At 59.2% G+C, this 57,671-nt stretch carries 50 protein-coding genes, 2 tRNA genes and 3 pseudogenes (1 of these 55 running past the window's edge); 18 read left to right on the top strand and 37 right to left on the bottom strand.

The features are described from left to right. Both GVN17_RS20155 and GVN17_RS20160 read left to right on the top strand, forming a co-directional pair. Positions 1–804, top strand: an 804-nt coding sequence (locus GVN17_RS20155) for a neutral zinc metallopeptidase (RefSeq protein ID WP_166597019.1), incomplete at its 5' end; no start/stop codon positions are given. A gap of 4 nt (positions 805–808) precedes the next feature. Continuing rightward, entirely contained in the window at positions 809–1,798 is a 990-nt protein-coding gene (locus GVN17_RS20160; RefSeq protein ID WP_166597020.1) for an alpha/beta hydrolase, read from the top strand. A 147-nt stretch (positions 1,799–1,945) separates the two neighbouring features. Here GVN17_RS20160 and GVN17_RS20165 read toward each other — a convergent pair whose 3' ends face one another. The 3 genes from GVN17_RS20165 to GVN17_RS20175 form a co-directional block, all read right to left on the bottom strand. After that, the gene (locus tag GVN17_RS20165) at positions 1,946–2,536 is read right to left on the bottom strand and encodes an HAD family hydrolase (protein WP_166597021.1); all 591 of its coding nucleotides are present in this window, start codon (positions 2,534–2,536) and stop codon (positions 1,946–1,948) included. Then, a complete protein-coding gene (gene tesB, locus GVN17_RS20170; RefSeq protein ID WP_166597022.1) occupies positions 2,533–3,402 on the bottom strand; it encodes an acyl-CoA thioesterase II in 870 nt (289 codons plus the stop codon). The genes GVN17_RS20165 and tesB overlap by 4 nt, the downstream gene beginning before the upstream one ends. Before the next feature lie 115 nt (positions 3,403–3,517). Continuing rightward, positions 3,518–4,093, bottom strand: coding sequence for a GNAT family N-acetyltransferase (locus GVN17_RS20175; RefSeq protein WP_166597023.1), 576 nt, complete (start codon positions 4,091–4,093; stop codon positions 3,518–3,520). A 139-nt stretch (positions 4,094–4,232) separates the two neighbouring features. On the opposite strand from GVN17_RS20175, the gene GVN17_RS20180 reads away from it, so the two are divergent. Beyond that, entirely contained in the window at positions 4,233–5,150 is a 918-nt protein-coding gene (locus GVN17_RS20180) for a histone deacetylase (protein ID WP_166597024.1), read from the top strand. 307 nt (positions 5,151–5,457) lie between these two features. Continuing rightward, positions 5,458–6,732: a TIGR03862 family flavoprotein gene (locus GVN17_RS20185; RefSeq protein ID WP_371928587.1), complete on the top strand. Its 1,275-nt coding sequence runs from the start codon at positions 5,458–5,460 to the stop codon at positions 6,730–6,732. Between the two features lie 6 nt (positions 6,733–6,738). On the opposite strand, the gene GVN17_RS20190 is transcribed toward GVN17_RS20185, so the two are convergent. After that, positions 6,739–7,917 carry an acyltransferase gene (locus GVN17_RS20190; RefSeq protein ID WP_166597025.1) on the bottom strand — a complete coding sequence of 393 codons (1,179 nt, stop codon included), beginning with the start codon at positions 7,915–7,917 and terminating at the stop codon, positions 6,739–6,741. A 389-nt stretch (positions 7,918–8,306) separates the two neighbouring features. On the opposite strand from GVN17_RS20190, the gene GVN17_RS20195 reads away from it, so the two are divergent. From GVN17_RS20195 to GVN17_RS30010, 3 genes and pseudogenes are all read left to right on the top strand, one after another. Further along, complete coding sequence (locus tag GVN17_RS20195) at positions 8,307–8,801, top strand: phage infection protein (RefSeq protein WP_166597026.1); 495 nt, start codon at positions 8,307–8,309, stop codon at positions 8,799–8,801. Between the two features lie 378 nt (positions 8,802–9,179). Continuing rightward, positions 9,180–10,052 (top strand): annotated as a pseudogene (locus tag GVN17_RS30005) (methyl-accepting chemotaxis protein); the annotation flags it as partial. Between the two features lie 198 nt (positions 10,053–10,250). Then, positions 10,251–10,863, top strand: a pseudogene (locus GVN17_RS30010) (methyl-accepting chemotaxis protein); the annotation flags it as partial. A 200-nt stretch (positions 10,864–11,063) separates the two neighbouring features. On the opposite strand, the gene GVN17_RS30015 reads toward GVN17_RS30010, so the two are convergent. Next, the gene (locus GVN17_RS30015) at positions 11,064–11,591 is read right to left on the bottom strand and encodes a methyl-accepting chemotaxis protein (RefSeq protein ID WP_371928590.1); all 528 of its coding nucleotides are present in this window, start codon (positions 11,589–11,591) and stop codon (positions 11,064–11,066) included. Between the two features lie 12 nt (positions 11,592–11,603). Next, positions 11,604–12,380, bottom strand: a pseudogene (locus tag GVN17_RS30020) (PAS domain-containing protein); the annotation flags it as partial. A gap of 248 nt (positions 12,381–12,628) precedes the next feature. Here GVN17_RS30020 and GVN17_RS20210 point away from each other — a divergent pair. Continuing rightward, a complete protein-coding gene (locus tag GVN17_RS20210) occupies positions 12,629–13,420 on the top strand; it encodes a substrate-binding domain-containing protein (RefSeq protein WP_166597029.1) in 792 nt (263 codons plus the stop codon). Between the two features lie 140 nt (positions 13,421–13,560). Here GVN17_RS20210 and GVN17_RS20215 read toward each other — a convergent pair whose 3' ends face one another. Then, on the bottom strand, positions 13,561–14,031 hold the full coding sequence (locus tag GVN17_RS20215; RefSeq protein ID WP_166597030.1) for a metallophosphoesterase family protein: 471 nt from the start codon (positions 14,029–14,031) through the stop codon (positions 13,561–13,563). Between the two features lie 19 nt (positions 14,032–14,050). After that, complete coding sequence (locus GVN17_RS20220) at positions 14,051–15,256, bottom strand: MFS transporter (protein ID WP_166597031.1); 1,206 nt, start codon at positions 15,254–15,256, stop codon at positions 14,051–14,053. A gap of 249 nt (positions 15,257–15,505) precedes the next feature. Between GVN17_RS20220 and GVN17_RS20225 the strand changes: the two genes are divergently transcribed. Next, positions 15,506–16,522 (top strand): LacI family DNA-binding transcriptional regulator, encoded by a 1,017-nt coding sequence (locus tag GVN17_RS20225; RefSeq protein ID WP_166597032.1) that lies wholly within the window; start codon positions 15,506–15,508, stop codon positions 16,520–16,522. A gap of 158 nt (positions 16,523–16,680) precedes the next feature. Here GVN17_RS20225 and GVN17_RS20230 read toward each other — a convergent pair whose 3' ends face one another. The 6 genes from GVN17_RS20230 to GVN17_RS20255 all read right to left on the bottom strand — a co-directional run bounded on the left by GVN17_RS20230 (position 16,681) and on the right by GVN17_RS20255 (position 23,841). Next, the gene (locus GVN17_RS20230; protein ID WP_166597033.1) at positions 16,681–17,418 is read right to left on the bottom strand and encodes an SDR family oxidoreductase; all 738 of its coding nucleotides are present in this window, start codon (positions 17,416–17,418) and stop codon (positions 16,681–16,683) included. 2 nt (positions 17,419–17,420) lie between these two features. After that, positions 17,421–18,953, bottom strand: a complete 1,533-nt coding sequence (locus tag GVN17_RS20235; protein ID WP_166597034.1) for an FGGY-family carbohydrate kinase — start codon at positions 18,951–18,953, stop codon at positions 17,421–17,423. A gap of 217 nt (positions 18,954–19,170) precedes the next feature. Then, positions 19,171–20,262, bottom strand: a complete 1,092-nt coding sequence (locus GVN17_RS20240; RefSeq protein WP_166597035.1) for an alcohol dehydrogenase catalytic domain-containing protein — start codon at positions 20,260–20,262, stop codon at positions 19,171–19,173. A 75-nt stretch (positions 20,263–20,337) separates the two neighbouring features. Next, complete coding sequence (locus GVN17_RS20245; protein WP_166597132.1) at positions 20,338–21,297, bottom strand: ABC transporter permease; 960 nt, start codon at positions 21,295–21,297, stop codon at positions 20,338–20,340. A 4-nt stretch (positions 21,298–21,301) separates the two neighbouring features. Then, a complete protein-coding gene (locus GVN17_RS20250) occupies positions 21,302–22,813 on the bottom strand; it encodes a sugar ABC transporter ATP-binding protein (protein ID WP_166597036.1) in 1,512 nt (503 codons plus the stop codon). A gap of 83 nt (positions 22,814–22,896) precedes the next feature. Continuing rightward, positions 22,897–23,841, bottom strand: coding sequence for a substrate-binding domain-containing protein (locus GVN17_RS20255; RefSeq protein ID WP_166597037.1), 945 nt, complete (start codon positions 23,839–23,841; stop codon positions 22,897–22,899). Positions 23,842–24,010: 169 nt separating this feature from the next. Between GVN17_RS20255 and GVN17_RS20260 the strand changes: the two genes are divergently transcribed. The 9 genes from GVN17_RS20260 (at position 24,011) to GVN17_RS20300 (ending at position 31,976) form a co-directional block, all read left to right on the top strand. Continuing rightward, a complete protein-coding gene (locus tag GVN17_RS20260; RefSeq protein ID WP_166597038.1) occupies positions 24,011–24,226 on the top strand; it encodes a hypothetical protein in 216 nt (71 codons plus the stop codon). A gap of 16 nt (positions 24,227–24,242) precedes the next feature. Next, the gene (locus GVN17_RS20265) at positions 24,243–25,064 is read left to right on the top strand and encodes an NAD(P)-dependent oxidoreductase (RefSeq protein WP_166597039.1); all 822 of its coding nucleotides are present in this window, start codon (positions 24,243–24,245) and stop codon (positions 25,062–25,064) included. A 68-nt stretch (positions 25,065–25,132) separates the two neighbouring features. Beyond that, a complete protein-coding gene (locus GVN17_RS20270; RefSeq protein ID WP_166597040.1) occupies positions 25,133–26,023 on the top strand; it encodes an SMP-30/gluconolactonase/LRE family protein in 891 nt (296 codons plus the stop codon). Between the two features lie 273 nt (positions 26,024–26,296). Continuing rightward, complete coding sequence (locus GVN17_RS20275) at positions 26,297–27,058, top strand: hypothetical protein (RefSeq protein WP_218576325.1); 762 nt, start codon at positions 26,297–26,299, stop codon at positions 27,056–27,058. 323 nt (positions 27,059–27,381) lie between these two features. Continuing rightward, complete coding sequence (locus tag GVN17_RS20280; RefSeq protein WP_166597041.1) at positions 27,382–28,293, top strand: TauD/TfdA family dioxygenase; 912 nt, start codon at positions 27,382–27,384, stop codon at positions 28,291–28,293. A 34-nt stretch (positions 28,294–28,327) separates the two neighbouring features. Then, positions 28,328–29,446: an ABC transporter substrate-binding protein gene (locus GVN17_RS20285; protein WP_166597042.1), complete on the top strand. Its 1,119-nt coding sequence runs from the start codon at positions 28,328–28,330 to the stop codon at positions 29,444–29,446. 4 nt (positions 29,447–29,450) lie between these two features. Beyond that, positions 29,451–30,362, top strand: a complete 912-nt coding sequence (locus GVN17_RS20290) for an ABC transporter permease (protein WP_166597043.1) — start codon at positions 29,451–29,453, stop codon at positions 30,360–30,362. Continuing rightward, a complete protein-coding gene (locus GVN17_RS20295) occupies positions 30,359–31,147 on the top strand; it encodes an ABC transporter permease (protein ID WP_166597044.1) in 789 nt (262 codons plus the stop codon). The genes GVN17_RS20290 and GVN17_RS20295 overlap by 4 nt, the downstream gene beginning before the upstream one ends. Positions 31,148–31,181: 34 nt before the next feature. Beyond that, positions 31,182–31,976 carry an ABC transporter ATP-binding protein gene (locus GVN17_RS20300; protein WP_166597045.1) on the top strand — a complete coding sequence of 265 codons (795 nt, stop codon included), beginning with the start codon at positions 31,182–31,184 and terminating at the stop codon, positions 31,974–31,976. A 165-nt stretch (positions 31,977–32,141) separates the two neighbouring features. On the opposite strand, the gene GVN17_RS20305 is transcribed toward GVN17_RS20300, so the two are convergent. The 23 genes from GVN17_RS20305 to rlmE all read right to left on the bottom strand — a co-directional run. After that, on the bottom strand, positions 32,142–33,098 hold the full coding sequence (locus GVN17_RS20305; RefSeq protein WP_166597046.1) for a sensor domain-containing diguanylate cyclase: 957 nt from the start codon (positions 33,096–33,098) through the stop codon (positions 32,142–32,144). Positions 33,099–33,101: 3 nt separating this feature from the next. Next, on the bottom strand, positions 33,102–34,100 hold the full coding sequence (locus tag GVN17_RS20310; protein WP_166597047.1) for a response regulator: 999 nt from the start codon (positions 34,098–34,100) through the stop codon (positions 33,102–33,104). 529 nt (positions 34,101–34,629) lie between these two features. After that, positions 34,630–34,995: a response regulator transcription factor gene (locus GVN17_RS20315; protein ID WP_166597048.1), complete on the bottom strand. Its 366-nt coding sequence runs from the start codon at positions 34,993–34,995 to the stop codon at positions 34,630–34,632. Positions 34,996–35,151: 156 nt separating this feature from the next. Further along, positions 35,152–37,497: a bifunctional diguanylate cyclase/phosphodiesterase gene (locus GVN17_RS20320; protein ID WP_166597049.1), complete on the bottom strand. Its 2,346-nt coding sequence runs from the start codon at positions 37,495–37,497 to the stop codon at positions 35,152–35,154. Positions 37,498–37,507: 10 nt separating this feature from the next. Next, positions 37,508–39,136 (bottom strand): methyl-accepting chemotaxis protein, encoded by a 1,629-nt coding sequence (locus GVN17_RS20325; RefSeq protein WP_166597050.1) that lies wholly within the window; start codon positions 39,134–39,136, stop codon positions 37,508–37,510. Positions 39,137–39,370: 234 nt separating this feature from the next. Further along, positions 39,371–39,991 (bottom strand): response regulator transcription factor, encoded by a 621-nt coding sequence (locus tag GVN17_RS20330; protein ID WP_166597051.1) that lies wholly within the window; start codon positions 39,989–39,991, stop codon positions 39,371–39,373. Then, positions 39,988–41,577, bottom strand: a complete 1,590-nt coding sequence (locus GVN17_RS20335) for a sensor histidine kinase (protein WP_256665326.1) — start codon at positions 41,575–41,577, stop codon at positions 39,988–39,990. Before GVN17_RS20335 ends, GVN17_RS20330 begins: the two co-directional genes overlap by 4 nt. Positions 41,578–41,922: 345 nt before the next feature. Beyond that, positions 41,923–42,273 carry a BON domain-containing protein gene (locus GVN17_RS20340; RefSeq protein WP_166597052.1) on the bottom strand — a complete coding sequence of 117 codons (351 nt, stop codon included), beginning with the start codon at positions 42,271–42,273 and terminating at the stop codon, positions 41,923–41,925. Positions 42,274–42,568: 295 nt separating this feature from the next. Further along, entirely contained in the window at positions 42,569–44,674 is a 2,106-nt protein-coding gene (pnp, locus tag GVN17_RS20345) for a polyribonucleotide nucleotidyltransferase (RefSeq protein ID WP_166597053.1), read from the bottom strand. 209 nt (positions 44,675–44,883) lie between these two features. Next, positions 44,884–45,153 (bottom strand): 30S ribosomal protein S15, encoded by a 270-nt coding sequence (gene rpsO / locus GVN17_RS20350; RefSeq protein WP_166597054.1) that lies wholly within the window; start codon positions 45,151–45,153, stop codon positions 44,884–44,886. Between the two features lie 149 nt (positions 45,154–45,302). Further along, positions 45,303–46,220: a tRNA pseudouridine(55) synthase TruB gene (gene truB / locus GVN17_RS20355; RefSeq protein WP_166597055.1), complete on the bottom strand. Its 918-nt coding sequence runs from the start codon at positions 46,218–46,220 to the stop codon at positions 45,303–45,305. A gap of 4 nt (positions 46,221–46,224) precedes the next feature. After that, the gene (gene rbfA / locus GVN17_RS20360) at positions 46,225–46,626 is read right to left on the bottom strand and encodes a 30S ribosome-binding factor RbfA (protein WP_166597056.1); all 402 of its coding nucleotides are present in this window, start codon (positions 46,624–46,626) and stop codon (positions 46,225–46,227) included. Between the two features lie 157 nt (positions 46,627–46,783). Continuing rightward, positions 46,784–49,324, bottom strand: coding sequence for a translation initiation factor IF-2 (gene infB, locus GVN17_RS20365; protein ID WP_166597057.1), 2,541 nt, complete (start codon positions 49,322–49,324; stop codon positions 46,784–46,786). A 27-nt stretch (positions 49,325–49,351) separates the two neighbouring features. Continuing rightward, complete coding sequence (gene nusA / locus GVN17_RS20370; RefSeq protein WP_166597058.1) at positions 49,352–50,833, bottom strand: transcription termination factor NusA; 1,482 nt, start codon at positions 50,831–50,833, stop codon at positions 49,352–49,354. Between the two features lie 47 nt (positions 50,834–50,880). Further along, positions 50,881–51,339, bottom strand: coding sequence for a ribosome maturation factor RimP (rimP, locus tag GVN17_RS20375; RefSeq protein WP_166597135.1), 459 nt, complete (start codon positions 51,337–51,339; stop codon positions 50,881–50,883). Positions 51,340–51,471: 132 nt separating this feature from the next. Further along, positions 51,472–51,548 (bottom strand) — tRNA-Met (locus GVN17_RS20380). A 97-nt stretch (positions 51,549–51,645) separates the two neighbouring features. Then, positions 51,646–51,731 (bottom strand) — tRNA-Leu (locus GVN17_RS20385). A gap of 45 nt (positions 51,732–51,776) precedes the next feature. Continuing rightward, a complete protein-coding gene (gene secG / locus GVN17_RS20390) occupies positions 51,777–52,160 on the bottom strand; it encodes a preprotein translocase subunit SecG (RefSeq protein ID WP_166597059.1) in 384 nt (127 codons plus the stop codon). A 4-nt stretch (positions 52,161–52,164) separates the two neighbouring features. Then, positions 52,165–52,920: a triose-phosphate isomerase gene (tpiA, locus tag GVN17_RS20395; RefSeq protein ID WP_166597060.1), complete on the bottom strand. Its 756-nt coding sequence runs from the start codon at positions 52,918–52,920 to the stop codon at positions 52,165–52,167. 66 nt (positions 52,921–52,986) lie between these two features. Continuing rightward, complete coding sequence (glmM, locus tag GVN17_RS20400) at positions 52,987–54,330, bottom strand: phosphoglucosamine mutase (protein WP_166597061.1); 1,344 nt, start codon at positions 54,328–54,330, stop codon at positions 52,987–52,989. 16 nt (positions 54,331–54,346) lie between these two features. Continuing rightward, entirely contained in the window at positions 54,347–55,198 is an 852-nt protein-coding gene (folP, locus tag GVN17_RS20405; protein ID WP_166597062.1) for a dihydropteroate synthase, read from the bottom strand. Between the two features lie 8 nt (positions 55,199–55,206). Continuing rightward, on the bottom strand, positions 55,207–57,117 hold the full coding sequence (gene ftsH, locus GVN17_RS20410) for an ATP-dependent zinc metalloprotease FtsH (RefSeq protein WP_166597063.1): 1,911 nt from the start codon (positions 57,115–57,117) through the stop codon (positions 55,207–55,209). Between the two features lie 187 nt (positions 57,118–57,304). After that, positions 57,305–57,671: the 3' portion of a 23S rRNA (uridine(2552)-2'-O)-methyltransferase RlmE gene (rlmE, locus tag GVN17_RS20415; protein ID WP_166597064.1), read on the bottom strand. It continues 284 nt past the right edge of the window; 367 of the gene's 651 nt are visible here — the last part of the coding sequence; the start codon falls outside the window, past its right edge — the gene reads right to left on this strand; its stop codon occupies positions 57,305–57,307.

Here is a 57,671-nt window from a genome sequence, read left to right on the forward strand (position 1 = left end):
GGCAAGGGGCTGGGGCTTGGCGGGATTGTGATCATCGTCGCCATTGGGCTGTTGACCGGGCAGGACCCGATGCAGATTCTCGGGCAGATCGCCGGTCAGGTGGGCAGCCAACAGACCACCTCCGTCAGCCCTCAGACGCGACAGGCGCCTCCGGCCAACGACGAGCAGGCGGATTTCGTGCGAGCCATTCTGGGTGACACCGAAGACACCTGGGGTCAGATTTTTCAGCAGGGTGGTCGGCAGTATAAAAACCCGACTCTGATTCTGTTCCGGGGTCAGGTGCAGTCTGCGTGTGGTTTTGCGTCATCCGCCAGCGGCCCGTTCTATTGCCCGGCCGATCAAAAGGTCTATCTGGACATGGATTTCTTCCGAGAGATGAGCCAGCGCTTCAAAGCCGCAGGGGATTTTGCCCAGGCCTACGTGATTGCGCATGAAGTTGGCCATCATGTGCAGACCTTGCTGGGGGTTTCAGCTAAAGTTGACGCCGCCCGCCAGCGTGGCATGCGCATGGAGGGTGACAACGGTCTGTTGGTGCGTCAGGAGTTGCAGGCGGATTGCCTCGCCGGTGTTTGGGCCAACAACGCGCAAAAGCGTTTGAACTGGCTCGAACCGGGTGATATTGAAGAGGCGCTGAATGCGGCGAATGCCATCGGCGACGACCGTTTGCAGCAACAAAGCCAAGGGCGTGTAGTACCCGACTCGTTCACTCACGGGACGTCTGCCCAGCGGGTTCGCTGGTTCAAGACAGGTTTTGCCCAGGGACAAATCAACCAATGCGATACCTTCGCCGCCAAGAGCCTCTGATCACATGATGAAACCGCTTTCGATCCTGTTGTTGGGCACCCTGATGAGCGCGACGGCTCATGCTGCGGATCAGGCGGTCAAATCCATCAGCCCCGACCGGCTGCTGATCAATGGAACGTCTCAAGCCACGCTGGGCCTGAGCCAGAGCTGGGTTAGCCCGAACCCGCATATTCAGCGGGTGGTCATCATTTTTCATGGTCGCCTGCGCAACGCTCAGACGTACTTGCGCAGCGTCGAGCGGGCTGCCAACCAGTCCAAGCAGCGGCCTAAAACCCTGCTGATCGCGCCGCAGTTCCTCGATGAGAAGGACATCACCGCGCACCACTTGCCGGAAACGGTGTTGCGCTGGCACGCCAACGACTGGATGGCGGGCGACAAGTCGCTGGGCGCCAAGCCGGTCAGTTCATTCGTGGTCATCGACCATATCCTCAAGCGCCTGAGCGACAGCAAGCTGTTTCCGAACCTGAAAGAAATCGTCATCGCCGGTCACTCGGGCGGTGCGCAGGTGGTGCAGCGCTACGCGATGATCGGCGGCAAGGAAGACGCGCTGCTGAAGAAGGAAGGCATCAAGCTGCGTTACGTGATCGCCAACCCGTCGTCTTACGCCTATTTCGACGCGACCCGGCCATTGCCGGTGACGACGGCGAGCTGCCCGGGGTTCGACACCTGGAAATACGGCATGAACAAACTGCCGGCCTATGCAGGCAAGGACACCGTGGCGGAGCTGGAAACGGCGTACGTGAAGCGTGACATCACCTACCTGCTGGGCGATCAGGACACCGACCCGAATCACCCGGCGCTGGACAAGGATTGCGGTGCCGAGGCGCAAGGGCCGTTTCGCCTGGTGCGGGGGCACAATTTCTTCGATTACCTGACCAAGCGTCATCCTGAAGGGATGAACCAACGGCTGGTGGAAGTGAAAGGTGTGGGCCACAACGGCGACGCGATGTTCACCTCGCCAGAGGGACAGGCGGCGTTGTTCAAAGGGAATTGATCGCCGCCCCCGCCAAAAAACCGCATCATTGTAGGCGTGAGCTTGCTCGCGATCAGGGAGCGTCAGTCATACACACGGTGGCTGATACCCCGCTATCGCGAGCAAGCTCACTCCTACAGGGTGTGTGTATTTCAAGCAGCTTTCGCGCTAGCTGAGCATCGCCCGTAACGCCACGCAATCATCCGCATGCCAATCGGTCAGTTCCGGCCAGGGGTTTTCCGGCAGGTTGACCAACACGGTATGCGCGCCCGCTGCTTTGCCGCACGCCAGGTCGAACTGGTAGTCGCCCACCATCACCATCTGCGAAGGCTCGACGTTCCAGGCCTGGGCCAACTTCAGAAGTCCGCCCGGATCAGGCTTCGGCGGCGCTTCGTCCCGCCCCAGCACATCTTCGACGTCGAAACAGTCGGCGATGCCGATGGCTTCCAGCGTGACGTGGGCCAGTTCCCGTGCGTTGCGCGTCAGGATGCCGAGCCGATAGCCACGCCCTGCCAACTCACGCACCAACTCGACGGCACCGGTCGCAGGCTTCGACGCCACGGCCAACTCTCGCTCATGCTCAAGCAGCCACGCATGCTTGGCCGCACCCTCTTCGGTGGGCAGCGCCGCCAGATGGGTGAGGATGTCGTCCTCCAGCGGAATACCCAAAGCACATTTGATCGCCGGAAAGTCGTGCACGGCGATGGTCAGCGTGCCGTCCATGTCGAACACCCAATGGCGCAACTGCGACAGACTCATGCCCAGTCCTTGCGGTGTCGGATCAAACCTTCTTGACTGACCGAGGCCACGAGCTGGCCCGCGCGGTTATAGACGCTGCCACGGGAAAACCCGCGCGCGTTACCGGCCCACGGGCTGTCCATCGCGTAAAGCAGCCACTCATCGGCCCGCAGTTCGCCATGAAACCACAGCGAATGGTCGAGGCTGGCGATTTGCATGTCTTTCTGCCAGACCGTCTTGCCGTGAGGCAGCAGCGACGTGGTCAGCAGATTGAAGTCCGACGCATAGGCAAGCATATAGCGGTGCAGGGCCGGGATGTCAGGCAGCGTGCCGTCGGCGCGGAACCACACGTATTTCACCGCTTCGGTGGGCTGTGGGTTGTAAGGATCGAGGGCGGTGACAGGGCGGAACTCGATGGGCTTGGGGCACAGCAGCTTGTCTTTCATGTGAGCGGGAATCAGGTGCTCGCGTTGACGCGCCAACTCAAGTTCCGACGGCAGATTTTCCGGGCCGACCACCTGCGGCATCTGGCTCTGATGCTCGAAGCCTTTTTCGTCGTACTGGAACGACGCGCTGCAGGTGAAGATGGGGTGGCCCTTCTGGATGGCCGTCACACGGCGGGTGCTGAAACTGCCGCCATCGCGCACGCGATCAACCTGATAAACCACAGGCAATTGCGCATCGCCCGGACGCAAGAAATAACCGTGCAGCGAGTGAACGTGGCGTTCATCCTCGACCGTCTTGCTCGCCGCCGACAGCGACTGCCCCAGCACCTGACCGCCAAACAGCTGGCGAAAGCCAAGGTCCTGGCTGCGCCCACGGAAGAGGTTTTCTTCGATCGGCTCCAGGCTCAACAGCGACACCAGATCATCCAGCACATGGCTCATTCAGAGGTTCCTCACACACAGTCATTTCACGCCGGTCCAGCCACCGACGCCGAGCGACGGTGAACGTGGAGGTTGGGCAGAATGATACAGATGTTTGCGGCGGGGTTCCCGCCCATCACAACGTGGCGAGCCATTGTTGGCGATTGATGCGATACAGCACGTGGGGCCGCAGCGGGTGGCCTTCCGGGAGGTTGGGGTGGTCGAAATCATCATCCGGATCGTTTTGCATCCCGATGGCTTGCATGACCTTTTGCGAAGGCAGGTTGCTGACGGCGGTGAATGAGACGATCTCGTCCAGTTCGACGTGCTCGAACCCACAGCCCAACACCGTCCACGCGGCCTCGCTGGCGTAACCAAGACCCCAATGTTCCCGAGCCAGTCGCCAGCCAATTTCAACCGCAGGATGTTGAACGCCGTTGAACGGGGCGTCGAAGCCCACCACATTCAGCCCGGTGAAGCCGATGAATTGCGCGGTGTCCTTGCGCTCAAGCGCCCACAGACCGAAGCCGTACTCAGCAAAATGGCCGCGAATACGCCCGATCATCTTGGCGCTTTCCAGACGCGTCAGCGGTTGCGGGAAATAACGCATCACCTGTGGATCGGCGCACATCTGCGCGAAAGCCGGCAAATCATCGTCCCGCCACTGACGCATCAACAAGCGTGCGCTGTTGAGCTCAAGTATCGGCTCCATTGAACATCTCCCCTGCCCCGCTTCTCAAATGGCTCGCCAGAATAACCTGCCAGTGCAACCGTGCCCGTCCCGGCCAAACCGCTGTGCCACAACGGGCATAACTGGCAAGATTCCCCCTCGAACCCCATGCGTACGCACTATGTCCCTGCCGCTTATCTACCACGAAGATTACAGCCCGGCGTTTCCGCCCGACCATCGCTTCCCGATGGACAAATTCCGTCTGCTGCACGACCACCTTATCGACAGCGGCCTCACCACGGATGCTCAACTGTTCCGCCCGCTGGTCTGCCCTGACGACATTCTCGCGCTCGCCCATGACCCGTCCTACATTCGGCGGTACATGGACGGCGACCTTTCCCGCGAGGATCAGCGCCGTCTGGGCCTGCCCTGGAGCGAAGACCTGGCCCGACGTACGGTGCGCGCCGTTGGCGGTTCGCTGCTCACGGCAGAAAAAGCCCTGCAGCATGGGCTCGCCTGTCATCTCGCCGGAGGCACGCACCATGCGCATTACGATTACCCCGCCGGGTTTTGCATCTTCAACGACCTGGCCATTATCAGCCATTACCTGCTGCAGAGCGGTCGCGTCGACCGCGTGTTGATCTTCGACTGCGACGTGCACCAGGGCGACGGCACGGCTCGGATTCTCGAACACACTGAGGACGCGATCACCGTTTCCCTGCACTGCGAGAAAAACTTCCCCGCGCGCAAGGCCCAGAGCGATTGGGACATTCCGCTGCCAATGGGCATGGGCGACGATGAATACCTGAAAGTAGTCGATGACACGCTCAATTACCTGCTGCCGCTCTACCAGCCCGACCTGGTGCTTTATGACGCAGGGGTCGATGTGCACAAGGACGATGCGCTTGGCTACCTGAAGCTGACCGACAACGGCGTGGCCCGGCGCGACGAAGCAGTGATGCGCCATTGCCTGGGCCGAGACATTCCGGTGATGGGCGTGATTGGCGGCGGGTACAGCAAGGATCGCGAAGCACTGGCGCGGCGGCACGGGATTTTGCATCACAGCGCGCAGCGGGTCTGGGTGTCGGAAGGCTTATGACCCACTCGCCTGCCACTGCACATTCGCTGTAGGAGCGAATTTATTCGCGAGGCGGCGGTACATCCGAAGAAGATGTGTGGGTGCATCACCGCTCGCGAATGAATTCGCTCCTACAGAAATCTGAGACAATCCGTACCGTCAGTATTTACCCACATCCGCTGTGGAACCACCTGTGGATAACCTGAGCGCAAGGCCACAGAGCCCACATTTCATAAGCCTCACAGAGCGCTGTACGTTTTTCGCTCAAAAGTTTTCCACAGGCCGTTCGTTCGTCACAGGCCTCGGGTAGAATGCGCGACCCACTTCGATGATCCGCACGTTGACCATGATTTCAGCCTCTTCTTCCTCCGCACACGCCGTCGCCATCATCGGGGGTGGCCCGGCCGGGTTGATGGCCGCCGAAGTGCTGAGTCAGGCCGGTTTCAAGGTCGATCTCTACGACGGCATGCCCTCGGTCGGACGCAAATTTCTGCTGGCCGGTGTTGGCGGCATGAACATCACTCACTCCGAGGCGTACCCGGCGTTTCTGTCGCGCTACGCCGAACGCGCTCCGAACATTGCCCCCCTGTTGCGGGCCTTCGGTGCCGACGACTTGTGCGAGTGGATTCACGGGCTGGGCATCGAAACATTCGTTGGCAGCTCCGGCCGCGTATTTCCCACCGACATGAAAGCCGCGCCTCTGCTGCGCGCCTGGCTCAAGCGTTTGCGCGATGGCGGCGTAGTGATCCACACCCGGCATCGCTGGCTGGGCTGGAATGCGGAACATAGCCTGCGCATCAATAGTCCAGAGGGCGAGATCGCGATCCGTCCCGCCGCGACATTGCTCGCCTTGGGGGGCGCCAGTTGGGCGCGACTGGGATCGGACGGCGCCTGGATGCCCCTGCTCGAACAGCAAGGGGTGCAGACCGCCCCCCTTCAAGCCGCAAACTGCGGGTTCGAAGTGCCCGCCTGGAGCGAAGTGCTGCGCAGCAAATTCGCAGGCGCCCCGCTGAAAAACATCGCCATGGGTTTGCAGGGCCAGACGCTGCGATTGGGCGAGTGTGTGCTGACGCAGACGGGTGTCGAGGGGAGTCTGGTGTATGCGTTGTCGGCGCAGATTCGCGAGGCGATCAATCGCAGCAGCGTCGCTACCGTCGAGATCGATTTGCTGCCAGGCAAGCGCCTGAACGACGTGCAGAAAGCACTGAGCAAACCCCGCGGCTCGCGCTCGATGTCCAAACACTTGCACAGCCAGCTGGGGCTCGACGGCGTCAAGGCGGCGTTGCTGCGGGAATTGGCCCCTGCCGAAGCATTCGCTGATCCGACCTTATTGGCCAATGCCGTGAAATGCCTGCCGCTGACGCTGATCGAACCCCGCCCGCTGGACGAGGCGATCAGCACGGCGGGCGGCGTGACGTTCGAGGCGATGGATGAACGCTTGATGCTCACCTCATTGCCTGGCGTGTTCTGCGCCGGGGAGATGCTCGACTGGGAAGCGCCCACCGGCGGTTATCTGCTGACCGCCTGTTTTGCCAGCGGGCGTGCAGCGGGGCTGGGGATGGTGGAGTGGTTGCGCGCCCAGCCCACCGCGAAACCTTTGTAGAAGAAATCACGCCACCCGATCAATCTGCGGCTTGAGTCCGTTCGCCGACTCCGGCTTGTCCACCGGCGCCTTGGCCGCAGGTTTGCCCAACACCCGCTTGCCCAGTTCGTAGCCCTTCATTTCGATGTAGTTGTGAGCGAAGCCCGCCACCACCACGGTCAGCACCGTCACGCCCACCACAAAGAGGTTGTTCGCCAACATCGACCCCGTGTCCATGAAGCGCTGCCCCGCGATCATCGGCGCCATCTCGAAACCGGTCAGTTTCTGGCCAATGATGAAGACCGTCGACAGCAAGAAAATGACGGCTGCGTGGGTCATGTAGATCGAGTACGACAGTTTGCCGAGCAGCACGAAAACACCGGTTTTCAGCAGCGCTGACACCTGCCCGCCTTCGAACGCGAACAGCAGCACCAACACGCAGAACGCCAGACTCCCGATGGGTGAGCGATTGTCGAAGTCGTTCATCACGATCCAGTACGTGGCGTACATCATGGCGCATTCCAACACCGTCACCAGCCACGGTTTGAGGGACCATTTATCGCGAATCAGCAAGTACACCAAGTACGTGATATTGCCTGCGAAGAAGCACGACAACCCGAGCATCGCGCGATCGACCAACGGCGCGTTTTCCGAAAAGATCAGGATAAAGGCGACCACCGAAACGCTGGCAAACAGCAAAAAGCGATTACGCATGGAGAACATGCACAGCGCCCCGAACAGCATGTAGATGTAGAACTCGATGCTGATCGTCCAGGAGGGGTAGTTGAACGACATGGTTTCGGTGTAGCTCGTCCATGCTTGAACCAGCAGGAGGTTGGGCAGGATCTCATCCAGCGCGAATGTCCCGGTGAACGGCTTGTTGTTCAGGCCAAAACCTTGGTGATAAGCGATCCAGCGCGCCGTTTCGAAAAGAATGAAGAACGCGAGCATGAACAAGTGCAGCGGGTAGAGGCGAAAGACCCGCGAAATGACGAAGGACTTGAATGAGAGGTTTGGCTTCATGCCATAGGTGTGAGCAAGAACGAACCCACTGAGGACAAAGAAGAAATTGAGCAGAACCTCATCACGTCGGAAGAAGGGCAATTGAATGAAGGTGTCGACAACGTGCAGGTGGAAGAACACGACCAGCAGCGCGCAGATCCCCCTGAAACTGTCGAGTGTGGTGAATCGCTGAACAGGTTTCATAACGCTACTTCCGTTCTGGTTGGAGAAATCCCGCCCCCGTCGACCGAGGTTGGAGCCAGAACACGGTATGTTTTCCGCTGCGCTCTCAACAGTTGAAATATTTCATGCCTGATACACCCGAACGAGGGAATGTTGACGCCAGCGTTCGGCAGCGATGACTTACCGGTCACACTCAGAAGGAATGGTCTGAAAACGCCAATAAAATGGCTCTACCAGTGACGTAGCTGCGTTCCTCTAACCATGGCCCATTAGCTTTCGGGGGATGGTCATACCCCAACTATCAATACCGGCGATGATCGCTACCAATCGTATTGACTTCTTAATAATCCCGCGCCGCGTAACATTGCCTCCATACCGAGTTACCACTTAGACGAATTGGAGCAACCCTCATGAAAACCAACAAACTGATCCTTGGTCTGGCCTTCTCCGTACTGGCAACTGGCGCTTTCGCATTGCCGGCCGCCAAACACATCAACGCGCCAATCGTCGCTGAAAACGGCTCGTCCCATACTCACATCAATCGCGTTGCCGCCGACGGCGCTGACCGTGTAGGTGCTAACCGCGTCGCTGAGAATGGCTCCGAAAAAACTCAGCTGGGTCGCATCGCTGCTGACGGCGCCGACCGCGTAGGTGCCAATCGCGTCGCTGAGAACGGTTCCGAAAAAACTCAACTGGGTCGCATCGCTGCTGACGGCGCTGACCGTGTAGGCGCCAACCGCGTCGCTGAGAATGGCTCAGAAAAAACTCAACTGGGCCGCATCGCTGCTGACGGCGCTGACCGTGTAGGTGCCAACCGCGTCGCCGAGAATGGCTCAGAAAAAACTCAACTGGGTCGCATCGCTGCTGACGGCGCTGACCGTGTAGGTGCCAATCGCCTGAGCTGATAGCCGCACTGCCCTCCCCAGCCCGGCTTTTGCCGGGCTTAATCTTTCCAGCCCCCCCTCTGAACCGTAGTTTTTTTACCTATCTGTGTAGGAAATTACCTTCAATCTCCCCGCATCCGTTTCAGATTTCCGGCTTTCGGCCGATGAAACCTTGCACCTGACTGTTTCGCTGGGCTCCATAACAACAATTCTCCAGCTGACGACTCGAAAAATGGACTGTGGAGAATTGAGATGAAGAGCTGGTTCGCGAATATCAGCGTTAATAAAAAGCTGGCCTTAGGGTTCGGCATCGTGCTTGTTTTTACTGCCTTGCTCGCCCTCATCGGCTGGACCAGCCTGGGCAACATGACCTTCCGCAGCGATCGCGTTGCCGACATCATGAAGCTCAACAACAAACTGACCGACATGCGCATCACGCGTCTGCAATACATGCTGAGCAATGGCGACGAAGCCGTGGCGCAGAACGTGCAGACCGCTCTTGACGCCTTCAAAGCGCAGCAACAATTTTTGCAAAGCACGTTCGTCAATCCGCTGAACGTCCCGCCGATCAAGGCGCTAGGCGAGCAGATTCGTGCCTACGACGCGTCATTCAGCAAAATGCGCGAGGCGTACAAGACCAGCGCCAAAGTCCGCGCTGACATGGGCACCGATGCGGTGAAGGCCGCAGAGCTGATCGCCGCCATCAACGATGACGTGATGAAGCTCGATCCGACCGACGAACGCCGCTTTGCTCAGTACCAGGCCGCCACCAAAGCCAAAGAAGACGTCATGCTGGTGCGCTACGAAGTGCGCGGCTACACCGGCAACCCCACCGCCAAAACCGAAGACGCCGCTGCACGCCAACTGAATGCTGCAATCAGCGGGCTGGATCAGCTCAACGCCACGTTCGGCGCGACTCAGGGCGATCGCCTGAAACAGCTCGAAAGCGCGTTGATCGGCTATCGCAGCTCGGTACAGGGCTTCAAGGTGGCGAACGACACCATCAACTCGACGCGGGCAGAAATGACCGATGAAGGCGCAGCCATCGTCAAACTGAGCCAGCAGTTGGTTGATCTGCAAACCTCGCTTGGCGCGGACGACACTAAACAGGCTCGCACTCTGCAGATCGGCGGCACCTTGCTCGCCCTGATCTTCGGTGCCCTGGCGGCGCTGATCATCACCCGCCAGATCACCCGACCGCTCCAGGAAACATTAGCCGTGGTCGACCGCATCGCCTCCGGCGACCTGACCCATACGCTGACAGTGACTCGCCGTGATGAACTGGGTGTGCTGCAAACCGGGATTCAACGGATGGGCACCACCCTGCGTGACCTGATTGGCGGCATTCGCGACAGCGTCACCCAGATCGCCAGCGCGGCCGAAGAGCTGTCGGCGGTGACGGAGCAGACCAGCGCCGGGGTCAACAGCCAGAAGGTCGAGACCGATCAAGTTGCCACTGCCATGCATGAAATGTCGGCCACCGTGCACGAAGTTGCGCGCAACGCCGAACAGGCGTCGGTCGCTGCTTCGGATGCTGACAGGCAGGCCCGTGACGGCGACAAAGTCGTCGGCGAAGCCATCGCCCAGATCGAAAAACTCGCCAACGAAGTGATTCGCTCCTCCGACGCCATGGGCGTACTGGAGCAGGAAAGCGACAAGATCGGCAAAGTGATGGACGTGATCAAGTCCGTGGCGGAACAGACCAACTTGCTGGCCCTCAATGCGGCCATCGAAGCCGCACGCGCGGGTGAGGCCGGTCGTGGTTTCGCGGTCGTGGCAGACGAAGTGCGCGGCCTGGCACAGCGTACGCAACAGTCGACCGAAGAAATCGAAAGCCTGGTCGCCGCCCTGCAAAGCGGTACCCGTCAGGTGTCGGACATTATGCTCAGCAGCCGTGGACTCACGGACAGCAGCGTCACCTTGACCCGCAAGGCAGGCTCGTCGCTGGAAAGCATTACCCAGACGGTGTCCAACATTCAGGCGATGAACCAGCAGATCGCCGCCGCTGCCGAACAGCAAAGCTCGGTCGCTGAAGAAATCAGCCGCAGCATTCTCAACGTCCGCGACGTGTCCGAACAGACCGCCGCTGCCAGCGAAGAAACCGCCGCGTCCAGCGTCGAACTGGCCCGACTGGGCAATCAGTTGCAAATGCTGGTCAGCCATTTCCGCGTCTGAACCCAAAAGCCGCGTCGGATGTACGCATCCGACGCGGCTTTTTAACGATTTTAAAGACGAAACGCCGATTTCTAATAAAAACGGCAGCGCTTTAACCGTTTTGACGAATCAGCTCGACAGTTGATTGGCAAACTGCCCTACCGCGCTCACGACCCGTTGCGCGCCGTCTTGAATCTCCACGATCACCGACCCGGCCTCACCTGCCAGCTCCAGGCCCTGCTGCGCTTGTTGCTTGCCGCTGATGATCACGTTGACCGCCTGTTCAGCCAGTACCTGGTTCTGCTTCACCACACCGACGATTTCTTCGGTGGCTTTGCTGGTGCGCGAGGCCAACTGGCGGACTTCGTCGGCGACCACGGCAAACCCACGGCCTTGTTCGCCGGCCCGGGCCGCCTCAATGGCAGCGTTGAGGGCGAGCAGGTTGGTCTGGTCGGCGATGCTGCTGATGGCCTGGATGATGGAGCCGATCAGTTGGGACTGCTTGTCCAGCGCCGAAATGCGATCAGCGGCCTGTTCCATGTGTCCGGCCAGCTCTCGCATGACTTCAACCGTCTGCTGAACCACCGCTGCGCCTTTCTGCGCGCTGCTGTCCGTTTGCTGCGAGGTGCTGAAGGCAATGTTGGCGGCTTCGGCCACCGCATTTTCCCGGTTGACCTGATCGGTGATGACCGTGGCGAATTTCACCACTTTGTACAGGCGATCATGGGCGTCGGTGATCGGGTTGTACGACGCTTCGAGCCAGACTTCACGCCCCCGGCTGTCCACGCGTTTGAAACGACCGGTGACGAATTCGCCACGGCGCAGTTTGTCCCAGAATATCTGGTATTCCGGAGAGCTGGATTCTTGGGGGTCGCAAAAGATGCGGTGGTGCTGACCCTGGATCTGCGTGAGCGAGTAGCCCATCGAACCCAGGAAACGCTCGTTGGCGGCAAGCACTTCGCCATTCAGGTTGAACTCGATCACGGCGGTGGAGCGCTGCAGCGCTTCGATAAGGTTTTCGTGCTCGCGGGAGTTTTCGATGGTGCGCGTCAGATCTTTGGAGTGGATCGTGAAATACGCCACCTTTCCACTGCCATCGCGTACGGGTTGCACGATCGAACGCAGCCAGGCTTCTTGGCCATTGCCACGCAGCAGACGCAAGGCGCCGCTGAAATGCTCGCCTCGGCTGATGGCGGATTTCACGCGCTGAAAGATATCAAGGCTTTTGACGTGAGCGGGGGCCAACTCTTCGATGGAACGCCCGACAAGATCAGCGCTGCGGTAATGCATTTCCTTTTCAAAGTTGTTATTGACGGACTCGATACGACCCTGCGCGTCCAGGCGCATGCACAGCATTTCGCTGTCCAGACTGCTCCTCACCTGCTCCACCGATGAAAGTTCTTCACGCAGCGCGGCCAACTCTTGCTTCAGACGTTTATTGAACATGAAAGACGAACTTCCAGAGAGATGAAGGGGATCGTCCTCAGCATCGGCCTGGCCCGTGGTTTCTTGAGCTTAAACGCGGCGAAGCAGCGTTTTTCAGCCCGTCTCGGGCGAATGAACCTGCGCCCGAAAATGCCGTCTGTGAAACGGTGATCGCAACAAAGGGATTTACTCATCGCACAATTGCCACATACTGCCCGCGCTGCTTTTATTTCGTCAGAGCCACTTTTCAAACTGTCAGGTTCATTTTCATGAAAAAAATTCTGCCTTATCTGTTGAGCGCCGCCGTCACTTTTATTCCAGCGGCTTTCGTCCAGGCGGCCACCCCTCCGGCCCCTGTCCAACTGACCATTCTCAGCTCCGGCGGCATCATGGGCGCCTTCAAAGCTGTCACCCCGGACTACGAACAACGCGTGGGCGTGAAATTGCAAGGCGAGGTCGCGCCGTCGATGGGCGCGACCCCACAGGCCATCCCGAACCGCCTCGCTCGCCAGGAACCCGCCGACGTGGTGCTGATGGTGGGCGCTGCGCTGGACAAGCTCATTAAAGATGGCCAGGTCGATCCGAAAAGCCGCGTGGACCTGGGCAAATCCTACATCGCCATGGCCGTGAAACATGGCGCGCCGCACCCTGACATCAGCACCATGGAAGCCTTCAAGCAGACCCTGCTAGACGCCAAGAGCATCGCTTATTCCGACAGCGCCAGCGGCGTTTACCTGTCCCGCGTGCTGTTCAATCAGATGCATATCGCTGACCGCATTCAAAGCAAGAGCCGCATGATCCCGGCCGAACCGGTGGGTGAAGTGGTCGCACGCGGCGACGCGGAAATCGGCTTCCAGCAACTGAGCGAATTGAAGCCGGTGGACGGCATCGACATCATCGGCCTGATCCCCGATCAAGCGCAGCAGATGACCCTTTACTCCGCGGGCGTGGTCGCCAAAAGCAAACACCCGGAACAGGCCAGGCAGTTTCTGGAGTTTCTGAGTTCGTCGGCGGCTGCACCCGCGATCAAGGCGAGTGGGTTGGACCCGATTGCGAAGTGATTGAAGGCGGGCTGGGGTTCATCATCTGAGTGATTTCCCTGTAGGCGCGAATTTATTCGCGATAGGCCAGTACATCCGACGCAGATTTATCGGCTGTACACACGTCTCGCGAATGAATTCGCTCCCACAGGTTTCATTTTTCACTGGCCCAAATCCAGCTCAATCAATTCCCCGCGCACCTCAAGCCCGTCGATGTGCAACACGCCCACCGTTATCGGCAATTTGAAGCGCCGAGGCCCTGCGCTGCCGGGGTTGATGAACAGCACACCGTGACGCAGCTGTTGCAGCGGCTTGTGGGAGTGGCCGGTGACGACGACCCGGATGTCCGGCGGCAGCGTTTCAGGCACGTCGGCGAGGATGTGGGTGACGTAAATCCCGACGTCGCCAATCCGCAGCGCCGCCTCGAACGGTACGTCCGCAGCCCAAGCGTCGTCGGTGTCGTTGTTGCCTCGCACGACGGTCAGCGGCGCGATCTTCCTCAATGCCTCAAGAATCTCCGGCTTGCCGATGTCGCCGCCATGAATCAGGTAGTCGCACCCCTGCAACGCCTCCAACGGTTGAGGCCGCAGCAGCCCGTGGGTGTCTGAGATCAGGCCAACTTTAACGCCCATCGCTCACCCTCTCCATCGCTCACCCTCCAATGGAGGCCACAGCGGTCTGGCGAGCCTGCACACGCTTCATGCAGATCATCGCGACCACGGCCACCAACGCCACAAGCGACGCGAAAAACTCGCCGACATGGGGCAAGCCAAACGCCCGCACGCTGAACCCGACGCCGACCACCGGCACGGAAATCGAGATGTACAGCACCACGAAAAACGCCGACGTCACTGCGGCCTTCTGATGCGGCGGGCTGCTGGCTGTCACGGCGCCCATGCCCGCACGCAGGATCATGCCCTGACCAATACCGGCGAACAGACCCGCGCCCACCAACAGCAGTACATGCGCTGTGGCGATGCCGAGTCCGAGGCAGATCATCCCCAGGATCAGACCCACGCAGCCCAGCGTCATGTGCGACGGTTTGGGGAGCCACTGCAGCGATGCCTGACCGATAATCGACGCCACGAAAAACAGCCCACTCACCGCACCAATCAGCAAACCACCGTGGATACCCATGATGTGGATCATCACCGACGGCACCATGCTGGTGAACAGCCCGGCCACGCTGAAACCCGCCAACCCGGCAATCGACGCCGAGATGAACACGCCGCGCACCGAGGCCGGAACCGAGGGTTTCTGAATGGTCAATCGGCGTTGCGGGGGACGCTGTACCGTTTCCCGAATCAGCGCGATGCCGAGTGTTGCCAGTAGCAACAACGCGAGATGGACATAGAAAATCAGGTGCAGCGGATCAGCCAGGTGCTGCGACGTGAAGCCCGCCAGCATCGGCCCGAGTCCCAGACCCAGCATGTTGGCCGCCGTCGCCATGAGCGTGGCGTTTTTCCAGGTTTTCGGCGCCAGCTCGATCACGGCAACCGTCGCGGTGCCGGTCATGATTCCCGCTGAAAAACCCGAAAACAGGCGCCCGATCAGCAGCCCGCCAATCGAGTCGGAAAACAGAAAAATCAGCGCACTGATCGCCCCCATGCACAGCCCGGCAAACAGCAGCGGCCGACGCCCCAACTGATCGGACCAACTCCCCACGGCCAACAAGGCCGAGATCACACCGGCGGCGTAGATCGAAAAAATGATCGTCAACCAACTCGCATCGAACCCCAAACGTTCCTGATAGATCGCGTACAGCGGGGTGGGCAGCGTTGTGCCGACCATGGTGATCAACAAGGCCGCAGCGGCGATGAAGAAATCCCGGGAAGACGGCGATGCGGGCAAGGTCATGAACCCTCCAATCGAAAGAAACGGACACACATTATGGACAGATTGCATACAAAACGTCGAAAAGCTTTCCCTCAGGAAAGCATCGTGATGCGGCCAACAGTCCGGATGAACCGATCAGGCCAGCGATGAAAACGATAACATTCCTTCCAGTCGTGTGACCTCTGCCGCCCCTCATCGTGCTAGCCTTGCGCAATCAGACACTGCCGACGTCGCCCGCGTGTTGTCCCGATCCAAGGCTGCCCGAAGTTCATGAGCAAAAAGACTCCCGTCACCATTTCCGACATTGCCCGCCGCGTGAACATGACCCCGGTCACCGTGTCCCGTGCGCTGAACAAACCCGATCTGGTGAAGCCCGCCACGCTGGCACGCATCCTCGAAGTCGCCCACGAGCTTGACTACGTGCCCAACGCCTTCGCCCGCAGCCTGAAACGCAGCGAAAGCATGATCATCGGCGTGATCACGGCGTCGGTGGACAACCCGTTTTACAGCGAGATGATCAAGGCCATTTCCCGCGAGGCGAAGAAGCACGGCTACACAATCATGCTGGTGGACACCGATGGCTCGGAAGAGCTGGAGCGCAAGGCGGTGGACACGCTGCTCAGTTATCGCGTGGCGGGCATCGTGTTGTCACCGGTGTCGGACGAGCCCGAATACCAGCCTCAATACCTGAGCCGTTTGAGCAACGGCGACATTCCGGTGGTGCAACTGGACCGCGCACTGCATGGCAGCCCGTTCAGCCATGTGGTGCTGGATAACTTCCACAGCGGCCTGAAAGGCGCACGCTATCTATTGGCGAAGAGCCCGGAATTACAACGGTTGCTGGTACTGACGGGCCCTGCTCATTCGCGGATTTCCGAAGAACGTTTGAAGGGCGTGAAAGCGGCGCTGGCCGAGAGTGGCAAAGACGTGCAGCTGGATGTGTTCACGGGCGATTACACCCTTGAGCCGTCGCACCGGAGCACTCTGGATTACCTCAGCACACACGCCGCGCCAGACGCGATTTTCGGCTTCAACCAGTTGATCACCCTCGGCGCCATGCGTGCGTTGCGAGATCGCGGCATCGCCCACGACAGCCTGCCCATCTGCGGCATCGACCGGCTGCCCTTCGCGGACATTTTCGGCATTCCGATTGCCTGTATCGCTCACGATGCGTCGCAGGCCGGGAGCGGTGCAGTGAAGCTGCTGTTGGAGCGGATTCAGGATCGGTTCTTGCCGAAGGCGAAGGTGGTGATTGTGGGAGAGTTGGAGAATGGCACCGCTTCATAAAACTGTAGGAGCGTGGCTTGTCCCGCGATCGGCTGCGCAGTAGCCGTAAATCCTGTCCCCCAATTATTCAGAAAGACCACGGCGTCCGGTTTTGCTGCCGCTGCGCGCCAGATCGCGGGACAAGCCGCGCTCCTACAGTGAGGTTCGTGTTCACATTGTTACCGACTGGTATACCCGCCATCAATCGGCAACGACACCCCACTGATCATCGACGCCGCATCACTCAACAGAAACAGGATCGGTGCCGCCACTTCCGCCGTTTCAGCAAAACGCCCCAACGGAATCGCGGCCAGGGCCGGGTCACGCTTGCTCGGCTCGCTCCAGGCCATTTGCGCCATCGGCGTGAGGGTCACGGTCGGGTTGACGCTGTTGACCCGAATCCCGTGCCTGCCCCACTCGCCGCACTGCACACGGGTCATGGCGTCCATCGCGCCTTTGGAGGCGCAGTAACTCAGGTGATCGTCCAACGCCACCAATGACGCCTGGCTCGACACGTTCACGATGCTGCCTTTCACACCCTCGCCAATCATCGCCTTGGCCACGCTTCCGGCCACCATCGCCGACGCCCGCACGTTAACCGCCATGACCTGATCGAAGGCCGCTGCGCTGACCTCGGTCGCCGCTTCGAGGATGGAAATGCCCGCGCAGTTGACCAGCCCGTTCATCACCGGCAACTCCGCAAGCAGCGAGGCCAGGAGCGCATGATCTGCCACATCCACTCGCAACACCTGGCAACCCTGATCGGCCATGTCCAGCAATGCCGTCGCGTCGCGCCCCAAGGCATATACCTCGGCGCCACTGGCCAAGAGTTGCTGCGCGACCTCGCGACCGATGCCGCTGGTGGCGCCGGTCACCAGCACGCGCTGGCCGCTGAAATCAAACTGTGCGGTGTTCACATTCACGCTCCCTGAAGGCGATGCATGATCGGTTTGAGCGCCGGGTACAGCGCCACGTAATCAGCGAAAAGCCGCGAGTACAGCGCGACGTTTTCCGCCTGGGGTTCGGCGCGACGTTCCAGTTGAACCCAGCCTTTGTGCGCTTGCGCGTCGTCCACCAACCCCACCGCATGGGCGGCCAGAAGCGCCGCGCCGAGCGCCGCTTCGACCTCCTGCACGATGGTGTAGACCGGGAAGTTGGTGACGTCGGCGATGATCTGCATCCACAGGTCCGAATGGCTTGCGCCGCCGACCACGATCAGCTGCGGGTCCAGCGATTGCGCGCCTTTGGTGCCCGCCTCGATGTTGTGCCGCAACGCGAAGGTCACGCCTTCGAGCACTGCGCGATAGAGATGAATGCGGCTGTGGAACAGGGTCAGGCCGACGAAGCTGCCGCTGGCTTTCGGGTCCCATACCGGGCTGCGCTCGCCCATCAGATAAGGCTGGAACAGCACGCCGTCGCTGCCTGCGGGAATCTTCGTCGCGGCACGTTCGAGGATGGCGTGGCTGTCCTCGCCGGTCTCGCGGCCCTGCTGTTCTTCGGCTTGGCAGAACTGCTCGCGAAACCAGCTGACCGAAGCCCCTGCCGTGATCGCGCCGCCAAAGATGTAGAGGTCTTTCGCGCCGTTGAAGACGTGAGGAAAACTCACCAGACCATGGCGCGCATCGACCTGCTGGTTGAGGTAGCCCCAGCACATGCTGGTGCCGATCATGGCGACGTGGTTGCCCGCTTGGGTGACGCCCGCCGCGAAGGTCGCCATCGCTGCATCGACGCCGCCGCCGAGCAACGGGATGCCGGCTTGCAGGCCCAGACGTTCGGCCCATTCCGGCAGCAGGTCACCGACCACATCACCGGAATGCACGAGGCGTTCGGGCATCATCGACTGAGGAATGCCCAGTGCGTCGAGCATCTCCGCCGACCAGCCTCGCGCTTCGACGTCGTAGACGCCGCCGATGTTGCCCGCCGAGCTGTGATCCACCGCCACCTCACCCGTGAGGCAGTAGTTGATGTAGCTGTTAGGCGGCAGCAAGTAGCGGGTGTCGGCCCAGATTCGGGGTTGTTTGTCTCTGAGCCAGAGCATTTTGGTGAAGCCGTAGTAGCTGTCCACCGAGTTGCCGGTAATCGCGTAGAGGCGTTCGAGATCGACGTTCTGATTGACCCACGCAACCTGTTCTTCGGCGCGGCGGTCCATCCAGATCAGGCAGGGGTAAAGCGGTTTGATCTGCGCATCGACGGCGATGCCGGAGCCGCCATACAGGCTGCTGACGCAGAGGGATTTGACGCTGTCTTTCGGCACGCCGCTTTTTGTCATGCAGGCGGCGACGCAGATTTCCACCGCATCGAGCCAGACCTGCGGCCACTGCTCGGCCCAGCGCGGTTTGGGCGTATCGACTTTGTAGCCGTGACTGTGCTGCGCGACGATCCGGCCCTGAGCATCCACCAGCAATGCCTTGGTGCTCTGGGTGCCGATGTCGACCCCAATGACGTATTTCATCTTCGTGCGCTCTCTTGTTATTGGGTAAATCGGAGGATCTTCGGCGCTTGTACCGATGTCATCGCGAATGAATTCGCTCCCACAGAAGGATCGCGTTCCAACCTGATGGGCACATTCTTACCGCTGCAATTGCGGGCACATTCGCCCTCACGGGAGGATCGCCATTCTCCTGTGGGAGCGAACTCATTCGCGAAGCGGTGTAAGGCGCGCCCCGATCTCAGGCGCCTGCCACCGGCTTGAGCAGCACCTTGATCGACTTGGTCGAATTTGCCAGTTCGAACGCTTCAGCGTAGTCATCCAGGCCAAAGTCGTGCGTGACGATGCCTTCGGAGGTCACAAGCCCTCGCTCGAACAGGTCGATGGCAATCGGGTAGCAATACGGCCCCAGGTGGGCGCCGCGCACGTCCAGTTCCTTGCGGTCGCCGATGATCGACCAGTCGGCGCTGGTCTCGGCGCCGAACACGCTGAACTCGACGAAACGCCCCAGTTTGCGAATCAGGTCCAGGCCTTGGGTCACGCCGACCGGCACGCCAGTGGTCTCGATGTACACGTCGCAGCCGTAGCCGTCGGTGAGGCCATTGATGATCTCGCGGGCGTTGTCGCGGCTCGGGTTGATCACCACGTCGGCGCCGAATTTCTTCGCCAGCTCCAGACGCTCATCCACCATATCGATGACCACTAGTTTCTTCGGCGTCTTCAACGCGGCGACTTGCACCATGCACAGACCCAGCGTGCCCGCCCCGGCAATCACCAACACGTCGTCGAGCTGCACGTCGCCACGATTGACGGTGTGAATCGAGCAGGCCATCGGCTCGATCAGTGCGGAGTCTTCCAGCGAAACGGACTCGGGAATCTTGTGCACGATGGCGGTTTTCGGGATGCGCATGTACTGCGCCATGCCGCCCTCGGCCACGTCTTTCTGGAAGCCGAAAATGTTGTGCACTTCGCACATCCAGTACTTGCCGGATTTGCAGAATTTGCACTTCTCGCAAGGCACGATCTGCTCGGCAATGACCTTGTCGCCGACCTTCACGCCGAAGTGCTCTTCAGCGCCTTCACCTACTGAATCCACGTAGCCGAAGAACTCGTGGCCTGGCACCACAGGCGCCTTGACCCACGGGCTTTCGCCGCCCCAGAACATCGCCGCGCCCGAATGGCATTTGCAGTCACTGGCGCAGATGCCGCAGGCGCCGATGCGGATGACCAACTCGTTGATGCGCGCCACCGGTTTGGTGATGCGCTCCAGACGGTAGTCTTTTGGCGCGTGGCAGACGACGGCTTGCATGGTGGTTTTTGTGTTTTGTTCCATGTCGGTTCACCTGTTCAGAGAAGTCATGTGTACGCAGCTCTTGTGTGGGAGCCGGTATGAATGTTCAAAATCGGTTTATTTATGCCGCTGCCGACTGATGAAAATCGCCAGCAAAATGATTCCGCCCTTGATCACGCTCTGCACGTAAGGCGACACGCCGAGCATGTTCAATCCGTTGTTGAGCACACCCAACAGCATGGCCCCGACCAGCGTGCCGATGATCACGCCGCGACCACCGGCAATCGACGCGCCGCCCAACACCACGGCGGCAATGGCGTCCAGCTCGAAACCGACCCCGGCATTCGGCTGGCCGCTCATCAAACGCGACGACAGCACCAGACCGGCAATCGCCGCCGTGAGCCCGCTGATCGAGTACACCAGCAGCTTGAAGCGCGACGCCCGCACGCCAGACAGACGCACCGCTTCCTCGTTGCCGCCGATGGCGTAGACGTAGCGCCCGATGCGCATGTGCTGCAGCAGCACCCAGGCGAAGAAGTAGGTCAGCAGCATGATCAGGATCGGCACCTGAATGCCGAATAACGTGCCGCGACCGAACCAGGCGAACCAGTCCGGCATCCCGGAAATCGGGTAGCCGTCGGTGTACATCAAACCCAGGCCGCGGGCGATGCCCATGGTCGCGAGGGTGACGATGATCGGCGGCATTTTCAGGTAAGCGACAAAGATGCCGTTGCCCACGCCAAAACCCACGCCGATCAGCAAGCCGATGAGGATCGCAATCGGCGCCGGAACGCCTGCGACCATCAAGCCCGTGGTCAGCGTGCCGGACAGCGCCATAACCGGCCCCACCGACAGATCGATGCCGCCGGTGAGGATCACGCAGGTCATGCCCACGGCGATGATCGCGTTGATCGACACCTGTCTCGCGATGTTTTCCAGGTTCGCGCCGGTGAGGAATTTGTCGCTGGCGAAGATCATGAAGACCGTCACCACCACCAGCCCGACGAAGGGGTAAAACGCCGGTGAGCGGATCAGTTGAGCGAAGTTGAGCTTCATGCGGTTGGGTTGTGCAGTCATGGTTTTAATGGACGTGTTCACTGTTCAGACTCCCGGTGGCATGGCGCATCACTTCCTGGGGATTGATGTCGCTCGCCTGCAGCACGTTGACGATGGCGCCCTTGTTGAAGACGGCCACGCGATCGCACATGCCGATGATTTCCGGCAGTTCCGAGGAGATCATGATGATCGCGAAGCCTTGTTCGGTGAGTTTGCGCATCAGGGTGTAGATCTCCGCTTTCGCGCCCACATCGATGCCACGGGTCGGCTCGTCGAAGATCAGAATGTCGCAGTGGTGATTGATCCAGCGGGCGATCACCACCTTCTGCTGATTGCCGCCGCTGAGGTTCAGCACGCGGCTTTCGCAGGTCGGCGCCTTGATCGACAGCTGCTTCATCAGCTCGGTGGTGGTGGCATCTTCCTTGTGCCGGTCGAGCAAGTGCGCGGCGCTTTCGTACTTGCCCAGGTTGTTCAGCGAGATGTTTTCGCGAATGCTGAAATCGACGATCAGCCCTTCGCTCTTGCGACTCTCGGGCAGCAGGCCGATGCCATTGGCGAGCGCATGGGCAGGGTCGCTGAGGTTGACTGGCTGGCCACGCAACAGCACGTCCTTGCTCACCACCGGCAGCGCGCCGATCACGCCCAGCGCCAGCTCCGTGCGCCCGGAACCGACCAGACCGGCAAAACCAAGAATCTCGCCTTTGTGCAGGTTGAAGCTGTTGTGCGGACCGTTGCGGGTCAGCTGAATGTCGCGCACTTGCAGCACTACAGCGCCGCGCGGCTGGGTGGGTTTGGGCGGAAAACTGGCTTCCAGACGACGCCCGACCATCATCTCGACGAGGGTATCAATGTCGCTGTCGGCCACGGTCAGCGCGCCGACATTGGCGCCGTCGCGCAAGACGCTGATGCGGTCGCAGACCTGAAAGATTTCCTCCAAGTGATGGGAGATGAAGATCACCGCCACGCCCTGATTTTTCAGCTCGCGCATGATGTCGAACAGCAGTTCGGCTTCGGACGGCGTCAGGGTGGCGGTCGGCTCATCGAGAATCAGCAGGCGCGCTTCGAGGGCCAGCGCCTTGGCGATCTCGACGAATTGCTGCTCGGCCACGCTCAGGTGCTGCACCGAGCAATCGAGGTTGATCTTCACCCCGAGCCGGTCGAACAGCGCGATGGCTTTCTCGCGCATCTCGCCTTTGCGCAGCAGGCCAAAACCGTTGACGATTTCGTGGCCGAGGAAAATGTTTTCCACCGCGTTGAGGTACGGGATCAGGCTGAATTCCTGAAACACGATGCCGATGCCCGCCGCGATGGCTTCGTTGTAGGTCGCGAAATGCTGCTCGGCGCCGTCGATGAGGATGCTGCCTTTGTCTTGATGTTCGACACCAGCGAGGATTTTCATCAGCGTGGATTTGCCCGCGCCGTTCTCCCCCAGCAACGCGTGAATCTCGCCGCGCTCGACCGACAGGTTGATCGACTTGAGCGCGTGCACGCCGGGGTAGCTTTTACAGATGTTTTCCAGTTGCAGAAGGCAGCTCATGGGCACCTCGTCAAAGCAGAAATTGCTCAGACCCGTGCTGTTCGCCCCACCTGAAAAACGTCAGGCGAACAGCGACGGTTCCGTCACCAGCTGAAGGTCTTCGCCTTGGCCTGATCCACCAGCAGGATGTCGACGGGGATGGCCTTGGGCACTTGCGAGCCCCACTTCTTGGCCAGTGCGATGCCCAGGGCCAGACGCACCTGGTCACGCGGGTATTGAGCGGAGGTGGCGATGAACTTGCTGTTCGGCTTCTGGATTTCCTTTACCGCTTCCGGCGCGCCGTCGACGCTGGTCAGCTTGACGTCCATGCCGCTGGATTCGATGGCAGCGAGAGCGCCGAGTGAGCCGTTGTCGTTGACGCTGAACAGGCCTTTCAGATTCGGCTGCGCCTGAAGCATGTTCTCGGTCACGCTGAGTGCCTGATCACGCTCCTGCTTGCCGTTCTGAATGCTGACGATTTTGATATCCGGGTGCTTGGCCAGTGCGTCCTTGCAACCGCGAACGCGTTCGAGGATCGGCACCACGGCGATGCCGTCGAGAATGCCGACGTCGCCTTTGCCGCCGATGTTCGTGGCCAGGTATTCACAGGCCTGAACACCCGCGTCGTAGTTCTTCGAACCGACGAAGGAATCCAGCGGACCGTCCGCCTGGGCGTCGACCGCCACCACCACGACGCCTTTGTCATGGGCCTGCTTCACGGCGGATTGCACACCCACCGAATCGGTCGGGTTGATGATCAGGATGTCGATGCCCTTTTGCAGCATGTCTTCGATGTCGCTGATCTGCTTGGAAACATCGTGGCGTGCGTCTGTGACCAACAACGTCGCACCGATGCTGCCGGTGGCGTCCTGAAGGGCGTCCTTCATGGTCACGAAATAGGGGTTGTTGATCTCTTGGAACGAGGCACCGATTTTCAGCGGGCCGCTTTTGGCGTCAGCCGCCTGAACGGAGAAGGAACCGGCGCACGCCACAGCCACGGCGAGGGAGCAAAGAACGGTGGAAAAGCCTTTCTTGAGGCGAGTTGTCATAGCGAAAAATCCCGTTGTTTTTATTGTTTAAGCGGAAATGTCATCGTTAACATTTTTGAAATTAGCAGAGAAAATGGGCGTTAGCAACTGGATGAAGAAGACAGTAAATGCGCAGCCGACTACTCTTCCCGCTTCGCGATTGGACGCGCTAAACGGGGAGGATGGGAGCATGGGCGAAGATGTAGACGACGAAATCGACGAGGTTGATTGGGAAGAATGGTTTGCTGAATCTTTGCCTAGTCCGGATTTCATGTCGGAAAGAGACCAGTACGACAACCAGAAAACGGAGCAACCGCCAGGCGGTTTGACAAATTTCGTTACCCCTGCCGATAATCCCTCGCTATGTCATACGACAACTTACGACATCAATAACAACAAATCGTAAACAAGGGCTTCTCACGATGACCGAATCCAACGCCCATTCCCCTTTCAATCGCCTGCTGCTCACCGGCGCGGCTGGCGGCCTCGGCAAAGTGTTGCGCGAAACCCTGCGCCCCTACGCCACGATCATTCGCCTCTCCGACATTGCGGACATGGCGCCCGCTGGCGCTCACGAAGAAGTGCAGCGCTGCGATCTCGCGGACAAAGCTGCCGTTCATCATCTGGTCGAAGGCGTCGATGCCATCGTGCATTTCGGCGGTGTGTCCACTGAGCACTCGTTCGAAGACATCCTCGGCCCGAACATCTGCGGCACCTATCACCTCTACGAAGCGGCGCGTCGGCACGGCGTGAAACGGGTGATCTTCGCCAGCTCCAACCACGTGATCGGCTTCTACCGCCAGGACGAAACCATCGACGCCAGCGCTGTGAAGCGGCCAGACAGTTACTACGGCCTGTCGAAATCCTACGGGGAAGACTTGGCCAGTTTCTATTTCGATCGCTACGGCATCGAAACGGTGAGTATCCGGATCGGCTCTTCATTCCCGGAAGCGCAGAACCGCAGAATGCTGAGCAGTTGGCTGAGCTACGACGACTTGACCCAGCTGATCGAGCGCGGTCTGTTCACGCCGAATGTCGGTCACACCGTGGTGTACGGCGCGTCCAACAACGCGAAGGTCTGGTGGGACAACCGTCTGGCCAATCACCTGGACTACCAACCCAAAGACAGCTCCGAACAGTTCCGCGCCAAGGTCGAGGCGCAACCGGCGCCGGCTGCCGATGACCCAGCGATGGTGTATCAGGGCGGCGCGTTCGTGGCGTCCGGACCTTTCGGCGATCAGTGATTTCCCCCTGCAACGGCCAGCCCGACGTTGGCCGTTCGCCCCTTCATCAACCTTGTGGAATATTCCCGATGCAGGCTGAGCTGATCCTCGACGCGCGCAACGCCACCGGCGAGTGCCCGGTCTGGAGCGCCCGTGACAACGCGCTTTATTGGGTGGACATTCCAGCGAAAAAACTCCATCGCTATCGGCTGGATGACCAGCGCACGGACAGCTGGGAAGCGCCGCAGATGCTCGCCTGCATCGCCAGTTACGGCGACGGCACCTGGCTCGCGGGTATGGAAGATGGCCTGTTTCGGATTCGCCCCGCAGAGGATGGAACGCTCACGTCCGAACGACTGATCGACGTCGAACACCCTCACCCCAACATGCGTTTTAACGACGGGCGCTGTGACCGTCAAGGCCGTTTCTGGGCGGGCACGATGGTCATGGACATGGCCGCTGCGTCGTCGGTCGGCGCGCTGTATCGCTACAGCCGCGATCAGCGCGAACCGCTCACGCCTCGAATCACTGACCTGATTGTTCCCAACGGCCTGGGTTTCAGCCCCGACGGGAAGATCATGTACCTCTCGGATTCTCACCCTAACGTGCAGAAAATCTGGGCGTTCGATTACGACATCGACACCGGGATGCCCCGTGATCGTCGTCTGTTCGTGGACATGAACCTCTATCCCGGTCGCCCCGATGGCGCCGCTGTGGACGCTGACGGCTGCTATTGGATCTGCGGCAATGACGAAGGGGTCATCCACCGTTTTACCCCGGCGGGCACGCTGGATCGATCACTGTCTGTTCCCGTGAAAAAGCCGTCCATGTGTGCGTTTGGAGGCCGTGACCTGGACACGTTGTTCGTGACCTCGATCCGTCCCGGTGGCGACCTTTACGATCAGCCACTGGCCGGTGGGGTGTTCGCGCTGCAACCCGGCGTCAAAGGGCTTGAAGAGCCGTTTTTTGGCCCGGAATAGCCTTTGCGCTCATGCGGCGACACAGAATGTGACACAAAATCGTTACGCCCTGAGAGCGCTCTGCAAAACGGTTTTTGCGTCGATCTGTTTCAAAAACGGACAGAAAAACGACGTTATCCTCGAAAAAACACACATTTTGAAATATTTAATCCACGCACGTAGATAATCCTGTGCTAGCTGCTAGTCTGTCGACTCGCCCGCTGAATCGGTACATCTCTGGCATTGGGTCCGAGGGCATCAAACGACTCAGATACCCGCAACGAGGTTATCGCGATGCCTTACACGACCTTCTCGGACGCTCAGGTCAGCAGCCTGATCAAGGCCATCGACAGTGACGGATACGCTGTTCTCCCGGACTGGGCCAGTCCGGCGCAATTGATGGAGCTACAAGCACTCGTACAGGCCACCGTTGAGGAAGCGGGCAACGATTATGTCGCCCTTTCTGGCCGCCAGCCCGTAGCGGGCACACCGCTCTCCGACTGGGGAAATTCACGGAATTTCATCGACCTCTGTCGCCGCATCGTTGCAGGCGCCACGGGAGAGCGTTCCAGCGACACGACGTTGACTCAGACATTGCGCTGCCTCACGGGCAACGGCGGGCGTCGCGAATCGCTGATTTTCCATTACGACTCGTTCGTCCTGACCACGATCCTGCCGGTGTGCATGCCGGACACGGGAGAGCGCGGCGACCTGCTGATGCTGCCCAATCGTCGGCCGCTGCGCCAAAGCTACCTGCGCAACCTCGTCGACAAGGTTTTGGTGGACAACCGCTGGGTACAGCGCTACCTGAAAAACCGACTCCGCCGCGACGCTCAGGCGTTTACCCGGATTGCCATGCAGCCGGGCCATCTGTACCTGTTCTGGGGCTATCGTTCGCTGCACACCAACCTCCCCGTTGCCGAAGACGCCCTGCGCGCGACGGCGGTTTTTCACTACCACAACGTGCATGGCAGCAGCTCGCTGGCGAGCCGGCTGCGCAAGTCGTTGGGAACGTTGAAAGGCCCGGATGTGCAGGACGATGTGCCGCAAACCTGATCGCTGAACCAAGCAACACCCCGGGTCAGGGCATGAACATAAATCTCCCTGTAGGAGCGAATTCATTCGCGAGACATTCGTACATCCAATGCATCTCTGTCGGCTGTATTGGCCAATCGCGAATGAATTCGCTCCCACAGTTTCCGACGGCAACTTGTTTGAAATTCCAAATCAAACATTCGAATAAGCTTATGAAGATTCGTTATCTTCATAAACACCTCGCATAAACTCTCCTTCTATATTTATGACAATTAGTGATTAGCGGATCGCTGATTTATATCTTTATGATCTGAGCCACAGCAACCTAAACAGGAGTTCAGGACATGGCGATTCAGATCAAACCCGTGGCGGGGAAAATTGGCGCCGAGTTGAGCGGCATCAAACTTTCCGGTGACATTTCCGCGCAAGACTTCAAGTTCATCAATCAGGCACTGCTGAAACACAAGGTGCTGTTCTTCCGCGAACAGTTCCTCAACGACGACCAGCACGAAAGTTTCTCCCGTCGTTTCGGCGATCAAGTGCCACACCCAACCGTCCGCTCCGCCGAGCAGAGCCACGCGATTCTCAACCTTGATTCCCGCGAGACCCGCGCCAACTCCTGGCACACCGACGTCACGTTCGTCGCCGACTACCCAAAAGTTTCGATCCTGCGGGGCGTGGTCATTCCGCCGTACGGGGGCGACACCGTATGGGCCAACACCGCTGCCGCTTACGCCGATTTGCCTGAGCCGCTGAAAGCGCTGGCCGACAACCTGCGTGCCCTGCACACCAACGTCTACGACTATGTGACGCCAAAGGACACTGGCGAAGCGGGCGTGAAGCGTTACCGCGAACAGTTCACCGCCGAGATTTACGAAACCGAGCACCCGCTGGTGCGCGTCCATCCGGAAACCGGTGAGCGCAGCCTGATCCTCGGCCACTTCGTGAAACACATTCAGGGCGTCAGCAGCAACGATTCGAAACAGCTGATCCGCCTGTTCCACGACCGCATCACCCAGGTCGACAACACCGTGCGCTGGCGCTGGAGCGAAGGCGACGTGGTGATCTGGGACAACCGCGCCACCCAGCACATCGCGATCAACGACTACGGCCAGGAACAGCGCATCGTGCGCCGCACCACCGTGGCGGGCGACATTCCGGTGGGCGTCGATGGGCGCTCCAGCCAGGCGATCAAGCCGACGCCCGACACCCTCTCCCCGCGAACAGAAGCCGACAAAAAGCACCTGGCCGCCTGATTCCCGCTCCCCCCATTTTTAAGGAAGAACCGTCATGGCAAAGGCCAAGCGAACATCTGTATTCAGCACAAAAAGCGTAGCTACCGCACTGGCGGCGCTGCTGATGATGCCCTTGGCCGAGGCCGACGTTTTGCGCATCGGCGTGGCCAGCGCGGGGGGCGGTGATCCCGTGACCTTCAGCGGCTCGCCGCTGGGCATCGTGCGCAACCAGCAACTGCTGGAAAAAGCCTTCAAAGGCACGGGCACCGAGATTCAATGGTTCTTCTTCAAAGGCGCGGGTCCGGCGGTCAACGAAGCGCTGTCGAACCAGCAACTGGACTTCGCCTACGAAGGCGACCTGCCGCAAGTCGTCGGTCGCGCCAACGGTCTGGACACCAAGCTGCTGGCCGCCATCGGCGTGCGCTCGAACGTGTATCTCGCGGTGCCGAAGGGCTCCGACATCAAGACGATTGAAGACCTCAAGGGCAAGAAAGTCGCGGTCTTCCGTGGTACCAACGGCCATCTGGTGTCGATCAATCTGCTGGCGGACCACGGCCTGACCGAACGCGATTTGAAAGTGATCAACCTCGACAGCGGCAGCAGTCAGGCCGCGCTGGCGTCAAAGGGCGTCGATGCCGCGTTCGGCGGCCGTGAGCTGTTCAAGCTGCGGGATCAGGGCTTGGTGGACATCATTTTCGATAACCCGAACAACGACGTGCGCTACACCCGGCAGTGCGCGCTGGTGGTTCGCGGCGCCTATGAAAAAGAACACGCAGACAACGTGCAAAAAGTCGTCAACACGCTGGTCGATGCGGCCAAGTGGGAGTCCGACGAAAGCAACCGCGACGCCGTGTTGAACGAGTGGGCCAAGACCAATGAGCCGCTGGCCTCGCTCAAAGCGGACTTCGGCCACATCACCCTGCGCGACAGCGCCTCGCCGCTGGTGGATGACTTCCTCAAGGCGCGTTATCAGGCCGTCGCCGATCAGGCCAAGGAAGAGAAGATGATCCGACGTCCGGTGACCATCGACGGCTGGTTCGAAACCAAATACCTGGAAACAGCGTTGAAAGCCAAGGGGCTGCAAGGCTACTGGACCGCTTACGGCGCAGACGGCAAAGCCAAGGCGAACACGGCCACGGCGTCATCGGATAAAACCGTCAACAACGGAGGCTGAGGTCATGGCCAGAGCCACCGCACCTTTACTCGACCAAGACCGGGCGCCCGCGAAAAAGCTGGCGCCGGTCGAACGCCTGCCTAACTTTCCCGCCCGCGCCCCACGGCGTGTGGCGGCCGCCAAACGCTCATCCCCGGCGTGGCAAACCCGTGCCGTGAACCTTGCCCTGCCCTGGCTGCTGCCCATCGCGCTGCTCGGTCTCTGGTACGTGGGCACCGAGCGTGGCTGGCTGTCCGAGCAAGTCCTGCCGCCCCCGGCATACGTCTGGCAAACACTGACGGATCTGTTCAGCACGGGCGACCTGTGGCTTAACGCGTCGGCGAGTCTGCAACGGGTGCTGGTGGGCTTTCTCATCGGCTCGGGCCTTGGCGTGACACTGGGTCTGATGATGGGCCTGTCCAAAACCGTCGAGGATTACCTGCTGCCGACGTTCAACGCGCTGGTGCAGATTCCGGTGCTGGGCTGGATGCCCTTCGCGCTGCTGCTGTTCGGCATCGGCGAGCCGCTGAAGTACGTGCTGATCGCCCACGCCGCGCTGGTCCCGGTCACCCTCTGCACATTGCAGGCCTTTCATCAGGTGCCCAAACGCCTGCTGGAAGTGGGACAGGCTTACGGCTTCAGTCGGCGCCAGATCGTCACCGACATCGTGCTGCCTTCCGCTGTCGCACCCATTTTCACCGGCCTGCGACTGGGATTCACCAAAGCCTGGCTGTCGCTGGTGGTCGTCGAGCTGCTGGCTTCCAGCGAAGGGTTGGGCTACCTGATCGCTTACGGGCGTCAGCTGTTTCAGCTGGATCTGGTGATGGCGGCGGTGGTCGTGGTCGGCACGGTCGGGCTGCTGATCGACCGGGCGTTCGAAGTCATTGAGCGTCGTCTCAACAAAGGTCGGGCAGTGACGCCAGGGAGGGTGCTATGAGTTCGTTGACAGCAACACACGTTCCTCGCCAACACCGTTATCGCGGCTGGGTCGTGCCCGTGGTCGGCGTCGCAATCTGGTGGCTCGCGGCCAATCAGGGCTGGAGCGATTCGGGCCTGTTGGTCTCGCCACAAAAGGTCGCAGTGACGGCGTGGGATCAGGTGACCTCCGGCCAATTCTGGCGGGCGATTTCGTCGAGTCTGGCGCGCAACCTCAGCGGGTTTTTCATTGGCACGGTGCTCGGGTTGATCCTCGGCTGCTTGCTGGGCTTTTCGCGGATTTTCGAGCGCGTGGTCGGCCCAAGCTTCAACACCTTCAAGCAGATTTCCCTGTTCGCCTGGATTCCGCTGATCTCAGTGTGGTTCGGATTGGGCGACGTCGCGAAAGTCGTGTTCCTCTCCCTCGCCGCGCTGGTGCCGGTGGTGGTCAACACCTGCGACGGTTTGCGTAACGTGCCGAATGCGTTTCTGGAGGTGGCGAAGGTGTACGGCTTCAGCCGCTGGCAGACTGTGATCGGCGTCATGCTCCCCGCCGCGTTGCCCTCGATCTTTACCGGGATTTACCTGGCGCTGGTGTACTCGTGGCTCGCCACCATCGGCGCCGAATACCTGCTGGTGTCCGGCGACGGCATCGGCAACACGCTGATCGACGGCAGCGAGCATTTCATGATGGACCTTGTGCTGTTCGGCATGGTGATCATCGGTCTGGTCGGTTGGGGGCTGAACGTCCTCGCCCGCCGACTCGAACGACGCATGCAACGGCTCTACGGCATCACGCCGCGCTAGTTTTCCCTTTTCACACTTTCAAAGGAATTCCCCAATGTCCGCCAGTCAAGCGCTCCCTCTCCCCACCCAGCAAGGCAACGGGCTGCGTCTGGAGAACATCAGCAAACGCTTCTCCGGCGCCAGCAGCGACACCCAATTGCAGGTGCTGGACAACATTCAGCTGGACATCGCGCCCGGCGAATTCATCACCATCGTCGGCGCCAGCGGTTGCGGAAAATCGACATTGTTGCGGCTGATCCTCGGTCTGGATGAGGAGTTTGACGGACGCATTCTGCTGGACGAAAAGCCGATCAAGGGCACAGGGCTGGAGCGCGGAATCGTGTTTCAGGATCACCGTTTGTTTCCGTGGCTGACGGTTGAACAGAACGTCGCTGTAGGGTTGAAGAACGCGCCCCTGACGCCTGCGCAGAAACGCGACACTGTGCGCGAGCATATTCATCTGGTGGGCCTGCAGGACTTCACCGAGTCTTACCCGCACCAGATTTCCGGGGGCATGGCGCAACGCGTGGCCATCGCGCGCGGACTGGTGAATCGCCCGAGCGTGTTGCTGCTGGACGAGCCGTTCGGCGCGCTGGATGCCCTGACGCGCACACGCCTGCAACGTGAGCTGCAGAACATCTGGCAGCAGGAAAAGATCACCATGGTGCACGTGACCCATGACGTGGACGAGGCGGTTTACCTGGGGGATCGTGTGGTGGTCATGCAGCCGCATCCGGGGCGCATTCGGCGCATCGTCGACATCGACCTGCCCCGCCCGCGCAACCGCAGCGACGCCCGTTTCATCGCCCTGCGCGATGATGTGTTGAGTGATTTTGCGGAGTTGTCGTAGCCCTGCGCACACGCGGCTCTTTTCTGTGGGGGCGAATTCATTCGCGAGGCGGTGGTACATCCGACCCACATCTGTCGCCTGTGCTTATGTCTCGCGAATAAATTCGCTCCCACAGATTCCGTTTACATCCGGGGCATTGGCTTGGGTAGGGAGCGTCGCAGTGACTCACACCTCATGCAACGACACCTGATTACGCCCGTTCTTCTTCGACGCGTACAGCGCCTGATCGGCCCATTCGATGAGGGTCTTGTGTTCGCTGAGCGGGGTGTTCATGTCGGCGACGCCGAGGCTGATGGTGCAGCGAATCACTTCGCCTTCGTGCAGGATTTCCTGTGCTTCCACCGCCAATCGCAATCGCTCGGCAAACATCCCGCCGCCGTATTTATCGGTGTCGGGTAACAGCACCGCGTACTCTTCGCCGCCGTAACGGCCGGCGATATCGGAGTCGCGAATGTGCTCGCGAATCACATCGGCCACACGCTGAATCACCTTGTCGCCGCACTGGTGACCGTAGGTGTCGTTGACCCGCTTGAAGTGATCGATGTCGAACATCACAAGCGCCGCCGACGAGCCGTAACGCACGTGGCGGGCGTATTCCAGCCGCAACGCCTCTTCCCAATGACCCCGGTTGTACAGCCCGGTCAGCCGGTCGGTACTGGACAGCTTTTGCAGTTCGCTGTTGGCGCGCTGCAATTGCAGGCGGTTGGTCGCCACGTCGGTGACGTCGTAGATCACCAGGCACACATGAGACACTTCGCCGCTTGTGGAGCGCAGCGGGAACATCGTGGTGTTCTGGTACATGAAATCTTCTTGCCCGGTGATCGGCTGGTAGCTCTTGAAACGCACCAGGTACGGCCGCTGTTCCCAGATCGTGAACGCAGGAGTTCCCAGGGTAATCACACTGTCGATCTTGTTCTTCATCCAGTCCCGATTCACCTCCGGGAACAGCTCGAAGAACGAGCGGTTGGCGGCTTCATAGGGCAACACGCCAGAACGGTTTTCCATGAAGGTGTTCCACACCTGGACCCGGTACTCGTGATCCAGCACCACCACGCCGACGTCGATGCTCTGGGTGATGGTCAGCAGCCAATGCAGCTCTTTGATGTCGATACGGTCGTTCATGAATCAGCTCATCAGGTAGGCGAGTTTGCGCGACAGCCGCTCTACCGAGTCTTCGGTGAACAACATCAACAAGTCGAAGTGAATATGGTGGCCTTCCAGGCTGTAACTGATTTCCACGGCCAGGGTTTTCTTCCAGCGTTGCTGGTTGATGCGAATCAGCTCGTCGATGCCACTCTGAGCGCCGAGCACCTGCGGATGCCCTTGGGAGAACGCGATGTCGATCTGCTCGGCAATGCCGCTCAGGCAGGCGCCGATGATGATCGACGACAGGTCCAGCAGCATTTCCTTTTCGGAATAATCGCTGTCCTGGATCTTCATCAACTGCGCCATGTCGCCGATTTCCGAGTCGTGAAACATCAGCAGCGCTTCCCCGGCGATCCCCCCGCCGATGTAACCCTGACACACCGCTGTGAGCCGATCACTGGCCTGGGCGTCCGCGAGCGCCATGTGCAACTCGCCGACCTCCAGCATGTTGACGTTGGGCACCGGCAGTTGCACGAACACGCCGAGCACACGCGCCAGCAAAGCAGCGGCACGGCCCATGGCAACGTTGATGGTTTCGCGGAAGGCGTCCTGAAAGCTGATGGCCGTCTGTTCGATCTTGGGCGTAACAGCAACTGTCTTGACGGGATGATCCAGCAGCCCGAGGCGCTGGAGGGTCAGCTGTAACTCGACCGGATCGGCGGGCTTCTTGAGAAACGCGAGGGCGCCCAGTTCAAGCGTGCGGCGCACGGCTTCTTCCTGAACGTCGCCCGACACCACGATGACTTTGGCCTGAAGATTTTCCGCACGAATCGCGGCCAACGCCTGATACCCATCCATGTCCGGCATGGTCAGGTCGAGTAACACCACCTGACCCAACCCCTGGCGAATGGCTTCAAGGCCTTCATGTCCATTGGTCGCTGTCGTGACCGACACCCCCCAATCGGCAGGTAAGGCCCTGATCAGCTGTTTGCGCGCCATGTTGGAGTCGTCGCAAATCAACAAGGGAATCGTGGGCATTGCTTTCAATCTCACGGCAAAAGAGTTTCAGGCCTGGCCCGGAATATCTGTGCAACCCATCGTGTAACTCACTTATGTCCGCCGCGACCGAATATTCGTTCAACCCGATTGTTGGCAGAGAAAGTGAGTCGAATCTTCACCCATTTCGGCAAGTAATGGCAGTATGCAATATCTGTGCTCAGTGATAGTGCTTTTCATGGGATTAAGCAGCGCCATAGCGTGCGTTAATTAAATGGCGTCAATATTTACTCGCACCATCTAACTCACGCGGTTCAATGCCACTTTTTGAAGCGCGGCCGTCACGGTTTTTTGTTCTAACTTCAAAGAGTTGGCGACAGGCGTCAGATTTCTAAGTTGCGACGCGTTCCGCGTTATTCGCCCGCCAAGGTGCGGTTCACGCCCAGGTCCTTGCCAGCACCCGGCCTCGCGCACCACGTCATGGAATGATATCGACCAACGTGAACCAGGACAGTGCGCACCGATGCTGACTGCCCCGAAGCACGGCCACTCGCGGTGTGAGGCGTAGGGTTCAGCTCAGTGCCCGACTCAAGTGGTCGATCAGCACATGCGCCTGGAAAGGCTTGGCCAGGAAACACAGCGCACTGCCGGTCATGGCTCGCTTGCGCACTGTTTCTTCGGGAAAAGCCGTGATGAAGAGGGTGGGAATATGAATATTCTTTGCCGTCAGGTACTCGTGGAGTTCAACACCACTCATGTTTGGCATTTGCACGTCGGTAATCAGGCAGCCGACGTTATTCAACTCGGCAGTGCTCAGGAACTCCTCGGCCGAAGAAAAGACAGCGACTTGAAAACCCAGAGAACGAACAAGACTGTCGAGGCTATCGCGAACGGCGGCGTCATCATCGACAACGGCGACCAGAGAAGAACTGGACAAACGGAGTACCTTTGCCGATGTAAATCGTATGAGGAGACAAATGGGAAACCACGTTACCCAGCCGGGCCACGTGGGTGAAGTATACAAATGTTTGACCGCAATAGATCAAAGCCATTCCATGAGAGATTAAACGCGCCAAGGCGAGGGCATTGTCACTTACACCCAACGCTCCGCAAGAAAGTTGGCTTCGATCCGACCTTGCATGAAGAGGTCGAAATCCGGCGCTGAGAGTGCCTTGGAATAATGATAACCCTGCGCTTCGTTGCACCCCTTCGCCGTCAAGGCCGCGAGAATGGCAGCGTCCTCCACGCCCTCCGCAATCACCTTCATGTCGAAGCTGTGCCCCAGCGTAATCACCGCCTGCACGATGGCGGCGTCTTGTGGGTTTTTCAGCAGACCCCGCACGAAGGACTGATCGATTTTCAGCTTGTCCACAGCAAAGCGTTTCAAATACGCCATGCTGGAATAGCCGGTGCCAAAGTCGTCGATGGACATGCGCACGCCCAACGCCTTCAGCCCCTGAACGGTTTCCAGCACCCGTGCGGAATCTTCGATCAGGATCGACTCCGTCAGCTCAAGCTCCAGCAGTTCCGGTTTCAGGCCGCTGTCATACAGCGCCCTCTGGACCTCTTGAACCATACTGCCTTGACGGAACTGGACGGCAGAACAGTTCATCGCCACCGTCAGTTCGCCGAAACCTGCCGCTTGCCAAGCCATCGCTTGATGGCAGACCTCGCTCAGTAACCAGCGGCTGATCGGAAGTATCAACCCGCTGGATTCGGCCACGGGAATGAACTCGTCAGGAGCAATCGGTCCTTCGCCGGGGTGGTTCCAGCGCAACAAGGCCTCGGCCCCGATAACGGCGCCGGTGCTTAGCTCGATCTGGGGCTGGTAGTGGACCTGCAACTCTTTTTGTTCGAAGGCCTGACGCAGTTCGGTCTGGACATGCAAATAACGTAGTTCCCGCGCCCCCATGGCAGCCTCGTAGAACACCCACGTGTTACGCCCGTTGCGTTTGGCCTGCGTCAACGCCGTATCGGCGGCCTTGAGCAGTGAGCCGAAATCATGGCCATGGGCGATGTGGGATGCGATGCCCGCTGAAGCGGTCATCGACAGGTTGTAGCCCGCCAATTCGAGCGGCTGCTGAAGCGCACGCAGCATGCGCCCTACCAACTCGTTCAGGAGCATGTGGTCGTCTTCGTCCACCAGCACCAGAAACTCGTCGCCGCTGAGCCGCGCGACGGTGTCCACCGAGGGCTTGAGCGCCACGAGACGCTGGGCGAGATGCTGAATGATTGAGTCGCCCGCCACATGCCCAAGCGAATCATTGATGACCTTGAAGTGATCCAGGTCCAGATAAATCAGGGTCAACCGCTGGCCGCGCCCGCAATCCTTGATGGCGCGGTTCACCCGCTCCAGCAGGTAACGCCGATTGGGCAACTCGGTCAGATCATCGTGGTAAGCACTGTCGCGCAGTTCATCGACGACGTGCTGGCGACGAATTCGGTTGGTCCGCAAGCGCAAGGTCAGCCCGAGAATCAGCAGGTACAACGCACCACAGACCAAAGAAGAAGCAATGGCGGTGTACTTCCATCCCAGCAAATAGTCTTGCCCCGCCAGACCCACCACCAACACCAGCGGGAAATTGCCGATCCGCTTGAAGCCGTACAGCCGTCTGACCCCGTCCACCCGAGACCGCATGACGACCGTGCCCTCTCGGGCGCCCTCCGTCATGAGCCGGTCGATGTCGTCGGCAGGGTATGGAGAGACATGCGGCTTGGCCGCGGGCACACGTAACACCGCATCCGACTGATCCGCTCGACGCAACGTAATGACGCCATGAGGGCCGACGTCCAGCTGGTTGATGGCTTCGAGAATATTTTTCAGCGGCTGACTCGCCGCAATCCATCCCGTCAGCCGCTGCTGGGCGTCCAGGATGGGCACCGCCATGTACAACATTTCCCTGCGCGCATCGCTGCCCAACACCATCGACAGGGCTTTCAAATCGGCAGGCGTCTTGTGCTGGAGCGAGTCGCGAAATTGCTGGGTGCACGACGGCGACGTTGAACTGCTGCCGTCGGAGTCGAACAAAAACCGCCCATCCGCCCCAAGCACATCGAAATGGCCCACGGCCGGGAATCTGCGCACCAGCCCGCGCAACTGCCATGCCTGAACCGCCGGACTCCCCTCGGAATGAAGCGGCCCCTCATCCATGCGCGACGCGATGCTTTGCAGGCCGCTTTGCGCTTCATAGAAAGTGCCGTTCAGCCGCGACTCAAGGATGCGATTCAGGTTGCCAACGTCCGACATCGCCTGGCGCTGCGCCTGTTGGTACAGCAACCCCAGCAAACCGCAGAGCAATCCCACAATCGCCACGGCCAGCAGCACCCATGGCCACGCCTGAACGGGGTCATGGCCCGCCTTGGCCGAAGCGGGCTCGGGTTCCGGCGGGAGCAAACAGGTGATGCGTTGAGGGTTATTCGTTGCGACGAAATCGGTCATGTCACGTCGCTCATAGCGCGAAATGGGCAATCATGCCGTTGAGGTTGATGGCCAGCCGCGACAGCTCGCCGCTCGCGCTGCTGGTTTGTGTTGCACCGGCGGCAGACTGGGTCGACAGATCACGAATCGTCAGCAGGCTGCGATCCACATCCCGCGCCACCAGCGCTTGTTGCTCGGTGGCCAAGGCGATGAACAGATTGCGCTCGTTGATCTTGGAAATGGCCAGCGTGATCTGCTCCAGCGCATGCCCCGCGGCACGTGCGCGGTCCAGTGTTTGCCCGGCTTTAGCGGCGCTGCTTTGCAGCGCAGACACTGTGGCGCCGGTCCCGGACTGAATGCTCTGGATCATGGTCGCGATCTCCAGGGTCGAGGCCTGCGTGCGCTTGGCCAGCGAGCGAACTTCATCGGCGACCACCGCAAACCCGCGCCCCGCCTCCCCGGCCCTGGCCGCCTCGATGGCCGCGTTGAGCGCCAGCAGGTTGGTCTGATCGGAAATGCTGTGAATCACGCCCAGCACTGAACTGATCTGATCGGTATAGCGCGACAGACTCTCGGCCTCAGCGGAAGCTTGCAGCACCTCCTGCGCCAGCCCTTGAATCAGCGCGATGGTTTCGCTGACCTGTTCGTGGCCTTTCTGCGATTGATGATCGGACGCTTGCGACAATTCCGATGTGCTGATGGCGTTATGAGCGACTTCGTCAACAGCGCTGCTCATTTCCGTGACTGCCGTTGCTGCCTGTTCGATCTGCGCACATTGCTGCTGCAAACCCTGGGAGCTGTGGCCCATGACGGCGCTCATTTCCTCAGCTGAAGCGGCCAGTTGACTGGCCGAAACGCCGATGCCTTCGATGGTCGAGCGTAGGTGCTGTTGCATGTCGCCCATGGCCTGGAGCAGCGCGGCTGGCTCGTCCGCCCCGGCGTCATCGATGCGGCCACTCAGATCACCACGGGCGATCATCTGGGCCGCGGCCACCGCCTCCCGGATCGGCCCGACGATACTGCGAGTCAACAGCCAGGCCAACGCCACCGTAACCGCCACTGACAGCGTCAGGACCAGACCGACGATCAACTGCATATTGCCGTACAGCTCGCGGCTCTGCCGGGCAACGGCATTCGCGCCTGCTTCGTTAACCTTCACCAGTTGATCCATGTGGCGGGTCAGGTCAGCGCCCAGAGTGGCCAGCGTCGTGTTCAGACGCTCAAGTTGATCCTGATCAGGCACCTGAGCGTCGATCAGGGAAATCACCTCATCCAATGCCGGTATGTAGCGGTCGAGCGACACCTTGATCGAATCCAGCAAAACCGCTTCATCCGGGCCCACCTGACGAGCGCGATACTCAGCCTGTTGATCGTCGAGATCCTTTTCCACGCGGCGGATCAACGCCTTGCTCTTGTCACGTACCTGAGGGTCGTTCGATCCACGAAGATGCTGCCCTTCAAGGCGCAGGGTATTGATACTCAGCGACAGCTTCTGAACCGAAATGATGCCAGGCATCCAGATGTCATTGACCCGGTTAGTCGCGCTGTCCAATCTGGCCATTTGCATCAGGCTGAAGACGCCGACGAACAACATGGCCAGCGTGATGATCGCGAACCCGATCGCTGCGCGGGTTCCAATGCTGATTGTCCTCAAAAGCACGTGCGTATCCCCTTATCGTCCAGGTGCGCTTTAGGCATTGGGTTGACGAATTGATGGCGGCCTGAAAACGGATTTCCAGGAACGGCGGGGAAAATAGCACTGCTGATGAGTAATACCGATTAGCCATCAGGTTGGCCCGCTCATACTCACGTATGAGGTCATCCGTTCGGATGAAAGATCGGCATTTTGAAAGGATACGAGGGGCGGCGGCTGATGTGACTCAGGCTGCGGAATTCAGCGCGCTTCGAGGGCTTGCGACATTTTCACCAAATCGGCGAACGTCCGGGCCTGCATTTTTTTCATGGCATGCCCCCGGTGAATTTTGACCGTGATTTCGCTCAGCCCGATCTCTGCAGCGATTTGCTTGTTCATCAGTCCCGTGACGGCCAGCGCCATGACCTCCTGCTCACGAGCCGTCAGCGTTTTATGGCGAGCCTGCAACTGGCTGCTCGTCTTGCCCGCCTCGCGCCGCCTGGCGTCTTTCTGCAACGCCAGCGTCACGGCATCGAGCAAGTCCTGCTCGCGATAAGGTTTCACTAAAAAGTCCAGCGCCCCTGCCTTCATCGCTTTGACCGACATGGCGATATCGCCGTGCCCACTGACAAAGACGATGGGCAGCGGCACCTTCATTTCCGTGAGGCGCACCTGAAAATCCAGGCCGCTCTCGCCCTGCAGGCGCACATCGAGAATGAGGCAAGAAGGCACGTCTTCGAACGGGTGCTGCAGAAACTCGGCCCCGGATGCGAAGGTGTGCACCCGCATGCCCATAGACCGCAACAAACTGTCGACCCCCACCCGAATGGCAGGATCGTCGTCCACGACGAAAACGACCGGTGTGATCTCAGCCGCACTCATGAGCGAATGGGCTCACTGGCGGGGAGCGAAAAACTCAACGTCGCGCCATGCCCCAACTCACTTTCGACCCAGATGCGTCCGCCATGGGCTTCGATAATCGAACGGCATATGGACAACCCCATGCCCATCCCTTCCGGCTTGGTGGTGAAAAACGGAATGAACAAGCTGGCGAGGTTCGCGGCCGAGATACCCGGCCCGTTGTCTTGAATGCTGAGCAAAACATCGGCTTGTGGCGTAGCCGTCAAGTGCACGGCCAGCGTCCTGTTCTTGCCATGCATGCCTGCCATGGCCTGCATGGCGTTCATCAGCAGATTGATAATGACCTGCTGCAACTGCACCCGGTCCCCTTTGACTTCCACACTCCCCTGCACCGGCTTCAGGTCGAGAATCACGCGATGCCGCATGAGCTCCCTGCGCACCAGCGCGATGGATTCGACCAGGACATCCTGCAAATTCGTGGAGACATGCCGGGGGTCCGTCTTGCGTGACAAAACACGAATACGCCGGATGACTTCGCTGGCACGATGGGCCTCACCCTTGATCCGCTCGATGGCACTTCGCACCTCCGCCACATCCGGAACCTCGCGATCAAGCCAACGCAACCCGGCCTCGGCATTGGTGGTCATCGCCGACAGCGGCTGGTTGACCTCATGGGCGATAGACGCCGCCATCTCCCCCAACATCGTCACACGGGTGACGTGCGCCAACTGAGCCTGGGAGCGGTGCAGGGCTTCTTCAGCCAGTTTGGTCGCAGTGACATCCATCAACGCGCCGACGTATTCACAATCACCGGAAGCGTCATGGATCTGCTGAGCCAACATTCGCAGGAACTTGGAGGAGCCGTCCGGCATGATCAGACGAAACTCCGTATCAACGGGGGCGTGCTGAACGTACGCCTCATGAATCAAGCCTTTGAAGCCATGAATGTCCTCGGGATGAACGCGACTGAACACGTACTCCAAGGAGGGGTTCAGCTCCTCATCCACCTGAAAAATGCGCCGCGCGCCGTCGGACCAACACATTTCGGCGCTCGGCATCTTCAAGCCAATACTGCCCGTCAGGCTCAGACGCTGAGCACCCGCGAGCAGAACTTCACTGCGGTGCAGCAAGCGAACCTGCGTTTGCAGTGCCTCTTTGGAGGCTTTGTTTTTCAGGGCCAGAAAGCCGGTGATCGCAATGGCGCAGAGGCTGACCAGGCAGCGCCCGAACGCCGGTATCAGCCACACAGTGCCGCGTGACCACTCAAGGCCATGGGTCAACAGGTAAGCAAGCAACGTCAGCGCACCACACCCGACCGTGGCAATGACGAGCCCCCTTTGAGATAAAAGGTCCTCGGACATCAGGATGACGGTCACATAAAGCACGGCAATGGCGACGTCGAGCGAGCTGAGCCAGTCCGTAAGGAAAATGGCCAATGTCAGCATCACAGCGCCGGAGCGCCACAACCACACGCTGGGCGGAGGGTCCGCCCGGAGCCCTCGCATGAGGGCAGTTGGGACATTATCCATTGCGACGTTTTGCCTTGTTATGAGGTATCGGGGGCAGCGCAAATCAGCATCGCGGACGTGAAGGTGCCCACGGCCCATCCCCGTCAGGACGACGAAAGGATGCCAAATCCTGGTGAAAGTTTTGATCGGGTGCGGTCTTGGGAACGGCCTTGTATCCGACCGGACACAAATATACGCAGGAAATGCGTAAGGAGACAGGCTCGGGGAATGATCGGTTGTGAAAGGTGCGCTCAAGCGCATTTGCGGGGTTACGCGCGGGCTTGGTGGGCCCTGACTGGGTGGGCGCTGAATAAAACAAGCCCCGGCATAAATGCCAGGGCTTGTAATGGCCACATCCGTATGGCCTTCGCATGAACCTTCAATCGACCAACCGGCGACCTCCCTGGCCGCCAATCGTCCGTTCGTACGGTTCTTCGAAACGTTTTATTCGGCTTTCAGACCATCAGCCGAAACGGCTTTGACGCCTTTGATTTTCTTGGTGATCGCAACAGCGGTTTTCTTTTGCGCGTCGGTCACAGCGACGGTGGACGACAGGGAAACCACACCTTTGTTGGTCTCAACCTTGATGTCGGAGCCTGGAATGCCTTTTTCAGTCAGCAGGTCAGATTTGACCTTGGTGGTGATCCAGGTATCAGAGGTCGTTTCTTTTGCCTTGGTCATTTCACCAGCGGCAACCATCATCGGAGCTTGAGTAGAGGTTTGAGCCATGGCTACGTTAGCCAGGGTCAGAGTCAGAGCAGTGGCGGTAGCAGCAGCGATAGCGAACTTCTTCATACGAGTAACTCCTGTTTTTCTCAGAATCTGCGCCAACCTCGTTGGCGGCAGGGTTACTGGTATATCGCAAGCGCTGTGCCAATCTGTGTTTAAGTATTTTTCATATATATATCAATGGCTTGGAAATTATTAGCTCCCCGTGGATCGTGCAGATTGCCCGTTTATTAAAAGTTCCGCTTGCAAGATGCATGTTCCACCCAAGCAACAACCTGCGCTTTGCGCCATAACCTCTTAATTCCGCTCGAAAAAAAAGGGCCCCTAAGGGCCCTTTTCTACAGCATGGGGAAGCGAGCGGTTAAACGCCCGATGCCTTGGCTGCAGCGACGTCTTTGATCGACAGCTTGATGCGACCGCGGTTGTCGACGTCCAGTACCAGCACTTCGACTTCCTGGCCTTCTTTCAGCACGTCGGTGACTTTTTCAACGCGAGCATCGCTCAGCATCGAGATGTGCACCAGACCGTCTTTGCCAGGCAGGATGTTGACGAATGCGCCGAAGTCGACGATGCGCTCAACCTTACCGACGTAGATCTTGCCGATCTCTGCCTCTGCGGTGATACCCAGAACGCGCTGACGTGCTGCTTCAGCCGCTTCCTTGGTTTCGCCGAAGATTTTGATCGAGCCGTCGTCTTCGATGTCGATCGAAGCCTTGGTTTCTTCACAGATGGCACGAATGGTCGCGCCGCCCTTGCCGATGACGTCACGGATTTTGTCGGTGTCGATCTTCATCGCGATCATGGTCGGAGCGTTTTCCGACAGCTCAGGACGCGACTGGCCGATGATCTGGTTCATCTGACCAAGGATGTTCAGGCGAGCTTCCAGGGCCTGGCCCAGGGCGATCTCCATGATCTCTTCGGTGATGCCTTTGATCTTGATGTCCATCTGCAGCGCGGTAACGCCTTTGGCGGTACCGGCCACTTTGAAGTCCATGTCGCCGAGGTGGTCTTCGTCACCCAGGATGTCGGTCAGAACAGCGAATTTCTCGCCTTCTTTAACCAGACCCATGGCGATACCGGCAACCGGTGCCTTCAGCGGAACGCCCGCGTCCATCAGCGCCAGCGAAGCGCCGCAGACCGACGCCATGGAGCTGGAACCGTTGGACTCGGTGATTTCCGATACGACACGGATGGTGTACGGGAACGCGTCAGCAGCAGGCAGCATGGCCTGAACCGAACGACGAGCCAGACGGCCGTGACCGATTTCGCGACGACCAGCGCCACCCATGCGACCACACTCGCCCACCGAGAACGGAGGGAAGTTGTAGTGCAGCATGAACGGGTCTTTTTTCTCGCCTTCCAGGGTGTCCAGCAGCTGTGCGTCACGGGCAGTACCCAGGGTCGCTACCACCAGCGCCTGCGTTTCGCCACGGGTGAACAGTGCAGAACCGTGAGTCTTCGGCAGAACGCCGACTTCGATGTTCAGCGGACGTACGGTGCGGGTGTCGCGGCCGTCGATACGCGGTTTGCCATCAACGATGTTCTGGCGAACGGTGCGGTATTCGATCTCACCGAAAGCGGCTTTGACTTCGGAAGCCGACGGGCTGCCTTCCTCAACGGCCAGCTTGGCGACAACCTGATCCTTCAACTCGCCCAGGCGAGCGTAACGGTCGGCCTTGACGGTGATGGTGTAGGCCTCGGAAATCGCAGCGCCGAACTCGGAGCGGATAGCGCCCAGCAGTGCGGTGGCTTCTGGCTGAGGAGCCCAGGTCCAGGTTGGCTTGGCAGCTTCAGCGGCCAGCTCTTTGACAGCCTTGATGACCGACTGGAATTCGTCGTGGGCGAACAGGACCGCGCCCAGCATCTGGTCTTCGGTCAGCTCTTTGGCTTCGGATTCAACCATCAGCACCGCTTCTTCGGTACCGGCAACGACCATGTCCAGGCTCGATGCTTTCAGTTGCTCGTAAGTCGGGTTCAGCAGGTAGCCGGTGCTTTCGTGGAATGCCACGCGAGCGGCGCCAATCGGGCCGTCGAACGGGATGCCGGAGATTGCGAGGGCAGCCGAAGTACCGATCATCGCAGCGATGTCCGGATCGGTTTTCTTGCTGGTGGAAACGACGGTGCAGACAACCTGCACTTCGTTCATGAAGCCTTCAGGAAACAGTGGGCGGATCGGACGGTCGATCAGACGCGACGTCAGTGTTTCTTTCTCGGAGGGACGGCCTTCACGCTTGAAGAAACCGCCAGGGATCTTGCCCGCAGCGTAGGTTTTTTCCTGGTAGTGAACGGACAGCGGGAAGAAGCCTTTGCCAGCGTCAGCTTGTTTGGCGCCGACTACAGTCACGAGTACGGTGACGTCGTCGTCAACGGTGACCAATACTGCACCAGAAGCCTGACGGGCGATGCGGCCTGTCTCCAGCGTGACGGTCGATTGACCGAATTGAAACGTCTTGATTACCGGGTTCACGGTTTCCTACCTTCTTTGTGGCTCTTGGGGGAACTGGTTTCTTGCGAATTCGTGGGCAGTGAGGGGAATCGGCCCCTGCGGCAGTCCAGGTGTACAGCCAAGCGTATAAAACATGTATCCAGATAAAACTTGAGGCTGGGAGCCTGCCATGCGCCAGCGGGAAACCCTCTGACGCACGACAGACAACCAACCTCTAGCGCAATCGCTGATTAGCGACGCAGACCCAGGCGACCGATCAGAGCGCTGTAACGGCTCAGGTCTTTGCCTTTCAGGTAGTCCAGCAGCTTACGACGCTGGTTTACCATGCGGATCAGACCACGACGGGAGTGGTGGTCTTTACCGTTGGCCTTGAAGTGACCTTGCAGTTTGTTGATGTTGGCGGTCAGCAGTGCAACTTGCACTTCTGGCGAACCAGTGTCACCAACAGCTTGCTGGTAGTCGGTTACGATCTGAGATTTTTCTTCAACGCTGAGAGCCATGAGGCAATCCTTTTATCAGGAAACCGCTCCAGAGAGACGATTTCAACAGGCCGAGAGCAAACTCTCGTATTAAAAAATGAGGCGTGACCATGCCTGTTAACAGCCACCCTTCACCGCCGTGCAGGAAACCCTGTCACAACGGGTTTCGGTCACTCTGACCGAATCAAACGACGCGGCGCAATCCGCCCGTCTTCACTCACTTCACCGATTCCGATGAAGCGTCCTTCGTGATCCTGCACCCGTACCATGCCGAACTTCGGCGCATCCGGGGCTCTGACTGGCTGACCGTGCAGCCAGTAAAACGAACTGTGCTCGGAAAATTGCAGCAGAGGCCAATCCTGCAAACCGCTGTCGGAAGGCATCAGGAAACGATCAACCGCTTCGTTGCCACCTTCGGCGTGAACCGCTTCAAGCTCTTCCAGCGTAACAGTCTGCGCCAGTGTGAACGGCCCTGCTTGCGTACGACGCAGCTCGGCAACATACGCGCCACAGCCCAGTTTTTCACCGATATCTTCCACGAGGGTGCGGATATAGGTGCCTTTGCTGCAGTCAACGGCCAGCCGCGCGGTCTCGCCTTCGCTCGCCAATAATTCCAGGCGCGCAATAGTAACAGAACGCGGTTCGCGCTCCACCACTTCCCCTGCTCGAGCCAACTTGTACAACGGCTGGCCATCACGCTTCAGGGCAGAGTACATCGGCGGTATCTGACTGATTTGCCCACGAAAATCAGGCAATACAGCTTCGATATCGGAGCGACCAACGGTCACCGGACGAGTTTGTAACACGTCGCCTTCGGCGTCCGCCGTGGTGGTGGTCTTGCCCAACTGCATCAGGGTTTCGTAACCCTTGTCGGAATCGAGCAGGTATTGGGAGAACTTGGTCGCCTCTCCGAAGCACAGTGGCAGCACGCCGGTGGCGAGGGGATCGAGGCTACCGGTGTGGCCGGCCTTTTCCGCATTGAGCAACCAGCGCACCTTCTGCAAGGCGGCGTTGGAGGTGAAACCCAGCGGCTTGTCGAGCAGGATGATGCCGCTGACGTTGCGGCGAATACGCTTGACCTGAGCCACGCCGTTATTCCTCCGAACCGTCTTGCTTGGCAGCAGGTTCGTGCTGACCGTCCTCGGCCACCGCGCGCTCGATCAACGCCGACAGGTGCGCGCCACGGGCAACGCTTTCGTCGTAGTGGAAATGCAATTGAGGCACGCTGCGCAGCTTCATTTCACGCGCCAGCTGCATGCGCAGGAAACCCGCTGCGGAATTCAAGACCTTGATGGTCTGGCTGATGTCTTCAGCGTTGTCCTGGCCCATCACGGTGATGAAGATCTTCGCGTGTCCCACATCACGGCTGACGTCGACAGCAGTGATGGTGACCAGACCTACGCGCGGGTCCTTGACTTCACGACGGATCAGTTGAGCCAGCTCGCGCTGCATCTGATCGCCGATACGTTGGGTACGGCTGTATTCTTTTGCCATGTCTTGTTACCTGTACTGACCTTCGGCAAAAGCCGTCCGGTCTGAAAGCGGCAAACGCCCGGCCTGGCAGAAGCCGGACCGGGCGTTGCGTTTAGAACCCATGACGTGCGCTGAGCATTTTCATGCGACGTTCGCCAGAGTTCCTGAAGCTCGCGATTTAGAGGCTGCGAGCCACTTGGACCTTTTCGAAGACTTCGATCTTGTCGCCGACCTTGACGTCGTTGTAGCTCTTGACGCCGATACCGCATTCCATGCCGGCACGTACTTCGGAAGCGTCATCCTTGAAGCGGCGCAGGGATTCCAGCTCGCCTTCGAAGATAACGATGTCTTCACGCAGTACACGGATCGGACGGTTACGGAACACAACGCCTTCAATGACCATGCAACCGGCGATCGCACCGAATTTCGGCGAGCGGAACACGTCGCGAACTTCGGCGATACCCAGGATGTTCTCCCGGACGTCGCTGCCAAGCATGCCGGTAAGGGCTTTCTTGACGTCTTCGATGATGTCGTAGATGACGTTGTAGTAACGCATGTCCAGACCTTCCTGCTCGACGATCTTGCGCGCGCCAGCATCAGCACGCACGTTGAAGCCGAACAGAACAGCGTTGGAAGCCAGCGCCAGGTTGGCGTCGCTTTCGGTGATACCACCGACGCCGCCGCCCACTACACGCACTTGCACTTCGTCGTTGCCCAGGCCATTCAAAGCGCCCTGCAAAGCTTCGAGGGAGCCACGGACGTCGGATTTGAGGACGATGTTGAGCGTCTTCTTCTCTTCCTGACCCATGTTCTCGAAGATATTTTCCAGCTTGCCGGCGTGAGCACGGGCCAGCTTGACTTCGCGGAACTTGCCTTGACGGAACAGAGCCACTTCACGGGCTTTCTTCTCGTCAGCAACTACGCTCATCTCGTCGCCAGCGTCCGGTGTACCGTCCAGGCCGAGAATCTCGACAGGGATGGATGGACCGGCTTCCTTGATGGATTTGCCGTTCTCGTCGAGCATGGCGCGGACACGACCGTAGTTGGAGCCAACCAGGACCATGTCGCCCTGACGCAGCGTACCGTCCTGAACCAGAACGGTGGCCACTGGACCACGGCCCTTGTCCAGACGCGATTCAACCACGACACCACGACCTGGGGCCGATGGCGTAGCGACCAGTTCCAGAACTTCAGCTTGAAGCAGGACCGCTTCCAGCAGTTCGTCGACACCCGTACCGACTTTTGCCGATACCGGTACGAATGGGGTATCACCACCCCACTCTTCGGACGTTACGCCATGAACCGACAGTTCACTGCGGATACGGTCCAGGTCAGCACCCGGCTTGTCGATCTTGTTGACCGCCACGACCAACGGAACGCCAGCAGCGACAGCATGCTGAACGGCTTCGATGGTTTGAGGCATGACACCGTCGTCGGCAGCAACCACCAGAATCACGATGTCGGTCGCCTTGGCACCACGGGCACGCATTGCGGTAAACGCGGCGTGACCCGGGGTGTCGAGGAACGTCACCATGCCACGCTCGGTTTCAACGTGGTACGCACCAATGTGCTGGGTGATACCACCGGCTTCGCCAGCGGCAACCTTGGCACGACGGATGTAGTCGAGCAGCGAGGTCTTACCGTGGTCAACGTGACCCATGACGGTCACGACCGGCGCACGAGGAACCGTTTCACCTTCGAATTTCAGGGACTCAGCCAGGGAATCTTCCAGGGCGGTATCGCTGACCAGGGTCACTTTGTGGCCCAGTTCTTCAGCGACCAGTTGGGCAGTTTCCTGATCCAGAACCTGGTTGATGGTGGCTGGCGTGCCCAGCTTGAACATGAACTTGATGATTTCAGCAGCTTTGACCGACATCTGTTGAGCGAGGTCGCCCACAGTGATGGTCTCGCCGATCTTCACTTCACGAACCACAGGACCGGTAGGGTTCTGGAAGCCGTGAGCGTTGCGCTTCTTCAGTTTCGCCTTGCCGCGACCACCACGACGGAAGCCATCGCTTTCTTCGTCGGTGGTACGTGGAGCAACGCGTGGCGCAGGCGCCTTTTCCTTGACCGAAGCACGATGCGGAGCGTTTTTGCGCTCGCCATCGCCACCGCCGCCACGACGATTGTTATCGTCGGCACGTGGTTTATCAGGGCGACGAGGCTCCTCGCGCTTGCGAATATCGGCAGCCGGTGCAGGGGCAGCGACAGGCGCTTCCTGAACATGCTCTGCAGCCACTTGCGGAGCGGCTTCGGCCGCTGGCGCCGGAGCAGCAACAGCGTCAGCAGTTTCCTGAGCGGTAGCAGGCTGGCGGCGCGCTTCTTCTTCGGCACGCTGACGGGCTTCTTCTTCAGCCTTTTGACGCGCGGCATTTTCTACCGCACGACGCTCGTCCTGCTCGCGCTTGCGCTCGGCTTCGATTTCTTCCGGGCTACGCTGTACGAAGACTTTCTTTTTACGTACTTCAACGCTGATGCTTTTGCTGCCAGCAACGCGCAGGGTACTGGTGGTTTTGCGCTGCAAAGTGATCTTGCGCGGTTCTTCCACTTTAGCCTTGTGGCCGCTTTTCAGGTGCGTCAACAGGGCTTGTTTTTCGTTATCGGTCACAACTTGCTCGGCGGCGGTGTGCGGCAGACCTGCCTCACGCATCTGCTGTAACAGGCGCTCTACCGGTGTGTCGACCGTTTTGGCCAGTTCTTTCACCGTGACTTGCGTCATGCACTTCTCTCCTCAGGCCGCATTTACTTACTCGAACCAATGGGCTCGGGCGGCCATGATCAACTTGCCGGCACGATCATCGTCAATGCCGTCGATGTCGAGCAGATCGTCAATAGACTGCTCGGCCAGGTCTTCGCGGGTAATTACGCCGCGCACCGCCAGTTCCATCGCCAAATCCTTGTCCATACCCTCAAGCGAGAGCAGGTCTTCGGCCGGATGGGCGTCTGCCAGCTTTTCCTCAGTAGCGATGGCTTTGGTCAACAAACGATCCTTGGCGCGAGCACGAAGCTCGTTGACGATGTCTTCGTCAAAGCCGTCGATGTTGAGCATTTCTTCCAACGGTACGTAGGCAATCTCTTCCAGGCTGGTGAAGCCTTCGTCCACCAGAACCTGCGCGAGCTCTTCGTCGACTTCCAACTCTTCGATGAAGTTACGCAGGATGTCGCCGGTTTCCGCTTGCTGCTTGGCCTGGATGTCCGATTCGGTCATCACGTTCAGGGTCCAGCCAGTCAACTGGCTTGCCAGACGCACGTTCTGGCCGCCGCGACCAATCGCTTGGGCCAGGTTGTCCGCACCGACAGCGATGTCCATGGCGTGGGCGTCTTCATCAACGATGATCGCTGCCACTTCGGCAGGCGACATGGCGTTGATGACGAACTGCGCCGGGTTATCGTCCCAGAGCACGATATCCACACGCTCGCCGCCCAACTCGCCGGAAACAGCCTGGACACGCGAACCACGCATGCCGATGCACGCGCCTTGCGGGTCAATGCGTTTGTCCTTGGAGCGAACTGCGATTTTTGCACGCGAACCAGGATCACGGGAGGCAGCCATCACCTCGATGAGACCTTCGGCAATTTCCGGTACTTCAATCCGGAACAGCTCGATCAGCATCTCTGGCGCAGTACGCGACAGGATCAACTGAGGACCACGGTTTTCAGTGCGGATCTCTTTGAGCAATGCACGGACGCGGACACCGACGCGGAAGGTTTCCCGGGAGATGATGTCTTCACGCGCCAGCAGCGCCTCGGCATTGTTACCCAAGTCGACGATGACATTGTCACGTGTAACTTTTTTAACAGTGCCGGAAATGATTTCGCCCAGACGCTCACGATAAGCGTCCACGACTTGAGCGCGCTCGGCTTCGCGTACTTTCTGCACAATGACTTGCTTGGCAGTCTGGGCAGCGATACGGCCGAACTCGATAGACTCGATCTTTTCTTCTACGACATCGCCGACGTTCGCACCGGGGTGCGTCTCGGCAACCTTGCTCGGCCAGGTTTCGATGGCCGGATCATCAAGGTCTTCTTCTTCGACGACTGTCCAGCGACGGAACGTCTCGTAAGCGCCCGTGTGGCGGTTGATTTCCACACGCAGGTCAACTTCGTCTTCAAAACGCTTTTTAGTGGCCGTGGCCAACGCGATTTCCAGCGCTTCAAAAATTACACCGGCCGGTACGCCTTTTTCATTGGATACCGACTCAACAACCAGCAGTACTTCTTTGCTCATCGTACGCCTCGCCTTTCGCAAGCCATTGGATCCGCGGGATCCGCGTCTCAGTCAAACGTGGGAATAATGTTGGCTTTGTCGATCAGATCGATCGGCAACAGGTATTCGTGAGTATCCACTTGCACCACGACATCCTGCTCCTCCACCCCGCGGAGAAGGCCTTGAAAGTTACGTCGACCGTCGAAGGGCGAGCGCAGCTTTATCTTCACTTGTTCCCCGGCAAAGGCTGCAAACTGCTCAATCGTGAACAGCGGGCGTTCCATGCCAGGAGAAGAAACTTCGAGCGTATATTCGGAGCTGATCGGATCTTCTACGTCCAGAACACCGCTGATCTGACGGCTGACGATGGCACAATCGTCCACCAGCACGCCGCCCTCTTTATCGATATAAACGCGCAACATTGAGTGACGACCCTGGGCCGAAAACTCGATACCCCAGCATTCATAGCCAAGGGCCACGACCACCGGGGCCAGCAAGGCCTGCAACTGTTCTAGCTTGCTCGACACCTGAACCCCCTCGTGCATGCTGTGCAAATAAAAAATGGGCAAAGCGCCCATCTCATGAAAAACGCCGTTGAACAGCGGCGTAATAAAGTGTCCAGTTAACAAAAAGCCCCTGAAAAGGGGCTCCGCTAAAACTGGTTGCGGGGGCTGGATTTGAACCAACGACCTTCGGGTTATGAGCCCGACGAGCTACCAGACTGCTCCACCCCGCGACAAAGCTGGGGCGGAAGTATACGACCGATCCCGATTTGGGTCAATCCGACACATCCACCTACAAGAAAGCCCGCTACTGCGGGCTGACTTGTTAATTGGTACCGAGAAGGGGACTCGAACCCCTACACCCTATGGGCACAACCACCTCAAGGTTGCGTGTCTACCAATTCCACCACCTCGGCATTACAACTCTTTTTGCAGCCCCAATATCGACTGCGAATCCTGTGTTACTTCTGTTCTGGAGCGGCAGGAACATCAGCTGGAGCAGCGGCTGGTTTCTGTTGCCCTTCCAGGACCGGAACATCATCTGCTGCCGGCTTTTGTTTAACTTCCAACACCGCTGGATCTGGCAAACCTACTTGAGTCAGCTGGTGAGCTTTCTCTTTAGCAAAGTAACCTAACCCCAAGCTGGTTATGAAGAAACAGGCGGCAAGTATAGCAGTAAACTTACTAAGAAAGGTAGAGGAACCTTGGCCTCCGAAGACAGTATTTGATGCACCTGCTCCGAACGACGCGCCAGCGTCCGCACCTTTACCCTGCTGCAGCAATACCAGAGCAACAACGCCCAGCGCACCCAGCAGATGAAGAACGACTACGACTGTTTCCAGCATTTTTTCAGTTTCCCGCGGCGCGAATGATCGCACCGAACTCATCTGCATTCAGGGAAGCGCCTCCAATGAGGCCCCCATCGATATCCGGCATGCTGAACAGCTCGACCGCATTGGCCGCCTTCACGCTGCCGCCATATAGAAGACGCACACCTTGCGCGACTTCAGAATTCTCTTTTGCCAACTGCGCACGAATGGCTGCGTGCACTTCCTGCGCCTGTTCCGGCGAGGCTGTCAGTCCGGTACCAATGGCCCAGACCGGCTCGTAAGCGATGACCGCATTCACGAAAGCATCGATACCCAACTCTTCGATGATGCTGTCGAGCTGCTGCCCGACAACTTCAAGCGTTTTGCCAGCCTGACGCTGCTCAAGTGTTTCACCGATGCACAGCACCGGGGTCAAGCCACTTGCCTGCGCAGCTGCAAACTTGCGGTTCAGGACTTCGTTGCTCTCGCCCATGATCTGGCGACGCTCCGAGTGCCCTACCAGCACCAGCTTGCAACCCGCATCCTGCAACTGAGTCGGTGAAATCTCACCGGTCAGTGCACCCTGACCCGCTTCGTGCGCGCAGTTCTGCGCACCTACAGAAATCGAATGCTCTTCAAAGCACTCGACAACGAAGCTGACGTGCAGACTCGAAGGGAATACCGCAACGTCGACACTGTCAGGAATGGCCATATTGGCCAGACCTTCTACCAGCTCAGCGACGCTGGCGCAGGTACCGTGCATTTTCCAGTTACCAGCTACCATAGGGCGACGCATGCTGTACCTCGTCGGTCAAAGTGGGCGCAGATGTTACCCAACAGTTTCAACACTGGCAAGCCGTAATCAGGCGCAAACTTCAGCAACCAGTTTTGCCAGTTCATCGGCGTAGCCCGCAACCAGCGTTTCGTCCTCGCCTTCGACCATCACACGCACCAAAGGCTCTGTGCCGGACTTGCGCAGCAACACGCGCCCACGCCCACCCATGGCCGCCGTCACGCGCTCACAGGCCTCCTTGACCGCCGGGTGCTCGACTGGATCGACATTCCCACCCTCGAACCGCACGTTGACCAATACCTGAGGGCACTTCCTTACGCCCTGGCGCGATTCTGCGAGGCTTTGCCCGGTGCGCTTGAGCGCCAGCAGCACCTGCAGCGCGGCAATGATCGCATCACCCGTGGTGGTGTGCTGGAAGCAAACGACGTGACCGGAATTCTCGCCACCCACCTGCCAGTTGCGCTCCAGCAGTTCAGCGATGACGTAACGGTCGCCAACATTGGCACGCACAAATGGAATGTTCAGATCCGCGAGGGCCAGTTCAAGCCCCAGATTGCTCATCAAGGTTCCGACCACGCCACCTTGCAGGCGACCGCGCTCATGCAGATCGCGGGCAATGATGTAGAGCAGCTCGTCACCATCGACGATCGCACCGGAGTGATCAACCATCAGCACTCGATCACCATCACCGTCGAAGCCGATCCCCAGATCCGCCTTCTCAGCGACAACCGCCGCTTGCAGATTGCCCATATGGGTCGAACCGCAATCATCATTGATGTTCAGGCCGTTCGGCGCAGCCGACAGCACGGTGACCTTCGCGCCCAACTCTCGAAAGACATTGGGCGCCACTTTATAGGTTGCCCCGTGCGCACAGTCGACCACCAATTTCAGACCGGCAAAGTCAGTACTGGTCGGCACGCTGCTTTTGCAGAATTCGATGTAACGGCCAGCCGCGTCGTTGATACGCGACACCTTGCCGAGCTTTTCTGACTCAGCCACGGTCATCGGCGTATCGAGCAATTCCTCGATCATCATCTCGATTTCGTCTGGCAGCTTGGTGCCCTGACCCGAGAAAAACTTGATGCCGTTATCGTGATGCGGGTTGTGCGAGGCGCTGATCACTATCCCTGCCTCGGCGTGGAACGTCCGCGTCAGATAGGCGATGGCAGGCGTTGGCATCGGGCCGAGCAGCATCACATCTGCACCCGCGGCTGACAGCCCGGCTTCCAGGGCAGATTCGAACATGTAACCCGAAATACGCGTGTCTTTGCCGACCAGAATCCGGCAAGCGCCCATTTTGCGGAACGCCATGCCAGCTGCCCAACCAAGCCGCAGCATGAAATCGGGAGTGATCGGAAATTGACCGACACGACCGCGAATGCCGTCGGTTCCGAAGTATTTTTTCTGGGTCATGGGGGCTCCAACCTTCTTATTTTGCCGATTCGACAGCGGCAATCATCCGCACCACGTCGACAGTTTCCGCAACATCGTGCACGCGTAAAATTCTTGCACCTTGAATCATGGCCATCGCAGCCAGAGCCAGTGCACCGTAGAGTCGCTGATCAACAGGCTTGTCGAGCACTTTGCCAATCATGCTCTTGCGTGACACACCCACCAGCAGAGGCCGCCCCAGCACATGCAGCGCCTCCATATGTTTGAACAGGCTCAGGTTATGATCGAGATTCTTCGCAAAACCGTAGCCTGGATCGAGAATGATCCTCTCTGCAGGAATACCCGCCGCGACACAGGCGTCCATTCGCTCACCGAGAAAGGCGGTCACCTCACCGATGAGATCGTCGTAACGAGGATCGTCCTGCATGTCCGTTGGCTCGCCGCGCATGTGCATCAGGCACACGGGCAGCCCGGTCGCGGCAGCCGCCTCCAGTGCACCCTCTCGCCGCAACGAGCGCACATCGTTGATGAGCCCCGCGCCCAGCCGAGCCGTCTCAAGGATGACCGTTGGTGTCGAAGTGTCGACCGAGATGACCACATCAAGCTCACGACTGATGGCTTCGACGACCGGTGCGACACGATTCAGCTCTTCGTTGGCAGAAACCGCAGCAGCACCCGGACGTGTGGACTCGCCGCCGACGTCTATAAGTGTCGCACCAGCCGCCACCATAGCCTCCGCATGACGGAGGGCAAGATCGCGCTGAGCGAACCGACCACCGTCAGAGAACGAATCAGGGGTGATATTGAGGATGCCCATGACGTGGGTCCGGGATAAATCAAGAACCCGGTTGCCGCAAGGCAACCGGGTCGGGTACAGCGCAGAAGTCATGTCAGGCCTTAGTGTTCAGCAGCAGGACCACCGATCGGTGTTTCCGGACGCGGACCGACGGGTGCAGTTGGCGTCCCGGAAGTGCCGGTGCCCCCTGTCCAATCGCGCGGTTCGCGAGGCGTGCGACCCGCCATGATGTCATCGATCTGCTCAGCATCGATGGTTTCATACTTCATCAGCGCATCCGCCATCGCATCCAGCTTGTCGCGGTTGTCGGTGAGGATTTGCTTCGCAGTGCCGTAGCACTGGTCAATGATACTGCGCACTTCAGAGTCGATCATCTTAGCGGTTTCACCCGAAAGACTGGAGTTCTGACCGCCACCACCACGACCCAGATAACCGCCATCGTCGTCTTCGGAGTACATCAATGGGCCCATTTTCTCGGACAGGCCCCATTTGGTGACCATGTTCCGGGCAATCTGGCTGGCGCGCATGATGTCGTTCGAAGCACCCGTGGTGACGCCGTCAAAGCCCAACGTCATCTCTTCCGCGATACGACCACCATAGAGCGAGCAGATCTGGCTGATCAACGCACGCTTGGACAGGCTGTAACGGTCCTCTTCAGGAAGGAACATCGTGACGCCCAATGCACGACCACGTGGAATGATCGACACTTTGTAGACCGGATCATGCTCAGGCACGACGCGACCGACGATGGCGTGCCCGGCTTCGTGATAAGCGGTGTTCTGCTTCTCTTTCTCGGACATGACCATCGATTTACGCTCGGCGCCCATCATGATCTTGTCTTTGGCCAGCTCGAACTCTTTCATCTCGACGATGCGCTTGCCCACGCGAGCCGCGAACAGCGAGGCTTCGTTGACGAGGTTGGCAAGGTCTGCACCGGAGAAACCAGGCGTACCACGAGCAATGACGGCAGCATTGACGTCGTCACCCATCGGCACTTTACGCATGTGCACTTTCAGAATCTGTTCACGACCGCGAATGTCTGGCAGACCAACCACGACCTGACGGTCGAAACGGCCCGGGCGCAGCAGCGCAGGGTCGAGTACGTCAGGACGGTTGGTCGCGGCGATCACGATGATGCCGTCATTCATTTCGAAGCCGTCCATCTCTACCAGCAACTGGTTGAGAGTCTGCTCACGCTCATCGTGACCGCCGCCCATGCCAGCGCCGCGATGGCGACCGACGGCGTCGATTTCGTCGATGAAGATGATGCATGGCGCGTGTTTCTTGGCTTGTTCGAACATGTCGCGAACACGGCTTGCACCGACACCCACGAACATTTCAACGAAGTCAGAACCGGAAATGGTGAAGAAAGGAACTTTCGCTTCGCCAGCAATCGCCTTGGCAAGCAGCGTTTTACCGGTACCCGGTGGACCCACCATCAGCACGCCGCGCGGAATACGACCGCCCAGGCGCTGGAATTTGCCCGGATCGCGCAGGAATTCAACCAGCTCGCCGACTTCTTCTTTGGCCTCATCGCAACCCGCGACGTCAGCCAGGGTGGTCTTGACCTGGTCTTCGGAGAGCAGGCGCGCCTTGCTCTTGCCGAAGCTCATCGGCCCTCCCTTGCCCCCCGCGCCGCCTTGCATCTGGCGCATGAAGAACATGAAGACAGCAATGATTACGAGAATCGGGAAGCTCGCGACAAGCAGCTGAGTCCAGATGCTCTGCTGCTCAGGCTGCTTGCCTTCGATCACGACATTGTTGTCGACAAGGTCACCGATCAGGCCATTGTCCTGAATCGCCGGACGAATGGTCTTGAAGGTGTCACCGTCGCTGCGCTTGCCCGTGATGACGTAACCGTCAACGGCAACTTTCTCGACCTTGCCATCCTTCACTTGCTGGATGAACTCGGAATAGTTGAGGGTCTGCGGCTCGTTCGGGCTGGAAAAGTTGTTCATCACGGTCACCAGGACCGCAGCGATGATCAACCACAGGATCAAATTCTTTGCCATATCGTTCAATTAGCTACCCTCTGAAGCAAGCTCCACGCAGGAGCGTGCCTCGCATGATATTCACCGGCCTAACTTACTACAGATCCTACAGGTGTGGCAGGCGGCGTCTGTAACCCTTTGTGAAACTTTGACTACAAGATGTTCGTTACGCTTCATGAATAAAGCCATTTGAAAAAAGCTATTGCCTTCACTCAAATTGGCTTGGGGCCTCATAACCGCCCTTGAAACCACGGCCCAGCAGGTACTGTTCACGCGACCGGTCACGGGACGACGAAGGTTTGCGCATCTGCACCTTGTCGAACATTTTCCGAACGTCCTTGTGGTAAGTATCAAAACCTTCGCCCTGGAAGATTTTGATCAAAAAATCGCCACCTGGACGCAGAACGCGACCCGCCAGGTCGAGCGCCAACTCACAAAGGAACATGGCGCGTGGCATATCCACAGCGCTCAATCCACTCATATTGGGGGCCATATCGGAAATCACAAGGTCTACTTCCGTATTACCGATCGCCTCGAGGATTTGTTTGAACACGGCATCCTCAGTGAAATCCCCT

This window comes from Pseudomonas sp. SLFW, from assembly GCF_009905615.1.
Taxonomy (GTDB): Bacteria; Pseudomonadota; Gammaproteobacteria; order Pseudomonadales; family Pseudomonadaceae; genus Aquipseudomonas; species Aquipseudomonas bambusae.

Excerpts from the sequence above, each read along its gene's own strand:
- GVN17_RS20160 (WP_166597020.1), top strand. The coding sequence starts at position 809 with ATGATGAAACCGCTTTCGATCCTGTTGTTGGGCACCCTGATGAGCGCG.
- GVN17_RS20165 (WP_166597021.1), bottom strand. The coding sequence starts at position 2,536 with ATGAGTCTGTCGCAGTTGCGCCATTGGGTGTTCGACATGGACGGCACG.
- tesB (WP_166597022.1), bottom strand. The coding sequence starts at position 3,402 with ATGAGCCATGTGCTGGATGATCTGGTGTCGCTGTTGAGCCTGGAGCCG.
- GVN17_RS20175 (WP_166597023.1), bottom strand. The coding sequence starts at position 4,093 with ATGGAGCCGATACTTGAGCTCAACAGCGCACGCTTGTTGATGCGTCAG.
- GVN17_RS20180 (WP_166597024.1), top strand. The coding sequence starts at position 4,233 with ATGTCCCTGCCGCTTATCTACCACGAAGATTACAGCCCGGCGTTTCCG.
- GVN17_RS20185 (WP_371928587.1), top strand. The coding sequence starts at position 5,458 with ATGATCCGCACGTTGACCATGATTTCAGCCTCTTCTTCCTCCGCACAC.
- GVN17_RS20190 (WP_166597025.1), bottom strand. The coding sequence starts at position 7,917 with ATGAAACCTGTTCAGCGATTCACCACACTCGACAGTTTCAGGGGGATC.
- GVN17_RS20195 (WP_166597026.1), top strand. The coding sequence starts at position 8,307 with ATGAAAACCAACAAACTGATCCTTGGTCTGGCCTTCTCCGTACTGGCA.
- GVN17_RS20210 (WP_166597029.1), top strand. The coding sequence starts at position 12,629 with ATGAAAAAAATTCTGCCTTATCTGTTGAGCGCCGCCGTCACTTTTATT.
- GVN17_RS20215 (WP_166597030.1), bottom strand. The coding sequence starts at position 14,031 with ATGGGCGTTAAAGTTGGCCTGATCTCAGACACCCACGGGCTGCTGCGG.
- GVN17_RS20220 (WP_166597031.1), bottom strand. The coding sequence starts at position 15,256 with ATGACCTTGCCCGCATCGCCGTCTTCCCGGGATTTCTTCATCGCCGCT.
- GVN17_RS20225 (WP_166597032.1), top strand. The coding sequence starts at position 15,506 with ATGAGCAAAAAGACTCCCGTCACCATTTCCGACATTGCCCGCCGCGTG.
- GVN17_RS20235 (WP_166597034.1), bottom strand. The coding sequence starts at position 18,953 with ATGAAATACGTCATTGGGGTCGACATCGGCACCCAGAGCACCAAGGCA.
- GVN17_RS20240 (WP_166597035.1), bottom strand. The coding sequence starts at position 20,262 with ATGGAACAAAACACAAAAACCACCATGCAAGCCGTCGTCTGCCACGCG.
- GVN17_RS20245 (WP_166597132.1), bottom strand. The coding sequence starts at position 21,297 with ATGACTGCACAACCCAACCGCATGAAGCTCAACTTCGCTCAACTGATC.
- GVN17_RS20250 (WP_166597036.1), bottom strand. The coding sequence starts at position 22,813 with ATGAGCTGCCTTCTGCAACTGGAAAACATCTGTAAAAGCTACCCCGGC.
- GVN17_RS20255 (WP_166597037.1), bottom strand. The coding sequence starts at position 23,841 with ATGACAACTCGCCTCAAGAAAGGCTTTTCCACCGTTCTTTGCTCCCTC.
- GVN17_RS20260 (WP_166597038.1), top strand. The coding sequence starts at position 24,011 with ATGGGCGAAGATGTAGACGACGAAATCGACGAGGTTGATTGGGAAGAA.
- GVN17_RS20265 (WP_166597039.1), top strand. The coding sequence starts at position 24,243 with ATGACCGAATCCAACGCCCATTCCCCTTTCAATCGCCTGCTGCTCACC.
- GVN17_RS20270 (WP_166597040.1), top strand. The coding sequence starts at position 25,133 with ATGCAGGCTGAGCTGATCCTCGACGCGCGCAACGCCACCGGCGAGTGC.
- GVN17_RS20275 (WP_218576325.1), top strand. The coding sequence starts at position 26,297 with ATGCCTTACACGACCTTCTCGGACGCTCAGGTCAGCAGCCTGATCAAG.
- GVN17_RS20280 (WP_166597041.1), top strand. The coding sequence starts at position 27,382 with ATGGCGATTCAGATCAAACCCGTGGCGGGGAAAATTGGCGCCGAGTTG.
- GVN17_RS20285 (WP_166597042.1), top strand. The coding sequence starts at position 28,328 with ATGGCAAAGGCCAAGCGAACATCTGTATTCAGCACAAAAAGCGTAGCT.
- GVN17_RS20290 (WP_166597043.1), top strand. The coding sequence starts at position 29,451 with ATGGCCAGAGCCACCGCACCTTTACTCGACCAAGACCGGGCGCCCGCG.
- GVN17_RS20295 (WP_166597044.1), top strand. The coding sequence starts at position 30,359 with ATGAGTTCGTTGACAGCAACACACGTTCCTCGCCAACACCGTTATCGC.
- GVN17_RS20300 (WP_166597045.1), top strand. The coding sequence starts at position 31,182 with ATGTCCGCCAGTCAAGCGCTCCCTCTCCCCACCCAGCAAGGCAACGGG.
- GVN17_RS20305 (WP_166597046.1), bottom strand. The coding sequence starts at position 33,098 with ATGAACGACCGTATCGACATCAAAGAGCTGCATTGGCTGCTGACCATC.
- GVN17_RS20310 (WP_166597047.1), bottom strand. The coding sequence starts at position 34,100 with ATGCCCACGATTCCCTTGTTGATTTGCGACGACTCCAACATGGCGCGC.
- GVN17_RS20320 (WP_166597049.1), bottom strand. The coding sequence starts at position 37,497 with ATGACCGATTTCGTCGCAACGAATAACCCTCAACGCATCACCTGTTTG.
- GVN17_RS20330 (WP_166597051.1), bottom strand. The coding sequence starts at position 39,991 with ATGAGTGCGGCTGAGATCACACCGGTCGTTTTCGTCGTGGACGACGAT.
- GVN17_RS20335 (WP_256665326.1), bottom strand. The coding sequence starts at position 41,577 with ATGGGCCGTGGGCACCTTCACGTCCGCGATGCTGATTTGCGCTGCCCC.
- GVN17_RS20340 (WP_166597052.1), bottom strand. The coding sequence starts at position 42,273 with ATGAAGAAGTTCGCTATCGCTGCTGCTACCGCCACTGCTCTGACTCTG.
- rpsO (WP_166597054.1), bottom strand. The coding sequence starts at position 45,153 with ATGGCTCTCAGCGTTGAAGAAAAATCTCAGATCGTAACCGACTACCAG.
- rbfA (WP_166597056.1), bottom strand. The coding sequence starts at position 46,626 with ATGGCAAAAGAATACAGCCGTACCCAACGTATCGGCGATCAGATGCAG.
- infB (WP_166597057.1), bottom strand. The coding sequence starts at position 49,324 with ATGACGCAAGTCACGGTGAAAGAACTGGCCAAAACGGTCGACACACCG.
- nusA (WP_166597058.1), bottom strand. The coding sequence starts at position 50,833 with ATGAGCAAAGAAGTACTGCTGGTTGTTGAGTCGGTATCCAATGAAAAA.
- secG (WP_166597059.1), bottom strand. The coding sequence starts at position 52,160 with ATGCTGGAAACAGTCGTAGTCGTTCTTCATCTGCTGGGTGCGCTGGGC.
- tpiA (WP_166597060.1), bottom strand. The coding sequence starts at position 52,920 with ATGCGTCGCCCTATGGTAGCTGGTAACTGGAAAATGCACGGTACCTGC.
- glmM (WP_166597061.1), bottom strand. The coding sequence starts at position 54,330 with ATGACCCAGAAAAAATACTTCGGAACCGACGGCATTCGCGGTCGTGTC.
- folP (WP_166597062.1), bottom strand. The coding sequence starts at position 55,198 with ATGACTTCTGCGCTGTACCCGACCCGGTTGCCTTGCGGCAACCGGGTT.
- ftsH (WP_166597063.1), bottom strand. The coding sequence starts at position 57,117 with ATGGCAAAGAATTTGATCCTGTGGTTGATCATCGCTGCGGTCCTGGTG.